The organism is Aeromonas sp. ASNIH8 (assembly GCF_002919855.1).
Classification (GTDB): Bacteria; Pseudomonadota; Gammaproteobacteria; order Enterobacterales; family Aeromonadaceae; genus Aeromonas; species Aeromonas caviae.
Genome location: NZ_PQLN01000020.1, coordinates 1 through 55,840, shown reverse-complemented (window position 1 = coordinate 55,840; position 55,840 = coordinate 1). Strand labels below are relative to the sequence as shown.

Sequence of the window (55,840 nt, the reverse complement as noted above, 5' to 3'; positions counted from 1 at the left end):
CGCTCAGGTTGTACCAATGCTGCATGCAGTGAATGCGTAGCATGGTTTCCAGCGGATAAGGTCGCCGGCCATTACCAGCCTTGGGATAAAACGGCTCGATGACTTCCACCATGTTTTGCCATGGCAGAATCTGCTCCATGCGGGACAAGAAAATCTCTTTTCTAGTCTGACGGCGCTTACTGCTGAATTCACTGTCGGCGAAGGTAAGTTGATGACTCATGATGAACCCTTTTTCATGGCTCCAGATGACAAACATGATCTCATATCAGGGACTTGTTCGCACCTTCCCTAAAGCACTGTCAGTTTTTAACTCTCCCTGCACTAAAAATAAAAAACCACCCGCATAACGGGTGGTTTTTTTATTCTCTCAGAAAGAACCCGAGATATTTAACTCACAACAGCAATCACCCCAACGGCGGCGTGCGTGGCGGCACCTGGCGCTTGCTGCCGGTGGACTCGAAGGCCGAGGCGACGCGCAGCAGATTGTTGTCGTCATAGGCGCGACCGGCGAAGGTCAGGCCCACCGGCATACCGATATCGGCCATGACGCCCATGGGGACGGTGACGGTCGGCACGCCGAGGTGGCGAATGGCGAGGTTGCCGTTGGCGACCCAGATGCCGTTGCTCCAGGCGATATCGGCGGAGGCCGGATTCACGTCCGCGTCGGCCGGGGCGACGTCGGCGACGGTGGGGAACAGCACGGCGTCGAGCTTGAGCCCGTCCATCCACTCTTCCAAGTCCAGCTTGCGGGTCTGCTCCAGACCGCGCAGGCCGTCCGGCACCGAAGCAATCTCGTCGAAACGCTTGAGACCGCGCTTGGCCATCTTGACGTACTCGTCCATGCCCGCCGCCAGATCCCCCTCGCGGTTCGGCAGGGTACCCGGATCGTGGGGGAAGATTTGGGGCCCGTCGACATCCGCAAGCTTGTTGAGTTTGGGATCGCCGTTGGCGCGCAGGAAGTCGTCGAACGCCCAGCCGGAGAGCTCCCACAGCTCGTCGTTGAGAAACTCCGGGCTCACGATGCCGCGATTGAACACGGTCGGCGCGCCGGGTCTGTCCCCTTCGCAGTTGGAGACCAGCGGGAAGTCCACCTCGATGACTTCGGCGCCCGCGGCTTCCAGCGCCTTGCGGGCCTCTTCCCAGAGGGCAATCACGGCCTCGCGGGTATGGATGCGCTGACCGGTCGGGCCGCCGATACCGGGATTGTCGCTGGTGCCCGCCAGTTCATCCTTGTTGATAAACATGCGCGGCACGCCGAGGCGCTTGCCCTTGAGGGCATCGGCCTTGGCGGCCAGATCCAGATAGGAAGCCGGACGCACCTCGGAGGCCTTGGGGATCTTGACCCAGGGCTGCATCCGCCACAGGTCACCACGAGTCTCGGCATCGTCGGCCACTACCACATCCAGCACTTCCAAGAGGTCTGCCATGGTGCGGGCATAGGGCACGACGACGTCCATGGTCGGGGTCAGGGGCCAGTTGCCACGCACAGAAATCACGCCACGGGACGGGGTGTAGGCGCACAGGCCGTTGTTGGACGCAGGACCCCGGCCGCTCGACCAAGTCTCTTCCGCCAGACCAAAGGCGGCGAAGCTCGCGGCGGTGGCAGTACCGGCACCGTTGGAGGAGCCGGAGGCAAAGGGCGCGGTCAGGTAGTCGGCGTTGTAGGGGCTCTCGGCGCGGCCATAGACGCCGCGCTGCATGCCGCCATTGGCCATGGGCGGCATATTGGTCTTGCCCAGGCAGATGGCACCGGCGGCGCGCAGCCGCTCCACGGTAAACGCGTCGCGCTGCGCCACCAGATCCTTGAAGGCCGGGCTGCCGGAGGCGGCGGTCAGCCCCTTGACCAGGTAGCTGTCCTTGGCGGTGTAGGGGATGCCGTCGAGCGGCCCCAGGGTTTCGCCACGGGCACGGCGCGCATCGGACGCTTGCGCCTCTTTCAGGGCATCGGGGTTGGGCACCACGACGGCGTTGAGGCGGGTTGGTGTCTCGGGGCCGTCATAGGCTTTGATCCGCGCCTGATAGGCCTCGACCAGTTCGACCGCAGTGGTGCGGCCGGATTCGAGCGCGGCACGCAGCTCGGCAATGGAAACCTCGGTCACTTCGATCATTGGGGATCTCCTGCAGAAGGGTGACTGTTTGTCATGATGATCGCCGCATCGGCGCCTGCGACCATCACATTATCAAGAGATAAAACCCCACTGAGTGGGGTTTTGAATACCAACCTCGGCTGGCTTGGAACAGGTTCTTACTTGCCAGAAGGAATTTGCTGAGTAATGCAGTGGATATTGCCACCGCCCAGCAGGATCTCCCGGGCCGGTACGCCGACGACCTTATGCTCCGGGAAGATCTCTTCCAGAATGCGCTGGGCTTCGCCGTCGGTGGCGGCATCCAGCAGCGGATAGACGATGCGATCGTTGGTGATGAGGAAGTTCACGTAGGAACCGGCCAGACGGCCTTCTGCCTCGCGCGGCACACCGCTGCCGCTCTCGACGCCGGCAGACTCCTCTTCAGTGCAGAACAGCGGGCCCGGCTGGGGCAGCTTCCACACTTTCAGCTTGCGACCCTTGGCATCGACCGCCGCTTCCAGCACCTTGAGGGCGGCCAGGGAGCGGGCGTACTGGGGATCGTTCTGGTCGTCGGTCCAGTGCAGAGCCACTTCACCCGGGCGCACGAAGCAGCACATGTTGTCGATGTGGCCGTCGGTCTCGTCCATGTAGACCCCTTCGTCCAGCCAGATAAAGCTCTTCACACCCAGATAGTCGCGCAGGTGAGCTTCGATCTGCTCTTTGGTCAGGTGCGGGTTGCGGTTTTCGTTGAGCAGGCACTCGGCGGTGGTCAGGCAGGTGCCTTCGCCATCCACATGGATGGAGCCCCCTTCCAGAATGAGCGGCGCGTCGTAACGATCCATGCCGTGCTGCTCCAGCATCCGGGCAGCGACCTCTTCATCCTGGTTCCACGGGTAGTAGAGACCACCCTTGTGACCGCCCCAGGCGTTGAAGCCCCAATCCACCCCACGGCACTCGCCTGCGGCGTTGGTGACGATGGTGGGACCTGTGTCGCGGGCCCAGCAGTCATCGCTGGCCATCTCCACCAGGGTAACGTGGGCGGGCATGATGCCACGGGCCTGCTCCATAAACTGGGCCGGCACCCCCATAAAGACCGGCGTCGCGCCACCGATGGCATCCGCCACCTTGGCGAAGGTGGTCTGGGCGAAGCGACCGGCTTCCCGCCAGTTGTCCGGGCGGAACGGCCAGATCATCCAGACGGCTTGCTGGTGAGCCCACTCGGCGGGCATGGTGAAGCCGTCGGCGGCCGGCGTGGAATTCATGGTCTTGATGCTCATCGCAAGGCTCCTTGCATGGATTGAGGCCCCCGATTTGCCTGGGACCCCTGAAAAAAATAAGAGTGGGTCGCAGTGTAAGAAGTTGCGCGCCCATCCATCAAATGAATAGGATTAATTGTCCCATAAACACGGCGAATAATCCCCCCATGAAACTGCACCAGCTCGACCTCAATCTGCTGCTCGCCTTTGACGCCCTGATGACGCAAGGGAGCGTGACCCGCGCCGCCGAATCGCTCTTTATCAGCCAGCCCGCCATGAGCCACTCCCTCGGCCGGTTGCGGGCCTTTCTCGGCGACCCGCTGCTGGTGCGCACGCCCCAGGGGATGTTGCCGACTCCCCGGGCCCAGCGCCTGCATCTGGGGGTGCAGCAGGCGCTGCGGCTGCTGGAGCAGCAACTCTGGGAGGAGGACGAGTTCGCGCCGCGTCAGTCGAAGCGCCGCTTCGTGCTCTGCACCACGGATTACGTGGAATGCGTGCTGATCCCTCCCCTTATCCAGCGCCTCAGGAAGCTGGCCCCCGGCGTCACCATCGAGATCCGCATCCTGCGCGATACCCTGCCCGAAGCCGAGCTGGCGAGCGGCGAGATAGATCTCGTGCTGGGGTTTGACGAGTACATGCAGGTGCCGGGGTATCTGGGCAAGGAGACCTGGCTCACCGAACCCCTGGCCGGGCTGGTGCGCGCCACCCTGGAGCTGGAGGAGGAGCGCATCACCCTCGACCAGCTAATCGAGATGCCCCATGTGTTCCACTCGCCGCTCGGCACCTCGGAGGCGAGCCTCGACCGCTATTTGCAGAGCCTGGGCCATAGCCGCACCATCTCGGTCAACAGCCAGAGCTATATGTCCGCCGCCGCCATCGTGAGCCAGAGCGACCACCTCTTGGTACTGCCCAGCATGGTGGCCGAGCTGCTCGCCAGCCACTGGCCGCTGAAAAGCCTGCCCCTGCCCGACGACGTGCCGGACTATCACCTCAACTGCGTCTGGCACCCGGTCCACGCCCAGCAACCGGCCTTGATCTGGTTGAAGGCCTTGATGAAGGATCTGGTGAATCCGGGCTAAGCGGCTGCGACTGGCAGTTCCTCCCCCTCATCCCCAACCCTCCTCCCATTCTTTTGTAAATGAGCGGGAGAAGGGGGCAAAATCCCTGCTGCGAGAGGAGTTCCCAGCAACAACAAAGGCTCCCGCGGGAGCCTTTGTTGTTTACATCTTCGCCATCACGCCCGCAGGGCGCTCATCATCCGGGCAACGACACCGGCCAGCAGAGGGCGGTCGGGGTGGCACTGGGCGAAGGTGACCAGTCCCTGGATATGGACCTGCAAGAAGGCTGTCAGGGTGGGGATGTCCCCCTCTTTTGCCAGCTCCCCCTGCGCCTTTGCCAGGGCCAGCTGCCCGGCCAGATCCTGTTCCAGCTCGCCGTAGATGGCCTTGAAGCGAAGGTGCAGCTCCTCGTCCTGCTCCGCCAGCTCCATCAGGGTGCGGGTCAGCAGGCAGGAGCCCTGCAGGGCATCGTCCACCACCTGCTCGAGGTAGGTGTGCAGCCCCGCCAGCGGGCTGGGCTGTGCCAGGCAGCGGCGGCGCAGGGCTCCCTTCTCTGCCACATAGTGATCGACCGCCGCCAGCAGCAGGCCGCGCTTGTTGCCAAAGGCGGCATAGAGGCTGCCCGGGTGCAGGCCGGTTGCGGCCACCAGCTCCTGCATGGTGGTCTTGGCATAGCCTTTGGCGCGAAAGGCTTCCATGGCGTTTCGCAAGACGGCATCCCGATCGTATTCGGCGCTGCGCATGGGGTCTCCGGTGGCAAGGTCCCGCGGGACGGAAAAAACAGGGCGGCAAGTTTACCCCAGCCTCCCCCGTCAATCCATGTTGAATGCTTGCTCAAAAAATACTTGCACACAAACCAAAAAACGTCTTGAATGCCCGTTCAAGAATCACTCCCTCAGGACAGACGATCATGAATACCCTGTTTCAGCCCTATCGCCTCAACGACACCCTCACCCTCGCGAACCGTTTCATGATGGCCCCCCTCACCCGCTGCATGGCGGGCCCGGGTCTGGTGCCCACCGAACAGATGGCCGCCTACTACGGCCGCCGCGCCGACATCGGCCTCATCATCTCCGAAGCCACCATCATCCGTCCGGACGGGCAGGGCTACCCCAATACCCCGGGGCTCTACAGCGCCGAACAGATCGCCGGCTGGAAGAAAGTGACCAGCGCCGTGCATGCCAACGGTGGCAAGATCTTCGCCCAGCTGTGGCACGTGGGCCGTCTCTCCCACCCCTTCTTCCACCACGCCGAAGTGCTGGCCCCCTCCGCCATCGCCCATGAGGGCACGGTACCGCGCATGCGCGAGCTGGTCTATCAAGTGCCGCGCGCCCTGACCGGGAGCGAAATCGCCCAGCTGGTCGAGGATTACGCCCAGGCCGCCGCCAACGCCATCGAGGCGGGCTTTGACGGGGTGGAGATCCACGGTGCCAACGGCTACCTCATCGATCAGTTCCTGCACCACGCCAGCAACCTGCGCACCGACAACTACGGCGGCAGCCCCGAGAACATGAGCCGCTTCGCCCTCGAGGTGGTGGATGCCATCGCCGCCCGCATTGGCGGGGATCGCACCGGCCTTCGTCTCTCCCCCGGCGCCTATGTGCACCTGGAAGGGGATGCCCGGGATCGCGCCGTGTTCGACCACCTGCTGGCCGAGCTGAACCAGCGCAATCTGGCCTATCTGCACCTGGGCATCTTCGATGACAGCCTCACCTTCGACTACCTGGACGGCCGCGCCTCCGACTACCTGCGTGCCCGCTACGACGGCCACCTGGTGGGAGTGGGCAACTACAACGCAGAGACCGCGCTCGAGGCCATCGAGGCGGACCGCTTCGACCTCGTCGCCATCGGTCGCCCCCTCATCGCCAACCCGGACTACCTCGCCAAGGTGAAACAGGGCGACGCCCTGGTGCCCTATGCCGACACCATGCTGGCGGAGCTGGTCTAACCCTCGCCGGCGCCTTGCCTGACCAAGGATGGGATCCGCGCCCCTGCGCGGGTTTCCAATGTTTGGGCCCTCTCCCGGGCCCTTTTTTCTACCTGCCTTTCGCCCTTTTTCACGCAAATAGTTGTCATCAACAACCAAATGATGGTATTGGTTGCGCACAACAACCAAATACCATCACAAGGAGACAACCCCATGGATCCCCGCCCCCTGCGCGCCCTGTCGAGGGAACTGGTACGCGAACTCGGCATGCTCTCCCAGCAGTGCGGCTCGCTGGCCCTGAGCCCACTGGAGGCCCACCTGCTCATCGAGCTGGAGAACGGTCCCGCCACCAACCAGCAGCTTGCCGAGCGCCTTCGCATCGACAAATCCAACGCCAGCCGCCCCCTGGCCCGCCTCGCCGAGCGGGAGCTGATCGCCTGGCAACCCCACCCCTCTGACGGGCGCAGCAAGGAGGCGAGCCTCACCGAGCCGGGCAAGGCACAGCTTGAGGAGCTGCACCGGCAGATGGACGAGACCATGGCGGGGGCCCTGGCCCAACTCTCCCCCGCCGAGTGCGAGCAGATCTGGGAGGGCATGCGGCTCTATCGCAGCGCCCTCTCCCGCGCCCGCCGCCAGCAGGGCTTCGTCATCCGCCCCATCACCCCGGCCGACAATCCCCGGATCGCCGCCGTGGTGCGCGCCGTCTCCGCCGAATACGGCCTCACCGCCGACAAGGGGTACGGGGTGGCGGATCCCAACCTCGATTTTCTCCACGAGACCTATCAGGGGGAACGCAGCCGCTACTGGGTGATTGAGGGGCCGGACGGCACCATTCTTGGCGGGGGCGGCATAGCGCCGCTGGCGGGGGCACCGGATGTGTGCGAGCTGCAGAAGATGTACTTCCTGCCCGCCCTGCGGGGGCTGGGCCTGGGACGGCGGCTGGTCTTGCAGGCGCTGGCCGAGGCTCGCGCCCTGGGTTACCAGCGCTGCTATCTGGAGACCACCGCCGTGCTGCGGGAAGCCACAGCCCTCTATGAATCCCTGGGCTTCGAACACCTGCCGGGGCCCCTTGGCTGCACGGGCCACGACGCCTGCGAGATCTGCATGGTGCTGGCGCTCGACTAGCTCAAACAACAACAAGGGGCCCATGGCCCCTTGTTGTTTCATCTGTCGCCCCCTGATCAGCCAGCGCGCTGCTCCAGGGTACCAGCAGGCCGGGAAAGCGGCCGCTTGGCCCAGACCCCGGCCAGCAGCGAGCCGGACAGGTTGTGCCAGACCGAGAAGAGGGTACCAGCCATGGCCGAGGCGGGAGTGAAGAACTTCATGGCCAGCGCCGTGGCGAGGCCAGAATTCTGCAACCCCACTTCGAAGGCCACGGTGCGGCAGATCCGCTCCTCAAAGCCCAGCCAGCGACTGACCCAGTAGCCCGCCGCAATGCCGATGCCGTTGTGCAGGATCACCGCCAGCGCCACGATGGGGCCGATGCTGGCGAACTGCCCTGCGTTGAGGGCGACCACGATGGCGATGATCATGACGATGGCGGTCATGGAGACGAGCGGCAGCACGGGCTCGATACGTGCCGTCAGGGAGTGGAGGAAGACATTGGCAACCACCCCGAACACCACGGGGATCAGCACTATCTTCACCAGGCTCAGCAGCATGTCCAGCACCGGCACGTCGACGCTCTTGCCAGCCAGCAGCTGCACCAGCAGGGGGGTGACGAAGACCCCGAGCAGGGTGGAGAGAGCTGTCATGGTGATGGAGAGAGCCACATCGCCCTTGGCCAGATAGCACATCACGTTGGAAGAGGTGCCACCGGCGACGCTGCCCACCAGCACCATGCCCACGGTCAACTCGGCATCAAAGCCCAGCAACAGGCTGACCAGCAGAGCGGCCAGCGGCATCACGCTGAACTGCAATACCAGCCCGAGGCCGATGGCCTTCTTGTTGCGCACCACGTCGAGGAAGTTCTGGGGTTTGAGGGTCAGCCCCATGGCCAGCATGATGATGGTCAGCAGCGGCACTATCTGGCCCTTGAGGCCGACGAAGGGCTCGGGCTGCCAGTAGGCCAGCAGGGAAAACAGCAGGGCCCAAAGCGGGAAGAGGTGGGTGATGCGTCCAAGCATGGTGTACTCCTTGTTATTGTCCAGACGCGGGCAGACCAGGGGATGCCCGCAGGGAACTTTCTCTTATACCAGCTTTGTCGCCGGCAGGCCCGTGTCGCGGCGCTCAGGAAGGGAAATAGAACCAGGCGGTCTGGATAAGACCCTTCTTCACCTCGAACACCGCCACGCTCTCGATGGGCTCGAGGGAGAGGCCGTGGATCAGCTCGTGATCAAACACCTTGTTGCCCAAGACAGTGCGTGACAGCAGCTCGGCCTTGAGCAGCGGGTTGTTGAATCTGTGCTGTGCATAGAAGGCCCGCAGCGCCCCCTTGCCGACTGTGCTCGGCGTCTCGGTCGGCATGCGATAGCCTTTGAAATCCGGGGCAAAGCAGGCCACGAAGGCGTCGAGGTCGTGGGCATTGTAGGCGGCAAACTGCGCCTCTACGGGTTGGGTGACGGACATGTTTCTCTCCATGAATGAAATTTAAATCACTTATCCTTGATTTTTATTCACCAATCAAGCCCCGGATGGGGATCGCCGCCCCTTCCAATGAAACGCCTCATAACAAAAAAACCCCGCCGAAGCGGGGTCTCTCTGGTCATCAGCCACCCGCTGGGCGCGGGCGGGGTGATCAGTGTTCGCGGGTCTGGCGGAAGTGAACGTCCGGGTGACGCTCCTGGGCCAGGCGCAGGTTGACCATGGTCGGCGCGATGTAGGTGAGGTTGTCACCGCCATCGAGGGCCAGGTTGACCTCGTTCTTGCGCTTGAACTCCTCGAACTTCTTGACGTCGGTCCCTTCCACCCAGCGGGCGGTGGCGACGTTGACCGCCTCGTAGATGGCCTCGACGTTGTACTCGCTCTTCAGACGAGAAACCACCACGTCGAACTGCAGCACACCGACCGCACCGACGATGAGGTCGTTGCTGATGAGCGGACGGAACACCTGCACCGCCCCCTCTTCGGAGAGCTGCACCAGCCCCTTGAGCAGTTGCTTCTGCTTGAGGGGGTCACGCAGGCGGATGCGGCGGAACAGTTCCGGCGCGAAGTTCGGGATACCGGTGAACTTGAGATCTTCACCCTGGGTGAAGGTGTCGCCGATCTGGATGGTGCCGTGGTTGTGCAGACCGATGATGTCGCCGGCACAGGCCTCGACCGCCTGTTCGCGGTCACCGGCCATGAAGGTGACGGCGTCGGAGATGTTCACGTCCTTGCCGATGCGCACGTGGCGCATCTTCATGCCCTTGCTGTAAGTACCTGACACGATACGCATAAAGGCGATACGGTCGCGGTGTTTCGGGTCCATGTTCGCCTGGATCTTGAACACGAAACCGGAGAACTTCTCCTCGGTGGCCACCACTTCGCGGCTCTCGGCCTTGCGCGGCATGGGGGCTGGCGCCCAGTCGGTCAGGCCGTCCAGCATGTGGTCGACACCGAAGTTGCCGAGGGCGGTCCCGAAGAAGACCGGGGTCATCTCGCCGGCGATGAAGGCGTCGTGATCGAACTCGGGAGAGGCGCCCTGCACCAGCTCCAGCTCGCCACGCAATTGGGCCGCCAGATCTTCGCCGATGGCGGCATCCAGCTCGGGGTTGTTCAACCCCTTGACCACCCGCTTCTCCTGGATGGTGTGGCCCTGACCGCTCTGATACAGGTAGGTCTCGTCCTTGTAGAGGTGATAGACACCCTTGAAGGATTTGCCACAGCCGATAGGCCAGGTGATGGGGGCGCACATGATGTTGAGCTCGCGCTCCACCTCGTCCATGACCTCCATCGGGTCGCGCACTTCGCGGTCCAGCTTGTTCATGAAGGTGAGGATGGGGGTGTCGCGCAGCCGGGTCACTTCCATCAGCTTGCGGGTCCGGTCTTCCACACCCTTGGCGGCGTCGATGACCATCAGGCAGCAGTCGACCGCCGTGAGGGTACGGTAGGTATCTTCGGAGAAGTCCTCGTGACCCGGGGTGTCGAGTAGGTTGACCAGGCAGTCGGCGTAGGGGAACTGCATCACGGAAGTGGTGATGGAGATACCGCGCTGCTTCTCCATCTCCATCCAGTCGGATTTGGCGTGCTGGCCCGAGCCACGGCCCTTGACGGTACCGGCGCGCTGAATGGCCTGTCCGAACAGCAGGACCTTTTCGGTGATGGTGGTTTTACCCGCATCCGGGTGCGAGATGATCGCAAAAGTGCGTCTCTTGGAGACTTCACTCAGAAATTCAGCTGACATAATTCGACGTTCTTCTATTGAGCGGCGGCCTGGAGCCACCGTGGGAAAAATGCGGGACAGCACCTTGGAATCAGGGCGCCCATGCAGACAACGACACCACGCGGGCGGGTCAGTGACCGCCGGTGGAGACAGGAGAAGCGCGTTGCATTACATGGGTCTGGCCCCGGATCAAAGCAAAATTGCGCGGCATTATACCCGCGCGAGTGAAAAATACCCAGCCCGCTATCACGGGGGCCCGGGGTCGGCCTCACCGGGCCGTCATCACCCGGTTGCGCCCCGCCAGCTTGGCCTCGTACATGGCCTCGTCGGCCCGGCGTACCAGCTCGCCCAGGTTGTCATCCTCGGGTTTGTACTGGGCGCAGCCGATGCTGATGCGGATGGGGTGATCCGCAGGCACCCCCTCAATCTCGAGACGGGCGACGGCGAGGCGGATCCGCTCCGCCACCTCGACGGCCTCGTTCAGGAGGGTATCCGGCAGCAGCACCAGAAACTCCTCGCCGCCGTTGCGCCCCACCCTGTCGAGGCTGCGCAACTGCTCCTCGATGCACTGGGCCACGGCGGTGAGCACACTGTCACCCACGTGGTGGCCCAGCTGGTCGTTCACCTTCTTGAAGTGATCCACATCCAGCAGCAGCACGCACAGGGGGTTGCCCTCCTCCCGGGCCTGGGTGAACCATTTGCGCCCCTTGGCCTGGATCTGGCGCCGGTTGTGGATGCCGGTCAGTTCGTCCGTCATGGCGAGACGCTGCATCTTGCGGGTGCGCCCGCGCTGGTGCACCACCAGGGTACCCATCACCACCAGCAGCAGGGCCACCACCAGGTATTGCCAGTAGCGCCGCTCCTGCAACTGCTTGAGTTTCTCCGCCTGCAACTGCTGCCGGGATCTCAGGGTCTGGTTCTCCAGCTCCTTGCGGGCGAGATCGAACTCGAAACGCATCTGCAAGGAGCGCTATTCCCGCAATCTGAGCTCGAGGGCCTGGCGGGTCTCGACATAGGTCTTGAGGCTGGTGAGGGCCGACTGGATGTGCCCCTGACGCTCCAGCACCCGGGCCCGTGTCTCATGCACCCGGGCGAGGAAGCGCAGGTTCTGCTCCCGGGTAAAGATGGGCTCGGCCTCGTCCAGGTGCCGCAGCGCCTCGCCGGGTCGGTTCAGGGCCTCGAGGACGTCGGCCATGACGAGGTGCCAGTGGCCCAGGGTGACGCTGTCCGCCCCCTCCCCCTGATGGAGGGAGGCTGCCGCCTGATCGAGTTTGGTCATGGCCTGGTCCGGCTTGCCCTGTTTAAGCAGGATGGTGGCCAGCTCGATCCGGCTCCAGGCCAGGACCCCTTCCTGGTTTGATCCCATATAGTAACGCTCCGCTTCGGCCATCAGGGGCAGCGCCTTGTCGTACTCTTCGGTGTCGATGTAGAGGAGCCCCTGCTGGCTGTGAATGTCCACCAGGTACTCCTCGACCCCGAGCTGCCGGTAGTCGTGCTCCAGCTCCTTGAAATAGCTCTCGGCCCGCTCATAGAGCCCCATCCTGCGATAGGCATTGGCAATATTGGCGAGCACCTCGCGCCCCTTGGCCTCCAGCTCGAGCGCCTCGTATCGCTGGTGGGCATTGATGAGATCCATCAGCCCCTCCGCCAGCTCCCCCTGGTAGGAGTACATCTCCCCCCTCAGGCTCAGGATGTCGGCACGCTGACGCTCATCCCCGAGCCGGCGAGCCAGGGTCAGGGCGGCGTCGTAATCCTCCCCGGCCCCGGCCATGTTGCCGAGCAGTTGCCGGTGATAGCCGCGACAGGCGAGCAACCCCACCTCGGTGACCCTGTCCTTGCGGGCACGGGCCTGTGCCAGCCCCTGCTCGGCAAACGCCACCGCGCGGCGAAACTCCTCGTCCCGTTCACCCGGCAGGGCCCAGCACTGCAGCCGGGCAAGACGCCCCTGCACCTCGGGCGGATAGTGTGCCTGTCCGGCAACCAGGGCGGCGACGCGCTCGCGAAACACCTGCACCGGCATCGCCGACTCTTCCAGCTGCTGCAACGCCAGCTGCAACTCGTGCCCGGCCAGTGGCGCCGCCTGGGCCAGGGCAACCCCCAGCAACAGACCACCTCCCATCAGGATCTTCATGCGGACATTTTCTCCTCTTCACTGGCCGGACGCCGCGCTCACCGCTGTCATCATATCCCCACAGACTCTGGGCGCACAGCCGCCAGAGGGTGAGAAAACTCCTCATATCGAACGAGAGCCTCCCCTATCCCCTTCTTTACAGAAGGAGAGAGTGCATCGACTATATATGCTTTCGAACAGGGGAAGGGATGAGGAATGACCTACGAGGAGCTGAGGGAGGCTTACGACAGGTTGTTGCTGGAGAACGAGCGTCTCAAACGCATCGCGGATGACGCGCGGGAGAAGCTGGACGCCGCCATGGACGGCACCGGCCTGTGCATCTGGCAGAACCATGTGCCCACCGGCAAACTCATCATCTTCAACCGCCGCTGGGGCTCCATGCTCGGTTACCAGCCCAAGGAGCTGTCGGCCCACTTCGACGTCTGGCGCGCCCACCTGCACCCGGAGGACAGGGAGCAGGTGCTGCAGGCCTTCTTCGACCATCTGGAGGGCAAGAGCCCGTTTTATCAGGCGATGCACCGCATGATCGCCAAGGATGGCAAGACCACCTGGGTGCTGGACCGGGGCCGGGTGGTGGAGCGGGATGATCAGGGCAACCCCGTCCGGGTGATGGGCACCCACATCGACATCACCCACGAGAAGGAGTACGAGCAGCAGCTCGCCCAGCTTGCCCACCGGGATCCCCTCACCGGCCTGTTCAACCGCACCGCGCTGCACCGCCACTTTCCCGGGGAGTACCAGGCCATCTGTTTCATCGATCTCGATGACTTCAAGCTGGTGAACGACAACCTGGGCCACCGGGCAGGTGACGAACTGCTGGTCTCCCTTGCCCAGCGCCTTCGCCACTGCTGCGGCGAGGAGGTACGGCTGGGGCGCATCGGCGGGGACGAGTTCGTGCTGCTGCTGCCCTGGGCGTGCGACGATCCCCGCACCAGCCACCTCGCCCGCCAGTGCATCGATGCCATCGCCACCCCCTTCGAGCTGCCCAACGGGGACGCCTCGGTGGGACTGAGCATGGGAATTGCGGCCATCCGGCCCCAGGACGATTTCGGCGCGGCGCTGGCCCGGGCGGATCAGGCCATGTACAGGGTCAAGCGCAGCGGCAAGCGGGGTTTTTACATTGCCCAGCCAAGCGGTCAGCCGCTGCTGGATCAGGAGCAGGTCAACGAACGGGGCCTCTACCACAGGCCCACTCTCTGAGCCTGAGCGCCCTCAATGGCGCTGCCAGCGCCGCAGCAGGCGTCCACGCAGGCCGCAATCGAGCAGCCAGCTGTTGTCGAACACCCGCAAAATGGCCGCCTTGGCGTGACGGGACATGGCGACCGCATGGAAGCGTGTCTGCTGCGCCCGTCGCCGGTTCATCCGCTCGAGCAGGGGGTGGGGCAGGTTCTGGGCGATGAAGTCGGAGATCACCAGCACGTCGGCCTTGGCAAAGGCGGGTTGTTCGAGCTGGGTCAGGGCCTGCTCTAGGCAGGGCACCAGATCGGTCCCCCCGTGAAAACTCATGGAGAGAAAGCGCTCCGCCTTCTCAAGCCCGGTGTCGGCGGTGATCTCCAGGGTCGCCACCTCGGTGGAGAAGAGCATCAGATAGCAGCCCCGCTTTTCCTCCATCGCCCCTTTGAGCAGGGCGAGAAACAGCGCCTTGGCACACTCCTCCGGATAGCCCCCCATGGAACCTGACGTATCGACGCAGACGATGAAGGGGCCCCGCGGCTGCACCTCCTGCCCTCCCTGCTCGGGGGAGCGCAGCATCAGACGCTGGCGCGGCAGGGTGCCCCGCGACTGGTAGCTCAGCAGGCGCCGCTCCAGATAACGGCGATAGAACTCCAGCTCCAGCTCCGGCAGCGCCAGCATCACCGCCTCGCTCGGCAGGAGGCGCATCAGATCGCTGGCCGGGTGCACCCCCACCAGATCGTCGGGCACATCGTCACTTTGCACCTCCTCCAGCTCGTGCACAGGCACCGGAGGCAGCGTCCTGTCCTCGCTGCGCCGCTCCCGCTCGCTGCGCCCAAGCAGGGCGGCGATCTCCGCGAGCAAAGGCTCCTGCTGCAACATGCGGGCGTACTGCTTCACCAGCGCCAGGCTGCGCTTGTGCCAGCTCCCCTGGGCCAGATCCCAGAGCCCCCCGGCGGAGATCTGGTGCGGATCCAGGGCATCGGCCAGGGTCCGGTTGGCCAGCAGTTGATCCTCTATCTCCTGGCGCTGCTTCTCCCGCTCCGCCTCCGCTATCTGCTGCTGCAACTGCAACAGGCTGCCCACCAGGCTGGCGCGCCACTTCTCGATGAAGAGCTGGCGCAGCCCCTCGGTGGGCTGGGCCACTATCTGGCGCACCAGGCTGCGGGCATCCCCCGCGAAGGGGCTGTGCTGCTCAAGGGCTTCCAGCAAGGCGGGCAGGCGCCCCACCAGCTCCGGCAGGGGCAGTTGCCGGTGGGCCTGATAGAGCAGGTATTCCCGCTCGAGGGCCACCGGCACAGGCTTGTGACGCATCTCCTCCCCAAGCTGTTCGCTCCAGGTCTGGATGCGCTTTCTGAGCAGCTTCCCCTGCAGGGGCGAGCGCTTGAGGAACTCGGAGATCTTGGGGGTGGAGGCAAGCAGCAGCGCCATCTCCCCCGCCAGCTCCCCCTCCCCCATGAGCAGCCCCAGGTCCATCATGCCGATCTCTAGCATGGGCCACCCCGGACGTTGAGATGTGATGGAGTATCATGCTGACGAAACATGTTTTTCATCCTGTTTATTTCACCAATCCCACGTAAGACGCGACGTCACCCCTGTGCATCGAGAAGAGGCAGACGATCCCGCCACTGCTGCAGCTCGGCCCCCAGCCGCTCCAGGTCCCGGCTCAGCACGAAGAAGCTGTCCTCCACCTGACGCAACCAGTTGTCCCCCACGAACAGGTGAGGCTGGTGACGGTCGAACAGGTTGCGCTGACCCTTGAGATTTTGCAGCACCCGGTTCACCTGGCCCGTCAGGTCGTCCAGGGCCGACAGCCAGGGGGCCATCACCACCTCGGGGATGGGGGTGCGCTCCACCAGCATCAGGGGCACGGGCTGGCGCTGGATATCCAGCACGTGCAGCCGCAACTGCTCGTCCAGCACCAGCTCGTAGTGCCCCTCCTTGGGGTTGCCGAGGGGCCAGCCCACCAGCGCCTCCCCGGTGGGGTGCCAGTGAGAGAGCAAGGTGCGATCGAAGGTGAGGGTGCCGGTGAGGCGTTCGGGATCACTGCCATCCAGGGGCGCCGGGGTGAGCAGCTGGAAGTGCACCAGCTTGCCGAACGGCCTGGCGTTGGCCAGCGGCAGTTCGGTGCCGCGGGCGCGTCGGCCGAACCACTGCTTGCGCTTGACCGCCTTGCAGCCGATGCGCAGGGCGACCGCCCCCTGCAACTGCTTGAACTGCTCGCGCAGGGAGAGCAGCTCCCGGGTCAGCGCCAGTTGCTGGTAGCCGTAGAGGCGGGAAAACTCGCCGATCATCTCCAGCAGCGCGGTGCGGGAAGCCTCGTCGTGCCAGAGGCAATCCTTGAACAGCAGCAGATCCAGGGGAGCCACCTCGTCGCGGCCATTGAAGAAGGCGCTCGCCTTGATGAGCCGCACCGCCTTCTTCCAGCGCCGATCCGAGACATAGCAGCCGTGCCCGAGCTGACTGTCGAGCTGCTGGCGTAGCTGGTAGATGAGTTCGAAACAGGCGTCCGGCAGGCGCACCTGCTCGATGGCATCCTGCCAGGCGTCGTACTCTTCCCCCCGAATCTGCACCGAGGGGGTCAGGTTCTGATGGGACTGGCCATCGCTCGCCAGCATGGCCTGGAAGTTGGATTTCTCCTGCACCCTGTCCATCCAGACCCGCACCAGCATGCGGTCGTAGAGCGCCTCCAGCCCGCTGTCCGGGGCAGGCAGCTCGTTCGAGGCGGTGACCAGCAGCCGCATGGGAATGGGGTGCTGGCTGTCGCCGTTGCGAAACTGCCGCTCGTTGATGGCGGTGAGCAGGGTGTTGAGGATGGCGGGGCCCGCCTTCCAGATCTCGTCGAGGAAGACCACCTCGGCCTCCGGCAGGTAGCCGCTGGTCAACCGCAGGTACTTGCCATCCTCCTTGAGCGCCTGGATGGAGAGGGGGCCGAACACCTCCTCCGGCGTACTGAAACGGGTCATCAGGTATTCGAAATGGCGGGCATCCTGAAACGCCAGCTTGAGGCGCCGCGCGATCAGGCTCTTGGCGATGCCCGGGGGGCCCAGCAGAAAGACGCTCTCGCCACTCAGGGCCGCCAGCAGGCCGAGCCGCAGGGCATCCTGGCGCTCATACAGTCCCTCGCCAAGGGCGGAAAGGAGCCGTGGCAGACGCTCATGAATGGGGGTGGCACGAACAGTATTCTGGGCTAAAGGCGGCATAGGCACAGTTCCGAAGCTGATAGGTCATCCGTGGTGACGGGGTCCGGCCTCTGGCCCCGCCCCACTCTCATTGTCTGTCATCTCTGCCCCGGGGAGGCGCTCGTTTGCCATCGCCACAGGGCGAAAAGCGCACGTCCGGGGTGCAGCAAATCCCGCGAGAGTGTACTCTGCGCATCATTATTTACCCCAACGCAGATCAAGAGTGAGCCTTCGCCATGCAAGATCCCCTGCTGGACCCGCTGCGCCAGCGCATTCTGGCCCGCATGGGCATCCCCCTCTGGCAACAAAGAGGCCGACTCCTGGCGGGAGGCACCAGCCCCGACGGCGCCGCACAGCCGGCAAACACGCCCGCCGACGAGGTGCTGGCCCCGCAGGAGACTGCCCCTCTGCCGACCGGCAAGCTCTGGCTGCTGGCAGAGACGCTGCCCGCGCCCTCCCTGCTCGGGGACATCTGCCGCTGGCTCGGCCTTGGCACGGACGAGGTCTCCCTGTTGTCCGAGATGCCTTCCCTACCCGCGGGGGCCACTTCGCCCCTGCTCTGGCTGACGGCGCCGGACCCTCGCTGGCCCGATGCCTTGGTCTGCCCGCTCAAGCCCGATGGGGCACACAAGCGCGCCCTCTGGCAGCAGTGCCGGCAGCGCCACACCCCTTGATGCTCACGACCATGGCACGGCCATGGTGTCCATCGCAAGCCTGAATCCCGTCCGGAGTGACCATGTCTGACCTCTTGCCCCACTTTCGCCCCCTGCTCGAATCGGACTTCGAAGCCATCTACCCCATCGAGCAGGCCGCCCACCAGGAGCCCTGGAGCCAGGCCAACCTGCTCTCCTGCTTCGGGCCGCGCTATCTCAACGGCCTGATGCTGGTGGACGGACGACCGGCCGGTTTCTACATCTCGGATCTGGTGGCGGGAGACAGCTCCCTGATGAATCTCTGCGTGCATCCCGATTTTCAGGGCAAAGGGCTGGGGCGGGCGCTGCTCAGGGAGTACCTGGCCCGCAGCAAGGCCGGCAAGGCCGAGGCCTGGTTCCTGGAGGTGCGGGCCGGCAACCGCACCGCCATCAACCTCTACGAGAGCGAGGGGTTTGCCGAGTATTGCCGCCGCGCCGACTACTATGGCACCGGGCAGGAGAGGGAGGATGCCGTGCTGATGTCCCGTCTGTTCGACTTCGGCTGATCCCGTAGCCGCCCGACTTGGGCCGGGAGGCCATCCACAACGGACAAGGGGGCATGCAGCCCCCTTGTCGTTTCTACCCTCATCCCACTCCCCAGTCGCCCCTCAGGGCAGGGGCGCGTTGTCGATGGCGGGATCCTCCAGGCTGAGGGTGACCCTCAGCACCGCCTCGAAGGCCGCCCCCGAGAGGGGCATGAAGAAGCCGCGACCATAGGTGACACCGGGCATCCAGATCTGTTCGATATCCACCGCGATCTTGATGGGGCGAAGCGGCTCACCCGGTCGCTGGACATAGATGCCAGGGGCCGTCGCAACCTGGGGGAAGCGGCGCAGAATGTGCTCGCTGCCATCCCCCGCATCCGGGTTGAGTCGCACCTTCACCAGCCCCGCCAGGGCGGATTGCATCTCGGGGGCACGCCACAGCCTGGTATTCAGCGCCTTGCAGCGTCGGCACTTGGCGCGCTCGATCACGTAGAGCAAGGGGTATCCTTCCCTCAGCGCCAGCCGCTGCGCCTGCTCATAGCCCTCGGCGCCACTCAGCCAGGGATTATCCTGCTCCCCCGCCCCCCCCAGCAGATACCAGAGGGCGCCAGCCCCCGCCAACAGCAGCAACACGCCGGTGAACAGGCTCTTGATCCCGATATTCATGGTGCAACTCCCTGAATGAATCCGATCCCTGCCCCCTATCATGCCTCACTCTCATCTGGTTGACGACTTTGTGATCCAGGACAAATGGCGCACACTTGTAAGCTGTAATGTTAGAGTTTAAACTCCAGCCCCGATTTTGGTGCCCCTGCGGCGCACAACTGTTACTTGAGGATGCGTGAGATGTCGCAGTTTCATCTGGTTAGAGTGATGCGTGAGCGTATTGCCCGCCTTGGCAACAAGGCCGCCCTGCGCGTCCAGCAGGATGGCCAGTGGCGCGCCATCGGCTGGCGAACCCTGGGTCAGGCCATGGATTATTGCGCCCAGGGACTGATCCGGGCGGGCCACCAGTCCGGCGAGATGGTCGGCATCTATGCCCGCAACATGCCCGAGTGGACCCAGGCCGACCTCGGCATCCTGGCCGCCCGTGGCGTCAGCGTGCCCATCTACCCCACCAGCACCCTCGATCAGCTACGCTACATCGTCAAGGATGCCGGCATCAGGATGCTGTTCGTGGGGGAGCAGCCCCAGTTCGATCAGGCGCTGCACCTCATCGACAGCGGCGAGATAAGCCACATCGTCGCCCTGGACGGCACCGTCGATCTGCGCGGCTGCGCCTCGGCCAGCCACTTCCAGGCCTTCCTCGTCTCCGGCAACCACCAACCCAGCGAGCAGGTGCTGCGCGAGCGCGAGCGCCACTACCGCATGGACGACCTGCTGACCCTCATCTACACCTCGGGCACCACGGGCGAACCCAAGGGGGTCATGCTCGATTTCGCCAACATGGCCGCCTGCTTCGAGATGCATGACGCTCGCCTCGACCTCAGCGAGCAGGATGTCTCCCTCTGCATGCTGCCGCTGAGCCATGTGTTCGAGCGTGCCTGGAGCTACTACGTGCTCTATTGCGGCGCCGAGAACGTCTACATTCGCGACCCGCAGAAGGTGATGGATGTCATCGGCGAGGTGAAGCCCACCGTGATGTGCGCCGTGCCCCGCCTCTACGAGAAGGCCTACGCCATGATCCAGGCCAAGGTCGCCCAGGCTCCGCGCCTGCGCCGCGCCCTGTTCGGCTGGGCCACCCGGGTGGGCAAACAGATGGTCGCCACCCGTCAGGCGGGCAAGTCCGCCTCTCCCCTGCTCTATGGCCAGCTCTGGCTTGCCGAGCGCCTGGTGTTTCGCAAACTGCGCGCCCGTTTCGGCGGTCGCACCCGCTTCCTGCCGGTGGCGGGCGCCCGTCTCGCGGACGAGGTGAATCTCTTCTTCCAGGCCATGGGGCTCAACCTCAAGTACGGCTACGGCATGACCGAGACCACCGCCACCGTCTGCTGCTATGAAGACACCCAGTTCAGGCTGGGCTCCATCGGCACGGCGCTAAACGGCATCGAGGTGAAACTCGGCGAGAACAACGAACTGCTGGTGCGCGCCCCCACCGTGATGCGTGGCTACTACAACAAGCCGGAGGCCACCGCCGAGGTGATGACCGAGGATGGCTTCCTGCGCACCGGCGATGCGGGCGAGCTGGATGGCGAGGGCAACATCTACTTCACCGAGCGCTTGAAGGAGCTGATGAAGACCTCCAACGGCAAGTACGTGGCGCCACAACTGGTGGAGGGGACCCTCGGCAAGGATCGCTTCATCGAGCAGATTGCCATCGTCGCCGATGCCCGCCACTTCGTGTCGGCGCTCATCGTGCCCTGCTTCGAGTCCCTGGAGGAGTACGCCCGCTCCATCAACCTGCAGTACCAGTGCAAGACCGAGCTGCTGCGCCACTCCCGGGTGATGGAGTTCTTCGAGGCCCGCATTCAGGATCTGCAAAAAGAGCTGGCCAAGTTCGAGCAGGTGAAGAAGTTCACCCTGCTGCCGAGCGCCTTCTCCATGGAGCTCGGGGAGATCACCCCCACCATGAAGCTGCGCCGCAAGATCATCGAGGCCAAGTACCAGCGCGAGATAGAAGCCATGTACAGCCACGTCTGATCGACGGGCCTGATATGAAAAAGCCGCTCATGGAGCGGCTTTTTGCTGGGCGTCTCTCCCTTATGGCAGCTTGACCAGGGGTTGCTCGCGCAGCTCGGTGGCCCGACCGCCCTGGATCTTCTCCACCTGGGCCAGGGCCTGCTTCACTTCGTCGGCATTTTGCAGCAGGCGATAGGTCAGATCGAAGGTCTTGGTCTCCCCCGGCTGGATCTTGGGGACCAGCCCGAGCGGGCGCTGGTACTTGGTGCTGTAGGCATAGCTGGTACCGGGTTCGATGCCGGTCACATAGCCCTGGGCCCGGGTGTCGGTGTTCTTCCACAGGGTCAGCACCGGCAGCTGTCGGGTGTTGTAGCCCACCGCCACCCCGGCGTTGCCGGCACGGTTGTTCAGCACTGCCAGGGTATTGCCGTCGGCGTCGCTGTAGGGCACCAGGTTGAACACCATCTCGTCGAAGCCCTTGGTGGGCCCCAGATAGGTTTGCCAGCCCTTGAGTCCGGCCTTGGCGTAGTCATTGAACGGGGAGATCTGCTTCACCGGCGTGCTCACCCTGGCTCCCTCCTCCAGAATGGGGGCCCCGAAGTTGCCGTGATAGATGATCTGGTACTCGTTCTCGTAATCCGCGTGGTTGGTCAGCTTGTCCTGCAGGGCAAACTCCGCCTGACCGGGCACCACGCTGAGCTGGGTCCAGGTGACCAGTTCGCTCATCTTGAAGGTGCGCTCGTCCACCCGGCCCAGCACGTGGATGGCATAGGGCGGCTCGTCGTCCACGGTCACGCTGACCACGGAGGCGGGAATGTTCTGCACCCGGCCATGGAGGCTCTTGAGGCGGCCGTCGTCATCCACCCCGGGATGACCCGTCCACTCGTAGCCGCAGCGCACCAGCATCTCGTTGAAGCCGTCGAGCCAGCCGAGACCGCCACGGCTCTCGAGATCGATGAAGGCGGGGTTGACCACCTCCTTGACCGGTGAATCCCAGCCGAGGCGCAGATCCGCCGCCTTGACCTCCTTGATCCCCATGCCGCGGGTCGGCACCAGGGTGATCTTCATGACGCCGTTGTCGACGATGAGCAGATCCACCCCTTCCTGGCGGCCGCCGTGCAGGCGTTTCTTCTCGATGGTGAAGGGAACCGGACTCTTGATGCCGAGCTTCTCGCTGGTGATCTTCCAGTCGCCCACATCTAGCCCTTGCTGGGAGTCGGTCAGCAGAAATTCGGCGGCGTGACCCGCGGTGGCGCCCAGGGCGAGCAGCACGGCAATGGAGAGTTTCTTCAACATGGATTTATCCTCGTGTCTCTTGTTTTTGTGAAAGCTGAATCGTTTCAGTGATCGAAAACTAGGCGTCTGACGCCCCGGACTCAAGAGACAAAAAGAGGAAATGTGAGCCGATTGACAATAAAAACGGCTTCAGCCCTGCTGAAATGAAGGCTGACTCACAGTTATGAAAGGAGGAAAAAAACAGGCGGGGCGCCGAGAGGGGCGCCCCGCCCGCATCACATCAGGCAAGGGCCAGCGTCACCGCGGCTTCGGCGTGGATGGCGGTGGTGTCATAGAGAGGCACGGCGGCCTGGCACGCCCCCACCAACAGGGCGATCTCGGTGCAACCCAGGATCACCGCCTGGGCACCGGCCTGTGCCAGATCGGCGATGATGGCCAGATACTCGGCCTGAGACGACTCGCGAATATCGCCGAGGCAGAGCTCGTCATAGATGATGCGGTGCACCCGCTCCCGTGCAACGTCATCAGGCACCAGCACCTCCAGCCCGAAGCGCTCCTGGAGCCGCCCCTTGTAGAAATCCTGCTCCATGGTGAAGCGGGTGCCGAGCAAACCCACCCGGGTCACCCCGTCGGCCTGGAGGCGATGGGCCGTGGCATCGGCGATGTGGAGCAGGGGAATGTCGATGGCGGCCTCGATCTCCGGCGCCACCTTGTGCATGGTGTTGGTCCCGATCAGCAGGAAATCGGCGCCACCGGCCTGGATGGCCCTGGCCTCGGCCGCCAGCAGACGGGCGGTGGCGGGCCAGTCACCGGCGTGCTGCAACCGCTCTATCCCGGCAAAATCCACGCTGCTCAGCAGCACCCGCGCCGAGTGCAGACCGCCGAGCCGCTCGCGTACCCCCCGGTTGAGGGCCTGGTAATAGCTGACGGTGGACTCCCAGCTCATGCCACCCAGCAGACCGATACATTTCATGGGATCTCCTTATGTAACCCGATGGTGCAAACCAATGCTGCAATCCCTCAGGGGGCGCGTTTGATCGCACCGCCCCGGCAATAAAAAAGGCCCCGAAGGGCCAACAAGACAGCCGGTAAAGGCTCAGGCCGAGGCCTAAACCCAGATCATCAGCACGCAGGCCGCCGTGGCGAGCCCCATGCCCAGATTGAAACGACGCCAGCCGGTGGCGGTGCGGATGAGGCGGCGCACCTGGGCACCGAACAGCACCCAGAAGGCACCGGTATAGAGGCCGGTCACGAAGAAAATGCCGAGCACCCAGCCCGCGGACGGCCAGTAAGCCTCCCCCGCCAAGGTGAAGCCGCTGATGGCGGAGAGCGCCATCATCCAGGCTTTGGGATTGAGCAGTTGCAGCATGGCCCCCTGATGGGCCGGGATGAGCGGCCGGTTGCCCTCCGCCGGGCCACTGGCGTTGGCCACCTTCCAGGCCAGCCAGAGCAGGTAGGCCGACCCCACCAGCTTGAGGCCGTCGTGCAGCAGTGGCAGACGCTCGAACACCACCCCGAGCCCCAGGGCCGTGGCCAGGATCATCAGGTTGATGCCCCCCACCACCCCCACCAGCAGAGGCACGGAGCGGCGAAACCCCTGGGCGGCCCCGGCACTGGTGAGCAGCATGTTGTTGGGGCCCGGCGTGCCACAGGTGATAAGGGCAAAGCCCGCCAGGGGGAGCAACCAGTTCAGATCCATCTCAACCTCGTTCAGATACGGCAAGCCTCCTAATATGCAGAGCCGACGCCCTGACGACAAGGTCAGCAATGCATTTTCTTTGCATGAATAATCAAGACGCTGTTAATACCAGAGCATCACCACGCACAGGGCGGTCAAGGCACCCAGGCTGCCGTTGAGACGACGCCACCCCTTGTCCGAGTTGATCCAGCGGCTGAGCTGATGGCCAAACATCACCCAGGCGAAGCAGACCGGGAACCCCGCCATGGGGAAGACACTCATGATGCCCCACATGCTGGGCCAGTAGTCGCTCCCCGGCAGGCTGAACAGACTGATGGCCGAGATCCCCATCATCCACGCCTTGGGATTGAGAAACTGGAAGCCCAGCCCTTCAAGCAGGGTCAAGGGGCGGGCACGGCTGGCGGGATCTCCGGGGGCGCCTGCCACCGCGATGCGCCACGCCAGCCACAGCAGGTAAAGGCTGCCCAGCACCTGCAGGCTCAGCTTGAGCAGGGGCCAGCGCTCGAACAGCGGATAGAAACCGAGCGCCAGCACCAGTTGCAACACAGGCTGGCCCACCGCCACCCCGATGAGATGGGGCAGGGTGCGCCGCACGCCGAAGTTGGCGCCGGACGCCGTCAACATCAGGTTATTCGGCCCGGGCGTGCCGCAGGTGAGCAGGGCGAAGCCAAACAGGGTGGCATACCATTCGATGGTCATGGGGAGACTCCTTTCTCGCCACATTGTACCGATACAATGTGTGCTTGTTGGTTGTGTACAGGCTGATAATCACGCTATATTGCGGACAATCTTGGATCAATGGATTTATTGTCACCATGACAATCTGGACGCCCGACCTCACCCCTTTCGAGGGGCCCCTCTACCTCAAACTGGTCAAGGCCATCGAGCAGGCCATCTCCACCGGCATCCTCTCACCCGAGACCCGGCTGCCGACCCACAGGGCCCTGGCAGATAAGCTGGGGGTCACCGTGGGCACCGTCACCCGCGCCTACACCGAGGCGGAGCGACGGGGCCTGCTGGCGGCCCGGGTCGGGCACGGCACCTGGGTCAGGGGAGCGGCGGATCCCGCCAACGAATGGGTGATCCGCAATGAAGACAGCCAGCGCATCGAGTTGTGGCAGAACCTCCCGGTCCAGCTGGACAGGGGCGCCATCATCAGGCCCCTGCTCACCGAGCTGGCGCAGGGGGATCTCAATGGCCTGCTCGGTTATGACAAGGAGGCCGGACGCCCCGCACAGCGCCAGCTGTTCGTCGACTGGCTCGCCGTGCAGGGCATCACGGCGAGCGAAGATCGCCTGCTGTTCAGCCATGGTGCCCAGCACGGCATCATGCTGGCCCTGCTGGCCACCGGCTGCGTGGGAGAGACCCTGTTTTGCGAGGGACTGAGCTACCCCGGCATGCTGGGCAATGCACGCCAGCTCAAGAATCAGGTGGTGGGACTGGCGATGGATGAGGAGGGACTGCTGCCAGAGGCGCTGGATGCCGCGTGCCGTACCCGCCGGGCCAAGCTGCTCTACCTCACCCCCACCCTGCAAAACCCCACCACGGCCACCATGAGCCTGGCGCGACGCGACGCCATCGTCGCCATCGCCCGTCGCCACGATCTGCTGATCGTCGAGGATGACGTCAACGGCCTGCTGCCCGAAAGTGCGCTCCCTCCCCTGGTCAACCTGGCACCGGAGCGGGTCATCTACCTCGGCAGTCTCGCCAAGATCGCCTGCGGCGGCCTGCGGGTCGGCTTCGTGTTGTCCCCTCCCGCCCTTCGCAACGGCTTCGCCCAGGCGATGCGGCTGTCGAGCTGGATGGTGAGTCCGCTGCTCATCGAGCTGGCCTGCAAGCTGGTGAGCCAGCGCCAGATCATGCCGCTCATCGAACACCAGCGAAAAATCCTGGCGCGCCGGGGTGAGCTCCTGCGCCACCTGTTGCCGGGAGCGCGCTGGCAGCCGGGGTCTATGCACGCCTGGCTGCCGCTGCCCGAGCCCTGGCGCAGCCAGGAGTTTGCGGAGGCCGCCAACGCCCTTGACGTGGGGGTCGCCAGCGGAGAACACTTCGCCGCCGGCCAGTTTGCCGCCCCGCAGGGAGTACGCCTCAGCCTGAGTCAGCCCGCCACCGACGCCCGCGTCGCCGAAGGGCTGGAGCGCCTCGCTGGGCTGCTGAGGGGCACGCCGCCCACCAATCCCCTGCTATAGTCATTGACCCTGGCACCCGAGGAACCTTCATGTCTGCCGTCCGTCCCGCCCTGCTGATCGCGACCCTGCTGCTGGGAGGCTGCGCCTCCCCGGCCCATCAACAGCTTGGCGCCGCCCTGAGCGGGCTGGAGGGGGAGCTGATGCGGCTGGAGGAGGAGTTGGCAGCCATGAACGGCCTTCACTATCAAAAAGCCATCGACGCCCCGGTGGCGCTGCGCCGCTATCTCAAGGCCCCCGCACCGACGGCGGAGGGACTGGTGCCCGTGCAAAGCCGGCTGCAAGATGGCCCCCTGCTGCGCTACGACTACCGGCTGCCCGCCGGGATGACGCAGCTGCCCACCGACAACCCCTGCCTGCGCTACGAGTTCGAGCTGCGCCGCCTCGGGCGCCTGGGCCAGCTCGAGCTCGCCTGGCAGGGAGAGTCGGGAGCCGGGGAGCTGCGTGTCCCCCAGCGGGACTGCCCCTTCTCGGCCAGGGGGCCCGGCCTTCAGTGATGCTTTCTTTGCCCCGCCCAAGGCTGGCACTGAGCCATTCCTGACCCAGGTGGGGTATTGACCCCCTCTGGCTCTCGCGGGAGAGTGGAGGCTACCTTTGAATCCAACCTCGCCACCCCCGACCGGCGAAGGAGCGTCAAAGATGCAGATCCTCCTCATCGAAGACGATGCCATGATGGGCTCGACCCTCACCCAGGGACTGAGTGATCTGGGGCTGCCCCCCACCGAGCTGTTCCACTGCAAAGAGATAGCAAGCCTGCCCGCCCTGCTGCGCCAGCACGCCTTCGATGCCATTCTTTGCCGCCAGTATCACCACCAGGCCCACGAGGGCGTCAGGCTGCTGCATGAAGCACACCACCTGGGCCTGCTCGCGCCCGGCTGCGTGCTCCTGCTGCTGGAGCAGGACGAGGACACCGGCCAGTTCCCCCCCTCCGACCTCTATTTCGCCCTGCGTCTGGCCGTGCCCTTCACCACGGAGCAGCTGGCGCACAGCCTGCAAGCGCTGCTGGCACTGACCACGGTGACCCGCCCCCTGGCCACCCCCATGGCGCTCAGGGAGTGGCGCAGCGCCTGCGCCCAGTGCGAGGATCTGCTTTACCGGCACGCCAGCCACAAGGGGCTGGAAGCACAGATGGACAGGGTAAAGGGCTACATGCTGCTGCAAGCCGGGGAACGGGTGCAGGCCGCCCAGCACTACGCCATCTGCACCACGGAGTACGATGCCTGGTGGCCACGCCAGGGGCTGAACCAGGCCCTGCTCGGGCTGAACCAGGTGGAGAGTGCCCACAAGGATCTGGCCCGCAACCGGGAGCGACTGCCCCCCGTCATCCATCAGGCGCTGGTTCTCGCCTGTCAACTGCACGAGGCGCAGTGGGATCCGGCCTGGGAAACCTTGTCAGGCTTGCTGCAACGCTGCCCCTGGCAGCCGCAGTGGCGCCAGGTGGCCATTTTGCTGGCCTTGCTGCGAAGGGATGAAGGTCAGGTGCTGGCGCAGGCCACCGATTTCATCCTGCGCTACTTCCCCAAACAGACGTTTCGCCACTCCGTCGAACGCTGCCTGCTGGATGCGACCCTGGCGGTGCTCTGGCATCCACCGGGAGAGGCCAGAGTTCATGGGCTGCAGCAGGCCCTGGAGGAGCTAGGCCAGCAGGCCGTGACCCTGCGGGCCCACGAGGAGGGGCTGCTGCGCGCCCTGATGCTGGGTCTGGATTATCGATTCGATGACGCCTTGATGCTGCTGGCCAAGCACCCGCCGGAGGCGGCGCGGGACAATCACCTCAACCAGTTGCTCGGGGTGGCCGTCAGCCAGTTCTGCGGGCTTCCCCACCATGCCCAGCGTTATCTGGCCCAGCTCGGCCAGTATCAGGGACCGGTGGCACAGACCCCGCTGCTGCAGGGGCTCATTTTGCAGGTGGTCGACGATCTGGCGCGGCAACTGGCGCAGCGGGAGCAGCAGCTGACCCAGCTGCGCGAGGAGCGGCAACGGGCCATGACCACGGGTCAGCTCCAGCTCGCCGTGCAGAGTGCTCTGACCCTGCAGGAGCGATTCCCGGCCCAGGCGGGGGATGCCTGGCAACTGCTGGTATTGCTGACCCAGTGCTGGCCCGCCGGCATGGCGGCCCCGGCGGTGGCCCGCCTGGTGGACAGGCTGGAGCAGCGTCTCAACCACAGTGCCGCCTTCCTGGAACACCATGGGAACGCCTATCGGGAGACCCTGCAACAGGTGAGATCTCACCTGGCCCCCAAACTGCCGCCCCTCGGTCCCCATCAGGGCCTATAGCCATCCAGGGCGGTGTATGCCGCCCTGGCAGGTGCGTTACAACAAGCCCCGCACCAGGATCCCCGCGATCAGCAGGGGGGCGACCAGCCGCCAGCACCAGAGCAGCGCACCACGCATCAGCGGCGAGAGATCCGCAGGCACAATACTGTCCCCAAGCTTCCAGCCAAGCAGCAGGGTCAGCACCAGACCGAACAGGGGCATCATCAGGTTGGAGGTGAGGTAATCCAGCAGATCGAACAGGGTCTTGCCAAACAGGGTGTAGTCAGCCCAGGGCCCGAACGACAGACTGACCGGAATGCCGCAGGCCATGATGAGCAGGGTCAGGACCCGACAGGCATTGCGGCGCGACCAGCCCCACTCCTCGGTGGTGAAGCGCACCAGGTGCTCCAGCATGGAGATGGAGGAGGAGAGCGCCGCCACCAGCAGCAGCAGGAAGAAGATCACCGCCAGCCCCTGACCGAACGGCAGGTGGTTGAACACCGCCGGCATGGTCATGAAGGTGAGGCCGGGGCCGGCGGCAGGATCGATGCCGGTGGAGGCCAGCACCGGGAAGATCATCAGCCCCGCCAGCACCGAGATGCAGCTCGCCAGGGTGACCACCCAGACCCCGGAGCGCAGCGCCCCGTCACTGCTCGGCAGGTAGGCGCCATAGGTGGTGTGTACCCCGAGGCCAATGGAGAGGGAGAAGAACGCCAGCCCCAGGGCGTCGAGCACCCCCTGCCCCGTCAGGTGGGAAAAGTCGGGCATCAGGAACTGGCGTACCCCGGCCATGGCCCCCGGCATGGAGAGCCCGGTCACCACCAGGAGCAGCATCATCACGAACAGGGCCGGCATCATCCAGCGCAGCGCCCGCTCCACCCCCTGTTGCAGCCCTCCCTGCACGAACCACCAGGTGAGCCCGGCGAAGACGAGATGGGTGAGGGCCGGCCAGAGGGGATCGCTCACATAACCGGTAAAGAGTGCGGTGAGGGTGCTCGCCTCACTCAGGTTGAGCTCGCCGCCCACGGCCAGGGCTGCATAGCCCACGGTCCAGCCCCCCACCACGCTGTAGAAGCTGTAGATGAAGAAGCCACACAGGATCCCCATGTAACCCATCCAGCGCCAGTTCGGCCCCACCAGCTTGTGGAAGGCGCCGAGCACGCCGCGCTGGCTGCGGCTGCCGAGCAGGGTCTCCCCCACCAGCACCGCGACCCCCAGGGTGAAGCTGAAGAGCAGGAACACCAGCAGGAAGGCACCGCCCCCGTTGGTGGCTGTCACATAGGGAAATTTCCAGATGGCGCCAAGGCCGATCGCCGAGCCGGCGGCCGCCAGCACATGACCAATACGGGAAGACCACTGAACCTGGCTCATACAACCTCCGGGCAAGACAACATCAGTTCGATACTCCATGGCTAGACGCGGTGTGCGCCGCAACAAAAAAGGCCGCCTGAGGGCGACCTTTGCAATGAACAGTCAGACAAACGACACCTGCAAGGTCACCTCTCCAGGAAGGGGCTAAATCGGCCACAGAGAGCGATAAGGGGTGACATGGGAGGGCGACGCCTACACGGTAAAAAGGAGCCACAGCCTAAACCATGGCAAGAGAAGTTGACAGGAAATAGTCTAAAACAGAACCAAAAACAGATTTAACCAAAACAAAATATCGAAATTACAGACCGTTACTCTATTTATTTTTAATTAACAGATTTTTATAAAGAGTCAATCCTGCCACACCACTCCCCTGCCAGCCCGGCCGGAGAGTGGCAGAGATGACCAAGCCTCCCTACACCAGGCCGCGCACCAGAATGCCACCAATGAGCAGGGGAGTCAGCCAGCGCCAGCAGCCCATCAGCAGGGCCCGCCAGTGGGGAGCCAGCCCTTCGGGCAGCGCCTGGCGACCGAGCCGCCAGCCCAGCAGCAGCGTCAGGGCCAGCCCGAACAGGGGCATCATCAGGTTGGAGGTGATGAAGTCCAGCAACTCGAAGATGTTCTTGCCAAACAGGGTCAGGGTGGCCCAGGGACCGAACGACAGGCTCACCGGGATGCCACCCGCCATCACCAGGGCAATGACCAGGTTGCACGCCGCGCGGCGGGACCAGCCTAGGCTCTCGGACAGGAAGCACTGCAAGTGCTCCAGCAGGGAGATGGAAGAGGAGAGCGCCGCCACCACCAGCAGAGAGAAGAACACCACCGCCAGCCCCTGGCCGAAGGGCAGTTGCTGGAACACCGCCGGCATGGTCATGAAGGTGAGGCCCGGGCCCGAGGCCGGGTCAATACCGGTCGCCGCCAGTACCGGGAAGATCATCAGGCCCGCCAGCACGGCGATGACGCTCGCCAGCAGCACTACCCAGAGGCTGGAGCGACCGACCCCTTCGCTGGAAGGCAGGTAGGCGCCATAGGTGGTGTGGATGCCAAGGCCGATGGAGAGGGAGAAAAAGGCCAGCCCCATGGCGTCCAGCACACCCGACATGCCGAGCTTGCTGAAATCGGGCATCAGGAAGTGGCGCACCCCGGCAATGGCGCCCGGCAGGGTGAGGCCGAAGGCCACCAGCAGCAGGATCATGATGAAGAGGGCTGGCATCATCCAGCGCAGGGTGCGCTCCACCCCTTGTTGCACGCCGCCCCGCACGAACCACCAGGTCAAGCCGGCAAACAGCAGGTGGGTCAGCACCGGCCAGAGCGGATCACCGACGTAGTCGTTGAAACGGGCGGTCAGTGCCGCGCCGTCCCCCTGTTGCAGCTCCCCCGCCAGGGCCATGCCCGTGTACCCCAGGGTCCAGCCGCCCACCACGCTGTAGAAACAGAAGATGAGCAGGCTGCACAGCAAACCCATGGCACCGACCCAGCGCCAGCGCCTGCCCATCAGTTCACCAAAGGCGCCCACCACCCCGCGCCGGGTCAGGCTGCCGATCAGGGTCTCCCCCATCAGCACCGCCACCCCCAGGGTGAAGCTGAACAGCAGAAAGACCAGCAGGAAGGCGCCGCCACCGTTGGCGGCGGTGACATAGGGGAACTTCCAGATGGCGCCGAGACCGACCGCGGAACCTGCGGCGGCCAGGATGTAACCGAGCCGGGATGACCATTGGGACTGCTTCATAAGAACTCCACGGGAAGGGCCTGCCAGCGAGGCCCGAAATGGCGCTCAGAGTACGCCCGCGGGCGCGCAATCACTCGGCGTATATCCGATATAAAACTCAGTTTTTAGCATCATTAACCAATAAAATTCGGATAACCAACCAATCGTGCCACAAAATAAAAACCGGAGCGGGGATGCTCCGGTTTGTTGTCTGCCCGGGTCTGGCGGGATTAGATCACCCCCAGCTCCCGCAGCCGCTCCATCAGATAGCTGTGGGCGGTGTGACGCTCCGAGAGCACCACATCCGGACGGGGGTGCAGGAAGAGCGGCAAGGAGATGCGGGACTTGGCGGCACTGCCCCCGGTCGGGTTGATGACCCTGTGGGTGGTGGAGGGGTAATAGCCGCGGGAGGCCTCCTGCAGCATGTCACCGATGTTGATGATGAGGGTGCCGAAATCGCAGGGCACGTCCATCCACTCCCCGTCTGAACCTTTCACCTGCAGGCCCGGCTCGTTGGAGGCGGGCAGAATGGTCAGCAGGTTGATGTCTTCATGGGCGGCGGCGCGGATGGCACCCGGCTCCTCGGTGCCGTCGAAGGGCGGGTAGTGCAGCACCCGCAGCAAGGTCTTGTGGCTCTCTTCGATCATGGAGGAGAGCGGGCAGCTGTAGTGGGCGGCGATGTCCCCCGGGGTGTGCTGCTCCACCCAGCCCAGCAGCTCGGCGGCCAGATCGTTGGCGAGGCGGTAGTACTCCATCGCCTGCTCTTTCAGCTCTGCCGGCATCTGGCCCCAGGGATAGATGTGGAAGTACTCCTTGATGTCCTTCTGGCTGTGGCCCTTGGCCACCTCGGACACCGAGGGCGGGAAGTAGCCGTCCTGGGTCTCGCGATTGAACAGGAAATCCTGCTTCTGTTCGCTCATGAAGAAGCGATACCAGTTGTCATAGATGGACTGCACCAGCTCCTTCGGGATGGGGTGGTGAGTCAGCACTCCGAAGCCGGTGGTGCGCAGGGATTCGGTGAAGCGCTCGGCCGCATCGGGGGAGCGATAATCGACGGTCAGGACTTTCATTGTTTTTATGTTACATGCCAGTTAAAAGTAGGCGCAGTTTACCCTGCCTCCCCCGGCAAGAAAAGGCTGCCGGAAGCCCGTCTACAACGGCTTGAAAATACTGATAAAAACATCATGATACGGCCCCCTCGCCCGGTGCTTGTCCCGGACGGGCCTCCTCTTCTAGAATGCCCCACCCCCTTTGCTGTCGGAGCCCCCTCATGTCCCCCAAGATCCTGTTGTTGACCCTTCCCTTCCTGCTCGCCGGGTGCAGTTCCCTCTCGGAGGAGGAGTGCCGTGCCATGAGCTGGTACAACCAGGGCTATCAGGACGGGGAGCAGGGCAAGACCCGAAGCGCCACCCGCGACTATCAGAAGACCTGCGGGGAGTACGGCCTCAAAGTGGATGAGGCGGAGTGGCAGCGCGGCTACGCCAAGGGGCTGGAGCTCTATTGCATCCCCGAGCTTGCCTACAGCAAGGGACGGGAGGGGAGCGAATACCTGGGGGTCTGCCCCAACGACACCAGCTTCCTCACCCAGTTCGAGCGCGGCCGCAAGGAGTACCTGCTGGAGCAGCGCCTCGGCGAATTGCAGCAGGAACTGGAGCGCACCGAGCGGAGCATCCACCAGCTGGATCAGCAGATCCGGGGCGAGAGCGACAGCCGCCAGCGCGACTACTACCGTGCCCAGCGCGAGCGCGCCATCCGTCACTACGAAGGGGTATACCGGGACTACAACCGGCTGCGCTTCCCGGATCGGGTGATCCAGTTCTCCTTCGGGAGCTGACAAAAAGGGGCCGACATGGCCCCTTTCTGTTTATGCCGCAGACTGTTTTTCCCCTCAGGCGGGCAGGACCCAGCGCTGCAACGCCAGGGCGATGCCATCCTCGTTGTGATCCGCGGTGACCCGGTCTGCATGGGCCTGGATCTGGGGCGCCGCATTGCCCATGGCCACCGCCAGCCCCACCTGCTCGAACATGCTGATGTCGTTGTTGTTGTCGCCAAAGGCCACCAGGTTCTCCATGGCGATCCCCTCGCTCGCCGCCCACTGGGCCAGCCGGTTGCCCTTGCTGCAACCGGGCTGCACCAGCTCCACCGCATAGGGGGCCGCCCAGTCACGGGTGAAGGGCAGTCTCTCCACCACCTCCCCGACGAAACGGTGCAACCGGCCGGGATCCTGGTTGAACAACTCCAGCTTCCAGATGGGGGACTGCAACCAGGACTCGATATCCTCGGCGGGCAGCAGGGAGACCTTGAGGTGATCCGGCTGGGTTGCCGACCAGCGCCGCATCCGGCCCACGTGCTCCTCGCAGCCCAGGTAGCCGATGCCGTCCCCCAGGTGGAACAGCGCCCCCATCTGCTGGGCTTGCACCTCCTCCAGCAGGGCGGTGAGGGGCGCCACGGCCAGGGGATCCCCGGCGAGGATCCTCTCCTGCACCGGATCATAGAGGTAGGCCCCGTTGCTGCAGATGATGGGGGTGTCGAGGGCCAGCTCGTGGTGGAAGGGACGGGCCGTCATGAAGTGGCGACCCGTCACCAGCAGCACCTTGATGCCGTGGGCCCGGGCCTGGGCAAGGGCCGCCCGGGTAGCGGACGAGATCTTGTGATCCCGGTTCAGCAGGGTACCGTCCATGTCCAATGCAATGGCCTGATAACGACTCATATCACCTCCAAGAATGTCGAGACGGGTGCGGCGCCATCCCCTCCCGTTTCCAGTGCCATGACGACACATCTCACCGCCGGGAATGCGGACTGGGCATCGCAAGGCCCATGATGGGAGACGCGCTCGCCGGGGGGCGGGAACAGCGGAGCAAAGAGCCATACCGTCCCAGACTCGGCGCCGCGATGCAAGTCCGGCCCGCCATCCCGTCGCCGAACTGTGATCCCCGCGCCCTTCGTCAGCCCGCCTCGGCGCACCCGGCCACGGCGTTTCGCCTGTCCGCCCGTCTGCGCAATCCGTAGAAACCGAGGGCACAGATCACGCCGCAGAGGCCGGCCAGGTAGAAGGGCCACTCGGTCCCCGCCAGCAGCACCAGGCTGCCCAGCACCACCGCCAGGATCTCGCTGCCCACCGCCAGACCGCGGTAGAGCCCCATCGCCTGCCCCTGCTGGCTGGCATGGCTGCGGTTGGAGACCGCCACCGAGGTGGCCAGCTCCCCCAGACTCATGCCGATGCCGGCCGGGATGAAGGTGAGCGCGAGCCCCCACCACTGGGTCGGCAGGATGAACATCAGCATGCCCGCCGCCATCACCAGGTGGCCGACGATGCCAAGGGAGCTGCCGCGCCAGTGCCGTGCCAGCTGCTCACCGATCCAGGAGCCCAGCATCATGGGCACGCTCACCAGCACGGCGGCCTGGGCCAGTTGCACCGGATCCCATGCCAGCCGCTCCACCAGCCAGACATTGAAGTAGGTGAAGTAGAGCTGCACCGCCCCGTAGCTTGCCAGGGTCAGGGCAAAGTAGGGCAGGAGACGAGGTTGCAGCAGCAGTTGGCGGGTCGAGAGGGGAGCTTCATCCCGGGTCGCCGGCACCGGGGGACGATTGGGCAGCAGCCAGAGCACCAGCAGCAGGTTGATCACCGTCATCCCCACCGCCAGCCAGGCTGCCAGACTGTAATCTCCCGAGACCACGGCCGCATAGCCTCCGATCATGGGACCCACCACCCAGCCCAGGTTCATGCCGATGTTGATGCGTGCGAAGTTGCGTGCCTTGGTCCTGGCCGTGCTCATGTCCGCCGCCATCGCCTGCACGATCGCGATGTCGCCGTTGAAGAAGCCCTCCACCACCCGGCTCAGCAGCAAGAGCGGCAGGGAACGCCAGGCGATGCCGAGGGCCATCAGCACATACCCCGCCAGCACCCCCACCAGACAGAGTGTCAGCACCGGCTTGCGCCCATGGCGATCGGAAAGGCGGCCAAGCAAGGGGGCCCCCAGCAGTTGAAACAACGGATAGAGCCCCATGATGACGCCAAGCCACACCTTGCGGCTCCAGTCCGACGCCTGTGGCGTCAACATGCCCTGGGCCGGATCCAGCAGCAGCGGCGCCAGGACGGGGGAAGGCAGGCTGAACCCCGCCACCGCCAGCGTCACCGTCATCACCAATACCCAGAGGGTCGCCTGTCCCTTGATCCCTTCCATCTTCGCCTCATTAAATAAAGTCATCGGTTTATTTATATTGTGAGGGGTCGTCCATTAAGTAAAGCAGATTGTTGATTTAAATCGCCCTGCTACCCATAATGACCTCATCCAGGCGGTCACCGCACCGATACCCACCACCGGAGCCCCCATGAACGCCAGTACCGACAAGATCCTCTATCTGCTGAAAACCCGCGGCCCCCAGAGCGCCGCCGAACTCGGCGACCAGTTGCAGATGACGTCCATGGGGGCGCGCCAGCACCTGATGGCCCTGGAGTCCGAGGGCTGGGTGGGGTTTAGCGACGAGGCCCGCGGCCGCGGTCGCCCGGTGCGCCTGTGGCACCTCACCGACCAGGCCTGGCAGCGCTTCCCCGACACCCATGGCGATCTGACCCTGCAGCTGATCGACGATATCCGGCAGGTGTTTGGCGACGCGGGCATGGAGCAGCTCATCACGCGGCGGGAGCAGCAGATGCAGGCACGCTATGAATCCAGGCTGACCCAGCCGGCGCTGGCAGACAGGCTGATGACGCTCAAGGCGCTGCGCACCCAGGAGGGGTATATGGCGGACATGTCGCAGGAGGAGGACGGCAGCTGGCTGTGGTGGGAGAGTCACTGCCCCATCTGCAGTGCGGCCAGAGCCTGTCGGGGCTTTTGCCGCAGCGAGCTGGCGCTGTTTCGCCGGTTGCTGGCGCCGGCCGAGGTGGAGCGGGAGCAGTATCTGCTGGAGGGGGACAGCCGCTGTCTCTATCGCATCCGGCCGCCCCGCCCCTGAGCGGGCGGAACGCAAAAACAACAAAGCAGGCGCCGGGATGCCTGCTTTGTTGCCTTCGGGGAGGGGGTGCTCTCGTTCCAGCCCGTTGTTTCCCGATAAGGTCGAACGGCTGATGGGGCTCTTGACCCGGTAAGGTCCTTCACCACAGGTGCCTGGTCGGGCGCCTGTCTTGCCACCGGAAGATGTAACCATGGTACTCCCCGCGATGCGGTGAGTGGTTGTGAAGTAGCAGGTATTTTCAGTTGTTTTTGCAATAGTTCACCCTTAATCTAGGAAAAGTGGATTAGTAATTGCGAAGAGGTACGGAGAATGCTGAAACTTGATCGTATAGACAGGCATATTCTGGAGCTGATGCAGGAAAATGGCCGCATCAGCAACCTGGAGCTGGCCGAGCTGGTCGGGCTCTCCCCCTCCCCCTGCTCGCGCCGGGTCAAGGCGCTGGAGGATGCCGGTCTCATCGATACCCATGTCACCCTGCTCAATGCCCGCCAGTTGGGGCTGACCCTCACCGCCTACATTCACATCTCCATGGACAGGCACACTCCGGAGCGGTTCGAGAACTTCGATCGCGCCGTCAAGGATCTGCCCGAGGTGCTGGAGTGCGACCTCATCACCGGCAACGATGCGGATTACCAGCTCAAGGTGGTGGTGCGGGACATGGAGCACTACCAGCACTTCCTGCTGGACAAGCTGACCCACATCTCCGGCGTGACCGGGGTGCGTTCGAGCTTCGTGCTGCGCCGCATCAAACACAAGACCGCCCTGCCGCTCAACCACCTGGGCTGACAACCCACCCCGCATCCGGGGAGCACCAAAAGCAAGAGGAGGCCAGGGCCTCCTCTTCTTGTCTCTGCTATCAAGGGCATTCGCGGTCAACACAGCCCCCGGGCGCCATCGCGCCGCCAGGTGGTGGACGCCTGGTCATGCCTCGACCTGGCTGACGTCCTGCACCTGCAGCAACCAGCCGCTCTGCTCCTGCAGGGGTTCGCCGCGCAGCCGCAGCCGCTCACCGGTCGACACCCACTGCCCTTTGGGCAGAGAGATTTCCAGGCTCTCGCTGCCGTTGTCGAACACCCAGCGATCGGCTCCCAACGACTCCATCAAGTACCCTTCCATCTCCACTCTGGACTCGGCCTGCCAGGAGGGGGAGGCGGTATCACGGCTCTCGATGAAATCCCCCTGAACACCAAAGCTGGCCAGCCCCCACAGAATGGAGAGCCCGACGATGGATGATTGCATCTCTCTCTCCTGTTGGTTTGCTACCTTGAGGGCCAGTATGGGAAGAGAAAAATGAGTGCACCATGAACAAGGTGCCAAAGTGCTGGCAAGATCGCGAAAAAAACCGGCTCCATGGCCGGTCATGTCATTTTATGTCGTACAGGTCACACTACTTGGCCGCTTCTTCTGCCATCCGTGCAGCCCTTGGTTTATTTGTCCACATGGCCACCCCGCGGTGATCCGCACAGATCCCCTCGTCGGTGACCGCCCGCACCCGGACCCCGTCCTTGCAGATGGCCTGCCAGGCATCGGCATCGTCGATCTGCAACTCGGAACGGGGATAGGAGGTATCGGCGCAGGCGCACAGCAGGATGGCAAACAGAGGGAGCAGGGATTGCATGGGTTTCATCGGGTCACTCCTGACGGGGAAAGGGATCAGCGCCCCAGCTGCACCGCCACGCGATCGCAAAGCTGCTTGAGCTGGGCCAACTCAGCATCGGCCAGATCCACCTGGTTGCGCAAGCTGTCCGCCAGACAGCACTCCCTGACCTCCTGCTGCAACTGGCGTCCCGCCTCGGTCAGGCTGATGCACTTTTGCCGCTCATCTTCGTGGGAGACGGTGCGGGTCAGCCACCCCTTGCTCTCCAGCCGCTTGACGATGGGGGTCAGGGTGCCCGCATCCAGTCCGGTCTCCTGCCCTATCTCCTTGAGGCTGACCTCGTCCCGGGCCCAGAGCGAGAGCATCACCAGGTACTGGGTATAGGTGAGATCCAGCTTGTCCAGCAGCGGCCGATAGGCACGCATCACCGCATTGGAGGCGCTGTAGAGGGCAAAACAGACCTGCTTTTTCAATTCGCTCATGGAGGACCTCGCTGACGACAAGGGGGGCAGTATACCCCATCAACTTCGGGGCTGAATAGTTTGCACACAAAACAGTTGCCAGCCTCCGCGTTCAGGACTACCCTGATTTTAGTTTGCACACAAACAAAAATACTAGGCCGCTGCCCGACGCGCGGCCCCACTGCCGGAGAATGCCCATGAATGCCATCAGCCATCAAATCCAACTGCTGCGTCGCCCCACCGGTCTCCCCACCCTGGAGGACTTCGCCCTCCGGGACGTGCCCCTGCCCGCCCTGCAGGAGGGAGAGGTGCAGGTCGCCAACCAGTGGCTGTCGGTGGACCCCTACATGCGCGGCCGCATGAGCGAGGCCAAAAGCTACGTTCCTCCCTTCCCCCTCAACGGTCCCCTCGACGGCGGCGCCATCGGCACGGTACAGGCATCGCGCCATCCCGATTTCAAGGTGGGGGACAAGGTGAGCAGCATGCTGGGCTGGCGGGATGCCTTCGTGGCAAACGCCGCCCAGCTCACCCGCCTGCCCGACACCACCCTGCCGCCCCAGCGCTTCCTCGGCGCCCTCGGCATGCCGGGCATGACCGCCTGGGCGGGGCTGCACAAGGTGGCACACCTGAAGGCCGGTGAAACCCTGCTGGTCTCGGCAGCCTCCGGGGCGGTCGGCACCATGGCGGTCCAGCTCGCCAAGCAGGCGGGGGCCAGGGTCATCGGCTCCACCGGCTCGGCCGACAAGGTCGCCTACCTCAAGACCCTGGGAGCCGATGCGGTGATCAACTACCGGGAGACCCCGGATCTCGACGCCGAGCTGGCCCGCCTCGCCCCCGAAGGCATCCACGTCTACTTCGAGAACGTGGGGGGCGCCATGCTGGATGCCGCCCTCAACCACCTGGTGGTGCACGGGCGCATCGTGCTGTGCGGCCTCATCGAGCAGTACAACAGCAACGGCCAGGCCAGCGGCCCGCGCAACCTCTCCCAGGTGATCCGCAAGCGTATCCTGATGCAGGGGCTGCTGGTCTCCGATCACTGGCAGCACTACGGGGAATTCCTGGCCGAGGCCATGCCGGCCTTCGAGGCGGGCACCCTCCAGGCCGAGGAGACCGTCAGCGAGGGGCTGGCCAGCATGCCGCAAGCCTTTATCGGACTGTTCCAGGGCCGCAATACCGGCAAGATGCTGGTCAGACTGCCCTGATCCGGGGGCGTTTTCCATCTGTTTAACAGATAGAATTTCGCCATACCCATCCATTTAAGCGATGGAGAATCGGCATCCGATCCCCCTTGAACAGGCGGCTTGCACAACGGGCCCATCCCCCCTAAGGTGGGCCCGTTTTCCCTGGCGCACCCCGCCGTCTCAGCAAGGAGCCTCCCCTATGTCTACCCCCTATCCCCGCGTCGGTGTCGGCGTCATTCTCACCAATGGCCAGGGCCAGGTACTGCTTGGCAAGCGCAAGGGCAGCCATGCCCCCTATTGGTCCATCGCAGGTGGTCATCTGGAATTGGGGGAAACCTTCGAGTCGGCAGCCATCCGGGAGGTGGCGGAAGAGACCGGCTTCGTCATCCGCCAGCCTCGCGTCATCGCCGTCACCAACAACCTGGAGACCTGGCGCGAGAGCGGCCTGCACTACATCTCGGTCACCCTGCTGGCAGATGTGGACGGGGAGCCGCAACTGCTGGAGCCGGAAAAATGCGAGGGCTGGATCTGGTGCGACCCGCACACTCTGCCCGAGCCTCACTTCGATGCCAGTCGCCAGTCCATCGCCTGCTGGCTGGCGGGACAATGCTACCTGCCCCAGGCACAACCTGCCCCCTGACCCTCACCGGCAGGCTGCCGCGCGTCACCCCGGCACCTCTCGTCAGCTGGCGGAGGCGACCAGCCACCCCGCCAGCCCCTGTTGATGGCAGGCAGCGCGGGAGGGCGTACCGTCACCAAACTGTCACTTTTTTGTCATATTATCCGGGCCAGGATGATGACGAGGAGGGGAAGATGGGACAGGTATTCATGCAGTTCTTGTGGCTGGGATGCATCAGTTTTGGCGGGCCGGCCGCCCATATCGGCTATTTTCAGCGCACCTTTGTCCAGCGGCTGGGCTGGCTGAACCAGGGGGAGTTCGCCCAGTTGCTGGCCCTGTGCCAACTGCTGCCGGGTCCGGCCTCCAGCCAGCTCGGCTTTGCCATCGGCCGCCACCGCGCCGGCATCGGCGGCGCCCTGGCCGCCTTCGTCGGCTTTACCCTCCCCTCCTTCCTGCTGTTGCTGGCGGCCGCCGTCGGTCTGGGTCAGCTTGCGGGCAGCCTCTGGCTGGACGCCGCCCTGCACGGCCTCAAGCTGCTGGCGCTCGTCGTGGTGGCGGATGCCGTGCTCACCATGAGCCGCCAGTTCTGCAAGACGGCGCTGCAACAGGGGGTCATGGTGGCCACCGCCGCCGCCCTCTGGTGCGCCCCCGGTCTTCTGACCCAGGTCGCCATGCTGCTCGGCGCGGCCCTGCTCTGTGCCTTGCGCGAGCCGCACCCGGGGAGTCAGGGCCTCGCGTCCACTCCGGATCGCCAGCCTCACTGGCCGACCCTGCTGCTGTTCGCCCTGCTGTTCGTCGGCCTGCCCCTGGTGGCGAGCGGCCCCGTCAGCCAGTTGCTGGCCGACTTTTACCGGGCAGGCAGCCTGGTGTTTGGCGGTGGTCACGTGGTGCTGCCCCTGTTGCAGGAGAGCCTGGGTCACCACCTGAGCGAGCAGCAGTTCCTGACCGGCTACGGCCTGGCCCAGCTGGTACCCGGCCCCATGTTCACCCTGGCCACCTACCTGGGCGCCGTGCTGCTGCCCGCCACTCCCCTCATCGGGGCGCTGCTGGCGACCCTGGCGCTCTTCCTGCCGGGTTTCTTGCTGCTCTGGGCGCTGGGCCCCTGCTGGCAGCACTGGCTGGCCCGCCCCCGTCTGGCGGGGGCCGTGGCCGGCATCAACGCCGCCGTGGTGGGGCTGCTGCTGGCGGCCCTCTATCAGCCGGTGTGGCAGAGCGCCGTGATCTCCCCCACCGATCTGGCGCTGGCCGCCGTCGGCTTCTACCTGCTGCGGGTGCCACGGCTCCCCGTTCTGCCCCTCGCCGCCCTGCTGACGGGGACAGCCCTGCTGCTGGCCTGACGAACCCGCGACAAGTCAGGCAGCGCCCGCCGGGCTGGCGGTCATGGCTCTTATCCCCGAGGGGAACCAAAGAGAGCAAGATCCGTCAGGACAGCTCGGGCCCGTTGGCCGATAGTGAGCAGCACAGAGGAGAGACCATGGATCACAACCAGACAGAGGCCTACCGCCGACGCTTTCAAACGGTGACCGAGCACATCGAGCGCCATCTCGACGACGACCTGTCGCTGGAGCGGCTCAGCGCCGTGGCGCACTTTTCGCCCTTTCACTTTCATCGGCAATTTGCCGCTTACTGCGGCGTGCCGCTGGGGCGTTACATCCAGCTGCTGCGGCTGAAGCGGGACTCTTACCGGTTGGCATTCGCACCTCTGGACAAGGTGACTGATATCGCCCTCGATGCCGGCTTCCAGCATGGCGAATCTTTCAGTCGCGCCTTCAAGCAGACGTTCGGCCTGACGCCCAGCCAGTTCAGGCAGCACCCGGACTGGGCCAGCTGGCATCGCTGCCTGCCACGGCCCCCCACAAAGAGGATTGACCCCATGCGAGTCGACATCATCCAGTTCCCGCAGACCGCCGTCGCCGCCCTGACCCATCAGGGCCTGCCCGAGCGCATCAACGACACCGCGGCGCGCTTCATCCAGTGGCGCAAGGCCACGGGCGGCTCCCCGGTCGCCACCAGCCGGACCTATGGCCTGGCGCCGGACGACCCCGCCACGACGGAGGGTGCGGCGTTTCGCTTTACCCTCTGTGGCAGCGTCGAGGCCCCCGTCGCCGAGGACAATGAGTGGGGTGTGAAGAATGCCCTCATCCCGGCCGGGCGCTGCGCCGTGGTACGCCACCACGGCTCCCACGACCTCCTGGCCGACTGTGCCCGGGCGCTCTACCGCGACTGGCTGCCCGCCAGCGGCGAAGAGCTGCGGGATTTTCCGCTCTTCTTCCACTACCACAACTTTGTACACGAGGTGCCCACCCATGAGCTGGTCACCGACATCTACCTGCCGCTGGCATAGCCCGGTACCTGACAGGGGGAGATAAAAAAGCGGCGCCTCCGAAGGGAGGCGCCGCTGGTCGTGTCGGGGATCAGGCGTCGGGCTCGAAATCCAGGCTCAGGCTGTTGACGCAGTAGCGCTGGCCGGTCTCGGTCGGCCCGTCGGGGAAGACGTGGCCGAGGTGGGAGCCGCACTGGCTGCAGGTGATCTCCACCCGCTTCATGCCGTGGCTGTTGTCCTCGGTGTAGGTCACCGTCCCCTCGATGGCCCGATCGAACGAGGGCCAGCCGCAGCCCGAGTCAAACTTGGCATCCGAGTGGAACAGCACGCTCTTGCAGCAGACGCACAGGTAGTCGCCGCTCTTGCGGTTGTGCAGCAGGGTACCGCTGTAGGGCCGCTCGGTCCCCTTCTCCCAGCAGACGTGAAACTGCTCGGCGCTCAACTTGCTGCGCCACTGCTCGGGATTGTTACCGCTCATACTGACTCCTCGTCATGCTGACCGGGCAGATATGAAACTGCGCGGTTCTCGGGATTGCTACGCAACCGTCCAGGATTATTGCCATTCATATGGACTCCTTGCCATGTGTAGCGGTGACCAGCATACCGAGTCAGGCCGTTTCACTCTACCCTGCCAGCGGGAACTGTGATCCCGTTGGCAACACGGCGACAACATCTGCTGCCACCACCCCTTCGCTAGCCAGCACCGCCGCCGGCAGGGCGACCCGCTCCAGCAGCTTGAGGGAGTGGGCACGCCCCACCGCCACCTGCCGCTTGATGTCGTCCGGCAGGAAGGGCAGGCCGTCGTTGGTGGCGGTGTCGATGGTCTGGATCCACTCCATGCCCTCCCCCGGCGGCGGCAGGCGGAACTGGATGTCATAGTCGCTGGCGTTGAACAGCACGTACCAGCGCTCCCCGGTGCAGCCGATCATGCCGATGTCCATGGCAAACGCCTGCCCCATGGGGGCGTGCCAGTCCTGATCGGTGAGCTGATGGCCGTCCGGGTGATACCAGTTCACCTGGTGACAGCTGGTCGCCTTGCCGTTCCAGCCGTCGTCACTCAGTTGCAGGTTGGAGAAGACCCCGGACTCCGCCCGCAGCGCCATCATCTGGCGGGTGAAAGCGAGCAGCCGCTCGTCCTCCGGGCGCAGTTGCCAGTTCACCCAGCTTATCTGGTTGTCCTGACAGTAGGCGTTGTTGTTGCCGAGCTGGCTGCGGCCCATCTCGTCCCCGGCCAGGAAGTGCGGCGTCCCCTGTGACAGCAGCAGGGTGGCGATCAGGTTGCGCTTCTGCTGCTGGCGCAGGTTGTTGATGCGCGGGTCCAGGGTCGGCCCCTCCACCCCGTGGTTGCTGGAGAGGTTGTTGCCGTGGCCGTCCCGGTTGTCCTCGCCGTTGGCCTGGTTGTGGCGCTGGTTGTAGGAGACCAGGTCCTCGAGGGTGAAGCCGTCGTGATAGCAGAGGTAGTTGACGCTGGTGTGGGGGGAGCGCCAGTTCTTCGGGAAGAGATCCCGCGAGCCCACCAGACGGGTGGCAAAATCCCCCATCTTGCCCGCATCCCCGCGCCAGAAGGCGCGCACCGTGTCGCGGTAACGATCGTTGATCTCCAGCCACTGGCTCGGAAACTGGCCGAGACGATAGCCGAAGGGGCCGATGTCCCAGGGCTCGGCGATGAGCCTGACCCGCGCCAGCACGGGATCCGCCATCATGGCCTTGAAGAAGGCGCTCATGGGATCGAACTCCCCCGCCTCCCGCGCCAGAGTCACCGCCAGATCGAAGCGGAAACCGTCCACCTGCATCTCGGTGACCCAGTAGCGCAGGGCGTCGAGCACCAGCCGCAGGGTGTTGGGATGATCCAGATTGACGCTGTTGCCACAGCCGGTGACGTTGGCGTGACGGTGGTAGTCCGGCCCGTGGGCCCCCGACTCGAAGGCGTAGTAGCCCGCGTTGTCGAACCCCTTGAACGACAGCATGGGGCCGTCGAAGCCGGATTCCGCGGTGTGGTTGTAGACCACGTCCAGGATCACCTCGATCCCGGCCCGGTGCAGCTCCCGCACCATGGTCTTGAACTCGGTTACCGCCTCCTTCGCCGCGTAGCGCGGCTCGGGGGCGAAGAAGGCGATGGGGTTGTAGCCCCAGTAATTGGTGAGCCCGAGCTGCTCGAGCCTGGGCTCGGACATGAAGGCCGCCACCGGCATCAGCTGCACCGAGGTGACCCCCAGCGACTGCAGGTGCTCGATCATCAGCGGGTGGCTGATGCCCAGATAGGTGCCCTGCAGCTCCTTGGGGATCCCGGGGTGCTGGCGGGTGAAGCCCTTGACGTGGGTCTCGTAGAGCACGACCCGCTCGGGCGGGATGCCGGGCTTGCCGACCCCCTGCCAGTCGAAGGCATCGTCCACCACCACGGACTTGGCCACCATGGCCGCGCTGTCCCCCTGATAGAGGGCGTCGTCCCAGTAGGTAGGACGGCTCAGTGCCCTGGCATAGGGGTCGATCAGCAGCTTGTCCGGGTCGAACAACAGGCCGTCCTGGGGGCTGCCATGGACCCGATAACCGTAGCGCTGACCGGCCTTGACGCCGCGCACATGGCCGAACCAGTACTGGCCTCGCCGGCCGGGCAGGGCCAGCCGGGCCTGCTCCTGCTCCTCTTCGTCGAACAGGCAGAGCTCCACCTTGTCCGATTGCGGTGCCCAGACGCAGAAGTGGCAGCCCGTCTCGTCGAGCCGGGCGCCCAGCGGGTGATCCACCCCGTTTTCCATTGCGAACATCAAGACTCCTGTTTGATGAACAAGGTCGCGAGCGGCGGCAGATCCAGCACTATGCTGTGCGCCATGCCCTGCCAGGGCGTCGGCTCGGCGACGAAGACCAGACCCACATCATAGTTGCTGCCCCAGTAATGCTCGCTGTCGGTGTTGAGCACCACCCGATAGTGGCCGGCCGCCGGCACCCCGAGGCGATAGCCGACCCGAGGCACCGGGGTGAAGTTGCAGGCCACCATCAGGGGATGCGCCCCCAGCTTGTCCGCCCGTAGCCAAGCGAAGATGCTGTTGTCGGCGTCGTTGTGATCCAGCCAGCGGAAACCGGCCTGTTCATAATCGGCCTGATACAAGGCAGCCTCGTGACGATAGAGGTGGTTGAGATCCCGGATCAGCCGCTGCTGGCCGCCGTGCTTGGGATACTGCAACAGGTGCCAGGGCAGCTGGGCGTCGTGGTTCCACTCATTGCTCTGGGCGATCTCGGTACCCATGAAGTTCAGCTTCTTGCCGGGGTGGGCATACATGAAGCCCATGTAGGCGCGCAGGTTCGCGGCCTGCTGCCACTCGTCGCCGGGCATCTTGTAGAGCAGGGAGTGCTTGCCGTGGACCACCTCGTCGTGGGAGAGGGACAGGATGAAGTTCTCGTCATAGTGGTACACCATGGAGAAGGTCATGTCGTTGTGGTGGTAACGTCGGTGGATGGGCTCCTTCTGCATGTAGCTGAGGGTGTCGTGCATCCAGCCCATATTCCACTTGAAGCCAAAACCCAGGCCGCCGAGGAAGGTGGGACGGGAAACCCCGGCGAAGGCGGTGGACTCCTCGGCGATGGTCATGGCATGGGGGTACTTGCCGTACACCTCCTCGTTGGTCCACTTCAAGAGGCTGATCGCCTCGTAGTTGTGGTTGCCGCCATCGACGTTCGGCACCCACTCGCCGGCGTTGCGGGAGTAGTCCAGATAGAGCATGGAGGCGACCGCATCCACCCGCAGGCCGTCGACGTGGAACTTGTCGAGCCAGAACAGAGCGCTCGCCACCAGGAACTGGCGCACGGTATCGCGACCGAAGTCATAAATGTAGGAGTTCCAGTCCGGGTGCCAGCCACGGCGCGGATCCTCGTACTCGTAGAGCGGGGTGCCGTCGAAGCGGGCCAGGCCGTGGGCGTCGGACGGGAAGTGGGCGGGCACCCAGTCGAGGATGACGCCGATCCCGGCCTGGTGGCACTGGTCCACGAAGTATTTGAAGTCGTCGGCGCTGCCGTAGCGACTGGTGGGGGAGAACATGCCCACCGGCTGGTAGCCCCAGGAGCCGCTGAACGGGTGCTCGGAGACCGGCAGCAGCTCGATGTGGGTATACTCCATCTCCTTGATGTAGTTCACCAGTTCCACCGCCAGCTCGCGCCAGTTCAGGCTGTCGCCGTTGGGGTGGCGCTTCCAGGAGCCCACGTGCAGCTCGTAGATGGAGAGCGGCTGCTCCCGCTTGTCGTTGCGTTGGCTCTCGCGCCAGGCGGCATCCTGCCACTGGTACTGATCGTGGTCATAGACCACGGAGGCGAACGAGGGGTACTGCTCGCAGTAGAAACCCACCGGGTCGCTCTTGTGGGGCAGCCGGTTGCCCATGGGGTCTTTGAGCTCGAACTTGTAGCGATCCCCGGCCTTGAGCCCCGGCACGAACAGCACCCAGTGACCGCACTGGCTGCGCTGCATGGGGTGGCGACGGCCATCCCAGAAGTTGAAGTCGCCTATGAGGCTCACCGCGGTGGCGCTCGGCGCATAGACGGCGAAGCGCACCCCCTCCACCTGCTGGCCGAGGTGCTCCACTGTGCGCAGTTGTGCACCTAGGGTGTGGTAGAGGTTTTCCGGTTGCCAGGTCAGCTCCGCCAACCCTTCCCAGGCGGCGGCCTGGAACTGGTAGGGGTCTATGATGTCGGCACTGGCGTCGGCGTAGCTGGCGATGAGCTGGTAGGGAAAGGGATTCTTGCGGCGGGTGAAAACAGTTTCAAAGAGGCCCGCTTCGTCAGCGGCGGTCAGGGTGGCAACTATCTTGCCTGACTTGAGGTCTCTGACCCGGACCTCGAGCGCATCGGGCAACCAGGCGGTGAGTTTCAGGCCTGGCCCATCCGGATTGGCCAGCAGGCCTAGATGGGAGAAGGGATCGGTACAGCGGGCGGCAACCAAACGTTCAACGGGCATCGACATTTCCTTTGATGGCTGAACATCCGCTTCGGCCTGGGCCGAAGCGGATGAAAGTGAGTCACATGTTGGCGATTAAGGCTCAACGGCTGGCCTCGTCACGGGCCCGGCTCATCTTGCCCGCCAGATTCTTGAGCGCCTCATCGGCGAAAATATCCTCCAGATCCCGGGAGAGCTTGCGACGCCAGTTGGGGTATTCGTAACTGGTGCCCGGCACGTTGACCGGCTTGTCCATCTCCAGCCAGTCTTCCAGCTGGGTGCTGAACAGGGCACAGCTGCCGCGGGACATGTGCAGTTGCAGACCGTGGTTGAGCTCGGTGTTCATGCCGACCCAGTTCACGTCGTGGCTGATATTGCCAGAGATGACCCCATGGGCATGCAGGCTGTCAAGGATCCGCTGCTTGGCCTGGTGGCGATCAGCATACAGGGTCTTGAGCACCTCTTCATCCGGATACAGGCCCAGTTCGCGTCCCAACGCCAGATCGTCGCAATGCCAGAAGCCCTTGAGGGTCGGCATGTCGTGAGTGGTCAGGGCCGACATCGCCTGCTCGGCGTAGTGGGCCGGGGAGATGAAGCCGCCATCGTCCTTGGAGCGCTCGAAGAAGAACACCTTGTAGGAGTGGACGCCGTTCTCCTTCAGGGTCACGTCGATCCCCTCCGGCACTGTGCCGAGATCCTCGCCGATCAGCAGGCACTGGTTGCGGTGGGATTCGAGGGCCAGGATCCCCAGCAGGTCGTTGACCGGGTAATAGATGTAGGCACCCTTGGCGGCGGACTCTCCGGGCGGCACCCACCACAGGCGCAGCAAGGCCATCACGTGGTCGATACGCAGGGCACCGCAGGAGCGCATGTTGGCGCGGAACAGATCCACCATGGGCTGGTAGGCCGCCTCGAACAGCTGGTTCGGGTTCATGGGGGGCAGGCCCCAGTTCTGGCCGAGGGGGCCGAGAATGTCGGGCGGCGCACCGACCGAGGCTTTCGGGCAGTAGAGATCCCGGTTCGCCCAGATCTCGGTGGAGCCTTCGGAGACACCCACCGCCAGATCCCGGTAGATCCCCATCACCATGCCGGCGGCCTTGGCGCGGGCATCGACCTGGGCCAGCTGCTCGTCGGCCAGGAACTGCAGGTAGAGGTAGAAGGCCACGTCCTGGTTGTGCTCGGCCATCCAGGCGGCAACGGCCGGGTTGTGGTAGTCACGGAACTGCTCAGGCCAGACCGGCCAGCCCCAGGCGTTGTCGCCCTTGGCATAGAAGTGGGCCTGCAGGGCATCGAACGCCGCCTGCTGTTGCAGGCTGTCGCCACCGGCGGCCACGAAGGCATCGAACGCAGCCTGGCGCTCGGCGCTGAAGCTGGCCTGGTCGAACACCTGGCGCAGCATGCCGATCTTGGTCTGGATGACGCCGGTGTAGTCCACGTTGTCCTTGACCCGCAGGGAGGTGAGGTGCTGCTGGAAGGCCGGGCTCGCCACCTCCGCCTTCAGGCGATCGTTGCTCAGGAATTCGGGCACCGCCTCCACATCGATATAGGCGACGTTGAGCCAGCGACGGGAAGAGGGGCTGTAGGGGCTGGCGCTCTCCGGGTTGGCCGGATAGAGAGCATGAATGGGGTTGAGGCCGACGAAGTGGGCGCCCCAGGCGGCGGCTTTCTCCACCAGCTGACCGAGATCGCTGAAGTCGCCGATGCCCCAGTTGTGGCGGCTGCGCAGGCAGTAGAGCTGCACGCTCGGGCCCCACACCTTGCGACCATTGGCGATGGGCGCCTGCTTGTAGCAGGACTTGGGGGCGACGATGAGACGCATGGTGGCCAGCGGCTCGTCATTGCCCTCTTCGAGCAGGATGAGCTGGTGATAACCCAGCGCCGGCTGGACATCCAGGGTGACGCGATAGGCCTGGCACTCCATCTCCTCGAACTCGGCCACCCCGACCAGCTCACCCTCGATGGGAGTGAATTGACCGGACAGCACGGCACCCTGCTCCTGCTGGAGCTGCCAGGTGAGGGCGTCGTTGACGAATTCGATGGGCAGACGGACTTCGAGGCTGATGGGCTCGCCGCTGCGGACCACCATCACGGGATCCAGTGGCCGCAGCCAGTGCTGGCGATGCTCCTGCTCCAGCTGCTCGGTCAGGGCGGCCTCGTCGTCGACGCGGTAACCCATGGCGCCCAGCATGGCGGCCTTGCTCTCTTCGGATACCAGGGCCGGCTGGCCCCAGGCATCAACATACTCACTGGCAATGCCTTTGGCGGCAGCCAGCTGTTCAATCAGGGTGGTCATAGTTTGAGAATTCCCGCTGTGGATTCTGTCTACGCTATTTTGTGATTAATTTTTATGGTTGGTATTTGAACAGTGGCTCTTTGGCCATGCTAAACCGCGCACATTTTTACATATCTCCCCGGCTGGATGTGTGACCGGGCAGGCACTATTGTTGTTCTCTGCCACCGACTTTGCTGATGATGCATTCAACAAAAGTTGGTAGCCAGTTACATAAACCGAAAATAAATTTCACAGTTTTTCATGATATAGCGCAATTTCGCGCAGATTGTTGGTTGACTCGCGAGGGAGTTCTAGTAAATTTACAAACGGAATTTTCTTTGACTACTGAACAGTTAGGTAACCAATTATGACTATCAAAGTAGGTATTAACGGTTTTGGCCGTATCGGTCGTTTCGTTTTCCGTCTGGCCGCTGAGCGTGCTGACATCGAAGTGGTTGGTATCAACGACCTGATCGACGTTGACTACATGGCTTACATGCTGAAGTACGACTCCACTCACGGTCGCTTCAAGGGCACTGTTGAAGTCAAAGACGGCAACCTGATCGTCAACGGCAAAACCGTACGTGTTACCGCTGAACGTGACCCGGCCAACCTGAAATGGGGCGAAATCGGTGTTGACGTTGTTGCCGAAGCAACCGGTCTGTTCCTGACCGACGAAACCGCTCGAAAGCACATCGCTGCCGGTGCCAAGAAAGTCGTACTGACCGGTCCGTCCAAAGACGCTACCCCGATGTTCGTCATGGGCGTCAACCAGGATTCCTACGCTGGCCAGGACATCGTTTCCAACGCTTCCTGCACCACCAACTGCCTGGCCCCCATCGCCAAGGTTCTGAACGATACCTTCGGTATCGAATCCGGCCTGATGACCACCGTTCACGCTACCACTGCTACCCAGAAGACCGTTGATGGTCCGTCTGCCAAAGACTGGCGCGGTGGCCGCGGTGCGGCTCAGAACATCATCCCGTCCTCTACCGGTGCTGCCAAGGCTGTTGGCGTGGTCATCCCGGAACTGAACGGCAAGCTGACCGGCATGGCCTTCCGCGTGCCGACTCCGGACGTGTCCGTTGTTGACCTGACCGTCAACCTGAAGAAAGAAGCGTCCTACGCTGAAATCTGCCAGGCCATGAAGGCTGCCTCCGAAGGCGCCATGAAGGGCGTGCTGGGCTACACCGAAGACGAAGTGGTTTCCACCGACTTCCTGGGTGAGCGTCAGACTTCCGTGTTCGATGCCAAGGCTGGTATCCAGCTGAACAAGACCTTCGTGAAAGTCGTCTCCTGGTACGACAACGAAATGGGCTACTCCAGCAAGGTTCTGGACCTGATCGCTCACATCTCCAAGTAATTTGGGATGCGCAATCGCGTAGCTTGAAAAAAGGCGGCCAATGGCCGCCTTTTTGTATTCTGAATCACGGACCCTTTCTGAATGTCCCCGAGCACTGGAGCCTTTATGACACCGACACGTACGCTGACTGCCCACTGCACCCTGAGCCAGGATGGCCTGCCCCTGCTGACCATAGACAATGAGCACGCCAGGGCCGAGATAAGCCTGTTTGGCGCCCATGTGCTGCGTTACCAACGCCATGGTGAGCCGGCCTCTCTCTGGCTCAGCGACAAGGCGATACTGGATGGCAGCAAGCCCATTCGCGGCGGCATTCCCCTCTGCTGGCCCTGGTTCGGCCCCTCCCCCGCTCGCGTTGGCAGCGGCAAGCCGGCTCATGGCTTCGCACGCAACTGCCTGTGGACGCTGGATGGGGTCTCCGATCACGGGGATGGCACACTCGTCCACCTCTCCCTGCGTGACAACGATGCCAGCAGGACACTCTGGCCCCATGCCTTCGAGCTGGAGCTGGACGTACTGGTCGGCAAGGAGCTTTCCCTGGTGCTGACCACCCGCAACACCGGCAAGTCAGCGCTCACCTACAATGCCGCCCTGCACACCTACCTGCAGATCAGTGCGCCGGAAGCGGTGACCGTGACCGGCCTCGGCGAACCCTATCTGGACAAGCTGACCGGCCGAAACGAACTGCAACAGGGAGCGCTGACCGTCACCGCAGCCATGGATCGCATCTACCGCCAGCCCGATGCCATGGTCAGCGTGCAGGATGGTGAGCGCACCACCCGGGTGGTCAACGGCAACCACGACAGCGTGGTGGTCTGGACCCCCTGGCAGGAAGGGGCCAGCGCCATGGCCGACATGAGTGACAACGGTTATCGCACCATGCTCTGTGTCGAGGCGGCCATCACCGCCGAGGACGGGATCACCGTCCCGCCCGACGAGGAGCACAGCTTCTCCACCGTCATCATCTGACGATACAGATGACGGATAAATAAAGAGGGCTCCCGCGGGAGCCCTCTTTGCATCTTGCCATCAGCGTCAGTCAGGCGTTGCCCTGGGTCTTGAGCTTGAGCTCGGCGGCGAAATCCAGCATGCGGTCGAGCGGGACAAGCGCTTTGAGACGCAGTGCCTCATCCACATGGATCTCGTGACGCTCGGCGCCGTCGGTCAGGGCCTCCTTGATGGCCACCAGGCCGTTCATCGCCATCCAGGGGCAGTGGGCGCAGCTGCGGCAGGTGGCACCATCACCACCGGTGGGCGCCTCCACCATCTCTTTCTCCGGGCATGCCTGCTGCATCTTGTAGAAGATGCCGCGATCGGTCGCCACGATCAGTTTCTGCTGGGGCAGCTCTTTGGCGGCCTTGATGAGCTGGCTGGTAGAACCCACCGCATCCGCCAGTTCGATGACGGAGGCCGGAGACTCCGGGTGCACCAGCACGGCGGCATCCGGGTTCTGGGCCTTGAGCTCGCGCAGCGCCTTGGCCTTGAACTCGTCGTGCACGATGCAGTGCCCCTGCCAGCGCAGCATCTCGGCCCCCGTCTTCTTCTCGATGTAGGCGCCGAGGTGGCGGTCCGGGCCCCAGATGATCTTGTGACCCTGACTGTCCAGATGTTCGACGATCTCCAGCGCAATGCTGGAGGTGACCACCCAGTCGGCCCGTGCTTTCACCGCTGCCGAGGTATTGGCATAGACCACCACGATGTGATCGGGGTGGGCATCGCAGAAGGCGGAGAACTGGTCGATGGGACAACCCAGATCAAGAGAGCACTCGGCCTCCAGCGTCGGCATCAGCACCCGCTTGTGGGGGCTCAGAATCTTGGAGGTCTCTCCCATGAAGCGCACACCGGCCACGATCAGGGTCTGGGCCGCATGGTCGCGACCGAAGCGGGCCATCTCCAGGGAGTCACCCACGAAGCCACCGGTGGCTTCTGCCAGGGCCTGGATCTCGGGATCCGTGTAGTAATGGGCAACCAGCACGGCCTGGCGCGCCTCGAGCAGCACCTTGATCTCGGCGATCAGGGTCGCCTTCTGCTCGGGAGTCAGGGGCTGTGGTTTGGCCGGGAAGGGGTAGTCCATCTCGACTACCGGCGGAATACTGCTCAGTGCATTGCTCATTGCGACTGTTCCATCAACGCTCGGGAAGGCCAAAATTATAACCAGAAGCCGTGCACAAACCCATCAACAAATCCAGTACAGTACAACTGTCAGGATCCGCTCCGACCATATCGTTGTCATTCTTGCCAAAAGGAGTTGTCGAATGAAACAACGTTCGCTCAAGACCAAGTTGTTGTTGCTCACGCTGGGACTTTTTCTCGCCAGTGGCGTCGCCATGACATGGATACAGTCCTCCTCGCTGAACGGCCTGCGCGATGACATCATGGCGCAGACCCGTGGCGCCCTGGAGCAGGAGGTTTCCCGTTCCCTGCAATTCCAGGCAGAGCGGTATGCAGTGCAGATCGAAGACCAGTTGCAGCAGGCCTATCAGATACCGCTCGGCATGGCGGCGCAGCTTGAAGGAAGCATGGCCCAGCCGGACCAGCGGCTGAGTCGCCCACAAGTGGAGCTGCTGCTTGGCAGCCGCCTGCGCCAGGCAAACGGGATCAGTTCCATCTACGCCCAGTTCGAACCCAACGGTTACGACGGACAGGACGCCGACTGGCAGACGGGCGCCAGCCATTCGGTTGCCGGCAAGGGCAGTCTCGAGGTCTACTTCACCCGGGAACAGAACGGAAACATCGCGCAGCAGACCATAGATGCCGCCACCAGTGACGCCAAGTTCGACACCTCGCGCAATGAATTCGGCATTCGCAACAGCGAGTGGTATCTCTGCGGTCGCGAGACTCGTCGCCCCTGCCTGATGGAACCCTACCTCTACGAGATAAGCACTGGCCAGAAGATGCTGATGACCAGCCTGACGGTGCCCGTCCTCAAAGATGGCAAGTTTGCCGGGATCACCGGGGTCGACATGAACCTGCCCATCTTCCAGCAACTGGCCGAGCACCTAGGCAAGAGCCTCTATGACAACCAGGCCGAGGTCACCCTGGTCAGCAAGACGGGCTTCATCGTCGGCAGCAACCGCCATTCGGACAAATTGGGGCGCCCCCTGACAGAGGCCGGACTGGTTGCCCCGAATGGACACCCCGCCGATACCGACAGCGATTTCATCCTGCAGCAGCCCATACGGATCGAGGCCGCCGACAACCAGTGGTGGCTGATGATCAAGGTGCCCAAGGCCCTCGCCCTCAGCCAGGCCAACACCATCAGCCAGCAGCTCGGCAGCCTGTTGCAGGCTACCCAGCAGCAGCAGCTGGTTGCCATCGTTGTCATCACCCTGGTGGCCCTGGGCCTGCTTGTCTGGTTCATCCAGACCATCACGGCGCCCCTCTCCCTCATCAGCCGCCACGTCTCCCACCTCGCCAGCAATGAAGGCGACCTGACCCAGCAGATGCGTATCGACACCCACCAGGAGCTCATCGAGCTGGGCAGGCATCTCAATGCCTTCCTCGGCAAGCTGAGGGCCATGGTGCAGGGCAGCAAGCAGATAGGGCAACAGGTGCATCAGCAGGCCAGGGGCATGAAACAGACGGCCGATGCCATGCGCAGCAGCCTGGATGATCAGAGCCTGGAGCTGGAGAGCGTGGTCAGCGCCATGCACGAGATGAGCACCACGGCAGTCAGTGTGGCGGGCTATGCGGAACAGGCGGCGCAGGAGTCTGAAGCGGCGACCCACCATGTCAGCACGGCCCAGCAGACCTTGAGCAGGGCCCGCAACGAGATCCATACCCTGGTCGAGGACATGCATCAGGCCGACAAGGCGGTCGCCCAGGTCGCCCAGCGCAGCACCAATATCAGCCATATTCTCGATGTGATCCGGGCCATTGCCGAACAGACCAACCTGCTGGCCCTCAACGCAGCCATCGAGGCGGCGCGGGCCGGCGACATGGGCAGGGGTTTTGCCGTCGTGGCGGACGAGGTGAGGGCGCTGGCCAACAAGACCCGCTCATCCACCGACGAGATAGGGCAGCTCATCGGCAGCCTGCAAACCGAGGTCACCAGCAGCCAGCAGTTGATGAGCACGGGGATCGCCCGCTCGGTGAGCACGGTTGAAGGCACGGAGCAGGCCTTCGAGGCACTCAATCAAGTGGTCACCCAGATCCAGCAGATCCATGATCACATCAGCCAGGTGGCGACCGCCGCCGAGCAGCAGAGTGCCGTGAGCGACACCATCAACCAGAACCTGATGCGCATCGGCGACGCCGCCACCACCCTGGGACAAGAGGCCAATGCCAGCCAGCGCCTGAGCGAGGCACTGGAACAGGCGGCCACCACCCTGGCAAGCGAGCTGGATCGACTGCGAACCTGATGAGAGACGGAAACGAAAAAGCCCGCATCGCTGCGGGCTTTTCAATATGGTGGTCGTTACTGGGCTCGAACCAGTGACCCCCTCCTTGTAAGGGAGATGCTCTCCCAGCTGAGCTAAACGACCTGGGATATGACTGAAATGATGGTGGGTCGTGCTGGATTCGAACCAGCGACCAATTGATTAAAAGTCAACTGCTCTACCGACTGAGCTAACGACCCATCGAAATCATTTTTAAAGCATGGTGGTCGTTACTGGGCTCGAACCAGTGACCCCCTCCTTGTAAGGGAGGTGCTCTCCCAGCTGAGCTAAACGACCTGGGATATGACTGAAATGATGGTGGGTCGTGCTGGATTCGAACCAGCGACCAATTGATTAAAAGTCAACTGCTCTACCGACTGAGCTAACGACCCATCGAAATCATTTTTTAAAGCATGGTGGTCGTTACTGGGC

General features: G+C 64.0%; 49 protein-coding genes and 4 tRNA genes. 20 read left to right on the top strand and 33 right to left on the bottom strand.

Going from position 1 to position 55,840, the window contains the following annotated elements:
* The 3 genes from C3418_RS07680 to aguA all read right to left on the bottom strand — a co-directional run.
* Positions 1 to 220, bottom strand: a 220-nt coding sequence (locus C3418_RS07680; protein WP_024176516.1) for an IS5/IS1182 family transposase, incomplete at its 3' end; no start/stop codon positions are given.
* 184 nt (positions 221 to 404) lie between these two features.
* Positions 405 to 2,108 carry an amidase gene (locus C3418_RS07670; protein ID WP_103858263.1) on the bottom strand — a complete coding sequence of 568 codons (1,704 nt, stop codon included), beginning with the start codon at positions 2,106 to 2,108 and terminating at the stop codon, positions 405 to 407.
* 137 nt (positions 2,109 to 2,245) lie between these two features.
* Positions 2,246 to 3,343 (bottom strand): agmatine deiminase, encoded by a 1,098-nt coding sequence (gene aguA, locus C3418_RS07665; protein ID WP_103858262.1) that lies wholly within the window; start codon positions 3,341 to 3,343, stop codon positions 2,246 to 2,248.
* A 146-nt stretch (positions 3,344 to 3,489) separates the two neighbouring features.
* On the opposite strand from aguA, the gene C3418_RS07660 reads away from it, so the two are divergent.
* Positions 3,490 to 4,401 (top strand): LysR family transcriptional regulator, encoded by a 912-nt coding sequence (locus C3418_RS07660; protein ID WP_048206938.1) that lies wholly within the window; start codon positions 3,490 to 3,492, stop codon positions 4,399 to 4,401.
* A 155-nt stretch (positions 4,402 to 4,556) separates the two neighbouring features.
* On the opposite strand, the gene C3418_RS07655 is transcribed toward C3418_RS07660, so the two are convergent.
* Positions 4,557 to 5,123, bottom strand: a complete 567-nt coding sequence (locus C3418_RS07655; protein ID WP_103858261.1) for a TetR/AcrR family transcriptional regulator — start codon at positions 5,121 to 5,123, stop codon at positions 4,557 to 4,559.
* 167 nt (positions 5,124 to 5,290) lie between these two features.
* Here C3418_RS07655 and C3418_RS07650 point away from each other — a divergent pair, with 167 nt between their 5' ends.
* Positions 5,291 to 6,328: an alkene reductase gene (locus C3418_RS07650; RefSeq protein WP_181023075.1), complete on the top strand. Its 1,038-nt coding sequence runs from the start codon at positions 5,291 to 5,293 to the stop codon at positions 6,326 to 6,328.
* A 192-nt stretch (positions 6,329 to 6,520) separates the two neighbouring features.
* The gene (locus C3418_RS07645; protein WP_080990037.1) at positions 6,521 to 7,432 is read left to right on the top strand and encodes a bifunctional helix-turn-helix transcriptional regulator/GNAT family N-acetyltransferase; all 912 of its coding nucleotides are present in this window, start codon (positions 6,521 to 6,523) and stop codon (positions 7,430 to 7,432) included.
* A gap of 56 nt (positions 7,433 to 7,488) precedes the next feature.
* Here C3418_RS07645 and C3418_RS07640 read toward each other — a convergent pair whose 3' ends face one another.
* From C3418_RS07640 to C3418_RS24680, 5 genes are all read right to left on the bottom strand, one after another.
* The gene (locus C3418_RS07640; protein WP_103858259.1) at positions 7,489 to 8,433 is read right to left on the bottom strand and encodes a bile acid:sodium symporter family protein; all 945 of its coding nucleotides are present in this window, start codon (positions 8,431 to 8,433) and stop codon (positions 7,489 to 7,491) included.
* Between the two features lie 103 nt (positions 8,434 to 8,536).
* The gene (locus C3418_RS07635) at positions 8,537 to 8,875 is read right to left on the bottom strand and encodes a nuclear transport factor 2 family protein (protein ID WP_103858258.1); all 339 of its coding nucleotides are present in this window, start codon (positions 8,873 to 8,875) and stop codon (positions 8,537 to 8,539) included.
* Positions 8,876 to 9,044: 169 nt separating this feature from the next.
* A complete protein-coding gene (gene prfC / locus C3418_RS07630) occupies positions 9,045 to 10,634 on the bottom strand; it encodes a peptide chain release factor 3 (RefSeq protein ID WP_103255304.1) in 1,590 nt (529 codons plus the stop codon).
* A 244-nt stretch (positions 10,635 to 10,878) separates the two neighbouring features.
* Positions 10,879 to 11,568 carry a GGDEF domain-containing protein gene (locus tag C3418_RS24685; protein ID WP_258039877.1) on the bottom strand — a complete coding sequence of 230 codons (690 nt, stop codon included), beginning with the start codon at positions 11,566 to 11,568 and terminating at the stop codon, positions 10,879 to 10,881.
* 12 nt (positions 11,569 to 11,580) lie between these two features.
* The gene (locus tag C3418_RS24680; RefSeq protein ID WP_258039876.1) at positions 11,581 to 12,741 is read right to left on the bottom strand and encodes a hypothetical protein; all 1,161 of its coding nucleotides are present in this window, start codon (positions 12,739 to 12,741) and stop codon (positions 11,581 to 11,583) included.
* A gap of 195 nt (positions 12,742 to 12,936) precedes the next feature.
* On the opposite strand from C3418_RS24680, the gene C3418_RS07620 reads away from it, so the two are divergent.
* On the top strand, positions 12,937 to 13,941 hold the full coding sequence (locus tag C3418_RS07620; protein ID WP_039039409.1) for a sensor domain-containing diguanylate cyclase: 1,005 nt from the start codon (positions 12,937 to 12,939) through the stop codon (positions 13,939 to 13,941).
* 12 nt (positions 13,942 to 13,953) lie between these two features.
* Here the strand turns inward: C3418_RS07620 and viaA are convergent, their stop codons facing one another.
* Together viaA and C3418_RS07610 are read right to left on the bottom strand one after the other, a co-directional pair.
* Entirely contained in the window at positions 13,954 to 15,408 is a 1,455-nt protein-coding gene (viaA, locus tag C3418_RS07615) for an ATPase RavA stimulator ViaA (protein ID WP_029313704.1), read from the bottom strand.
* A gap of 95 nt (positions 15,409 to 15,503) precedes the next feature.
* Positions 15,504 to 17,117, bottom strand: coding sequence for an ATPase RavA domain-containing protein (locus tag C3418_RS07610; RefSeq protein ID WP_041211041.1), 1,614 nt, complete (start codon positions 17,115 to 17,117; stop codon positions 15,504 to 15,506).
* Between the two features lie 215 nt (positions 17,118 to 17,332).
* Between C3418_RS07610 and C3418_RS07605 the strand changes: the two genes are divergently transcribed.
* Together C3418_RS07605 and rimI are read left to right on the top strand one after the other, a co-directional pair.
* Positions 17,333 to 17,770: a DNA polymerase III subunit psi gene (locus tag C3418_RS07605; protein ID WP_049635924.1), complete on the top strand. Its 438-nt coding sequence runs from the start codon at positions 17,333 to 17,335 to the stop codon at positions 17,768 to 17,770.
* 74 nt (positions 17,771 to 17,844) lie between these two features.
* Positions 17,845 to 18,294 carry a ribosomal protein S18-alanine N-acetyltransferase gene (rimI, locus tag C3418_RS07600; protein ID WP_103255305.1) on the top strand — a complete coding sequence of 150 codons (450 nt, stop codon included), beginning with the start codon at positions 17,845 to 17,847 and terminating at the stop codon, positions 18,292 to 18,294.
* A 102-nt stretch (positions 18,295 to 18,396) separates the two neighbouring features.
* Here rimI and C3418_RS07595 read toward each other — a convergent pair whose 3' ends face one another.
* A complete protein-coding gene (locus C3418_RS07595) occupies positions 18,397 to 18,939 on the bottom strand; it encodes a hypothetical protein (RefSeq protein ID WP_103858257.1) in 543 nt (180 codons plus the stop codon).
* A gap of 180 nt (positions 18,940 to 19,119) precedes the next feature.
* On the opposite strand from C3418_RS07595, the gene C3418_RS07590 reads away from it, so the two are divergent.
* On the top strand, positions 19,120 to 20,910 hold the full coding sequence (locus C3418_RS07590) for a long-chain fatty acid--CoA ligase (protein ID WP_048206927.1): 1,791 nt from the start codon (positions 19,120 to 19,122) through the stop codon (positions 20,908 to 20,910).
* A 60-nt stretch (positions 20,911 to 20,970) separates the two neighbouring features.
* Here the strand turns inward: C3418_RS07590 and C3418_RS07585 are convergent, their stop codons facing one another.
* The 4 genes from C3418_RS07585 to C3418_RS07570 all read right to left on the bottom strand — a co-directional run bounded on the left by C3418_RS07585 (position 20,971) and on the right by C3418_RS07570 (position 24,523).
* Positions 20,971 to 22,185, bottom strand: a complete 1,215-nt coding sequence (locus tag C3418_RS07585) for an aldose 1-epimerase family protein (RefSeq protein ID WP_010672908.1) — start codon at positions 22,183 to 22,185, stop codon at positions 20,971 to 20,973.
* 220 nt (positions 22,186 to 22,405) lie between these two features.
* Positions 22,406 to 23,098: an aspartate/glutamate racemase family protein gene (locus C3418_RS07580; RefSeq protein ID WP_039039403.1), complete on the bottom strand. Its 693-nt coding sequence runs from the start codon at positions 23,096 to 23,098 to the stop codon at positions 22,406 to 22,408.
* Between the two features lie 135 nt (positions 23,099 to 23,233).
* Positions 23,234 to 23,824, bottom strand: coding sequence for a LysE family translocator (locus C3418_RS07575; protein WP_010672906.1), 591 nt, complete (start codon positions 23,822 to 23,824; stop codon positions 23,234 to 23,236).
* A gap of 102 nt (positions 23,825 to 23,926) precedes the next feature.
* A complete protein-coding gene (locus C3418_RS07570) occupies positions 23,927 to 24,523 on the bottom strand; it encodes a LysE family translocator (RefSeq protein WP_039039402.1) in 597 nt (198 codons plus the stop codon).
* A 116-nt stretch (positions 24,524 to 24,639) separates the two neighbouring features.
* Between C3418_RS07570 and C3418_RS07565 the strand changes: the two genes are divergently transcribed.
* From C3418_RS07565 to C3418_RS07555, 3 genes are all read left to right on the top strand, one after another.
* Entirely contained in the window at positions 24,640 to 26,013 is a 1,374-nt protein-coding gene (locus C3418_RS07565; protein WP_103858256.1) for a PLP-dependent aminotransferase family protein, read from the top strand.
* A gap of 29 nt (positions 26,014 to 26,042) precedes the next feature.
* Entirely contained in the window at positions 26,043 to 26,507 is a 465-nt protein-coding gene (locus tag C3418_RS07560; protein WP_103858255.1) for a hypothetical protein, read from the top strand.
* A 142-nt stretch (positions 26,508 to 26,649) separates the two neighbouring features.
* A complete protein-coding gene (locus C3418_RS07555) occupies positions 26,650 to 28,287 on the top strand; it encodes a hypothetical protein (RefSeq protein WP_103858254.1) in 1,638 nt (545 codons plus the stop codon).
* A 36-nt stretch (positions 28,288 to 28,323) separates the two neighbouring features.
* Here the strand turns inward: C3418_RS07555 and C3418_RS07550 are convergent, their stop codons facing one another.
* The 3 genes from C3418_RS07550 to C3418_RS07540 all read right to left on the bottom strand — a co-directional run bounded on the left by C3418_RS07550 (position 28,324) and on the right by C3418_RS07540 (position 32,412).
* Positions 28,324 to 29,637, bottom strand: a complete 1,314-nt coding sequence (locus C3418_RS07550; protein WP_041211033.1) for a sodium-dependent transporter — start codon at positions 29,635 to 29,637, stop codon at positions 28,324 to 28,326.
* A 412-nt stretch (positions 29,638 to 30,049) separates the two neighbouring features.
* On the bottom strand, positions 30,050 to 31,363 hold the full coding sequence (locus C3418_RS07545; RefSeq protein WP_103858253.1) for a sodium-dependent transporter: 1,314 nt from the start codon (positions 31,361 to 31,363) through the stop codon (positions 30,050 to 30,052).
* A 209-nt stretch (positions 31,364 to 31,572) separates the two neighbouring features.
* A complete protein-coding gene (locus C3418_RS07540; protein ID WP_010672899.1) occupies positions 31,573 to 32,412 on the bottom strand; it encodes an isopenicillin N synthase family oxygenase in 840 nt (279 codons plus the stop codon).
* A 200-nt stretch (positions 32,413 to 32,612) separates the two neighbouring features.
* Here C3418_RS07540 and C3418_RS07535 point away from each other — a divergent pair, with 200 nt between their 5' ends.
* Positions 32,613 to 33,176: a DUF2799 domain-containing protein gene (locus C3418_RS07535; RefSeq protein ID WP_010672898.1), complete on the top strand. Its 564-nt coding sequence runs from the start codon at positions 32,613 to 32,615 to the stop codon at positions 33,174 to 33,176.
* Between the two features lie 54 nt (positions 33,177 to 33,230).
* Here C3418_RS07535 and C3418_RS07530 read toward each other — a convergent pair whose 3' ends face one another.
* On the bottom strand, positions 33,231 to 34,052 hold the full coding sequence (locus tag C3418_RS07530; RefSeq protein ID WP_043155694.1) for a Cof-type HAD-IIB family hydrolase: 822 nt from the start codon (positions 34,050 to 34,052) through the stop codon (positions 33,231 to 33,233).
* Between the two features lie 235 nt (positions 34,053 to 34,287).
* The gene (locus tag C3418_RS07525; protein ID WP_042864400.1) at positions 34,288 to 35,526 is read right to left on the bottom strand and encodes an MFS transporter; all 1,239 of its coding nucleotides are present in this window, start codon (positions 35,524 to 35,526) and stop codon (positions 34,288 to 34,290) included.
* A 148-nt stretch (positions 35,527 to 35,674) separates the two neighbouring features.
* Between C3418_RS07525 and C3418_RS07520 the strand changes: the two genes are divergently transcribed.
* Together C3418_RS07520 and C3418_RS07515 are read left to right on the top strand one after the other, a co-directional pair.
* Positions 35,675 to 36,298 (top strand): metalloregulator ArsR/SmtB family transcription factor, encoded by a 624-nt coding sequence (locus tag C3418_RS07520; protein WP_041214535.1) that lies wholly within the window; start codon positions 35,675 to 35,677, stop codon positions 36,296 to 36,298.
* Positions 36,299 to 36,607: 309 nt separating this feature from the next.
* Positions 36,608 to 37,084: an Lrp/AsnC family transcriptional regulator gene (locus C3418_RS07515; protein ID WP_010672894.1), complete on the top strand. Its 477-nt coding sequence runs from the start codon at positions 36,608 to 36,610 to the stop codon at positions 37,082 to 37,084.
* A 135-nt stretch (positions 37,085 to 37,219) separates the two neighbouring features.
* On the opposite strand, the gene C3418_RS07510 is transcribed toward C3418_RS07515, so the two are convergent.
* The 3 genes from C3418_RS07510 to C3418_RS07500 form a co-directional block, all read right to left on the bottom strand.
* A complete protein-coding gene (locus tag C3418_RS07510) occupies positions 37,220 to 37,537 on the bottom strand; it encodes a hypothetical protein (RefSeq protein WP_041211026.1) in 318 nt (105 codons plus the stop codon).
* Positions 37,538 to 37,685: 148 nt separating this feature from the next.
* Positions 37,686 to 37,916: a hypothetical protein gene (locus tag C3418_RS07505; protein ID WP_029313696.1), complete on the bottom strand. Its 231-nt coding sequence runs from the start codon at positions 37,914 to 37,916 to the stop codon at positions 37,686 to 37,688.
* 35 nt (positions 37,917 to 37,951) lie between these two features.
* The gene (locus tag C3418_RS07500) at positions 37,952 to 38,377 is read right to left on the bottom strand and encodes a MarR family winged helix-turn-helix transcriptional regulator (protein ID WP_103858252.1); all 426 of its coding nucleotides are present in this window, start codon (positions 38,375 to 38,377) and stop codon (positions 37,952 to 37,954) included.
* A 176-nt stretch (positions 38,378 to 38,553) separates the two neighbouring features.
* Here C3418_RS07500 and C3418_RS07495 point away from each other — a divergent pair, with 176 nt between their 5' ends.
* The 4 genes from C3418_RS07495 to C3418_RS07480 all read left to right on the top strand — a co-directional run bounded on the left by C3418_RS07495 (position 38,554) and on the right by C3418_RS07480 (position 42,500).
* Positions 38,554 to 39,558, top strand: coding sequence for an NADP-dependent oxidoreductase (locus C3418_RS07495; RefSeq protein WP_042864401.1), 1,005 nt, complete (start codon positions 38,554 to 38,556; stop codon positions 39,556 to 39,558).
* Positions 39,559 to 39,736: 178 nt separating this feature from the next.
* Entirely contained in the window at positions 39,737 to 40,177 is a 441-nt protein-coding gene (locus C3418_RS07490; protein WP_103858251.1) for an NUDIX hydrolase, read from the top strand.
* Positions 40,178 to 40,350: 173 nt separating this feature from the next.
* Positions 40,351 to 41,493, top strand: a complete 1,143-nt coding sequence (gene chrA / locus C3418_RS07485; protein WP_103858250.1) for a chromate efflux transporter — start codon at positions 40,351 to 40,353, stop codon at positions 41,491 to 41,493.
* Positions 41,494 to 41,630: 137 nt separating this feature from the next.
* On the top strand, positions 41,631 to 42,500 hold the full coding sequence (locus C3418_RS07480) for a GyrI-like domain-containing protein (RefSeq protein WP_103858249.1): 870 nt from the start codon (positions 41,631 to 41,633) through the stop codon (positions 42,498 to 42,500).
* Between the two features lie 70 nt (positions 42,501 to 42,570).
* Here C3418_RS07480 and msrB read toward each other — a convergent pair whose 3' ends face one another.
* From msrB to malQ, 4 genes are all read right to left on the bottom strand, one after another.
* Complete coding sequence (msrB, locus tag C3418_RS07475; protein WP_103858248.1) at positions 42,571 to 42,957, bottom strand: peptide-methionine (R)-S-oxide reductase MsrB; 387 nt, start codon at positions 42,955 to 42,957, stop codon at positions 42,571 to 42,573.
* A gap of 145 nt (positions 42,958 to 43,102) precedes the next feature.
* Positions 43,103 to 45,241 carry a glycogen debranching protein GlgX gene (gene glgX / locus C3418_RS07470; protein WP_103858247.1) on the bottom strand — a complete coding sequence of 713 codons (2,139 nt, stop codon included), beginning with the start codon at positions 45,239 to 45,241 and terminating at the stop codon, positions 43,103 to 43,105.
* Complete coding sequence (gene glgB / locus C3418_RS07465; protein WP_103858246.1) at positions 45,241 to 47,418, bottom strand: 1,4-alpha-glucan branching protein GlgB; 2,178 nt, start codon at positions 47,416 to 47,418, stop codon at positions 45,241 to 45,243. Before glgB ends, glgX begins: the two co-directional genes overlap by 1 nt.
* A gap of 82 nt (positions 47,419 to 47,500) precedes the next feature.
* Entirely contained in the window at positions 47,501 to 49,690 is a 2,190-nt protein-coding gene (gene malQ / locus C3418_RS07460; protein WP_103858245.1) for a 4-alpha-glucanotransferase, read from the bottom strand.
* Positions 49,691 to 50,036: 346 nt separating this feature from the next.
* Between malQ and gap the strand changes: the two genes are divergently transcribed.
* Together gap and C3418_RS07450 are read left to right on the top strand one after the other, a co-directional pair.
* The gene (gene gap, locus C3418_RS07455) at positions 50,037 to 51,032 is read left to right on the top strand and encodes a type I glyceraldehyde-3-phosphate dehydrogenase (RefSeq protein ID WP_010672882.1); all 996 of its coding nucleotides are present in this window, start codon (positions 50,037 to 50,039) and stop codon (positions 51,030 to 51,032) included.
* Between the two features lie 105 nt (positions 51,033 to 51,137).
* Positions 51,138 to 51,998 (top strand): D-hexose-6-phosphate mutarotase, encoded by an 861-nt coding sequence (locus tag C3418_RS07450; protein ID WP_103858244.1) that lies wholly within the window; start codon positions 51,138 to 51,140, stop codon positions 51,996 to 51,998.
* A 70-nt stretch (positions 51,999 to 52,068) separates the two neighbouring features.
* Here C3418_RS07450 and nadA read toward each other — a convergent pair whose 3' ends face one another.
* Positions 52,069 to 53,142: a quinolinate synthase NadA gene (gene nadA, locus C3418_RS07445; RefSeq protein WP_052816503.1), complete on the bottom strand. Its 1,074-nt coding sequence runs from the start codon at positions 53,140 to 53,142 to the stop codon at positions 52,069 to 52,071.
* A gap of 142 nt (positions 53,143 to 53,284) precedes the next feature.
* On the opposite strand from nadA, the gene C3418_RS07440 reads away from it, so the two are divergent.
* A complete protein-coding gene (locus C3418_RS07440) occupies positions 53,285 to 55,390 on the top strand; it encodes a methyl-accepting chemotaxis protein (RefSeq protein WP_103858243.1) in 2,106 nt (701 codons plus the stop codon).
* A 47-nt stretch (positions 55,391 to 55,437) separates the two neighbouring features.
* On the opposite strand, the gene C3418_RS07435 is transcribed toward C3418_RS07440, so the two are convergent.
* From C3418_RS07435 to C3418_RS07420, 4 genes are all read right to left on the bottom strand, one after another.
* A tRNA-Val gene (locus tag C3418_RS07435) sits at positions 55,438 to 55,513 on the bottom strand.
* 19 nt (positions 55,514 to 55,532) lie between these two features.
* A tRNA-Lys gene (locus C3418_RS07430) sits at positions 55,533 to 55,608 on the bottom strand.
* A 21-nt stretch (positions 55,609 to 55,629) separates the two neighbouring features.
* Positions 55,630 to 55,705: transfer RNA gene (locus tag C3418_RS07425), tRNA-Val, on the bottom strand.
* Positions 55,706 to 55,724: 19 nt separating this feature from the next.
* Positions 55,725 to 55,800, bottom strand: a tRNA-Lys gene (locus C3418_RS07420).
* Between the last annotated feature and the right edge of the window lie 40 nt (positions 55,801 to 55,840).

What these genes read in the sequence shown, in the direction of transcription:
- C3418_RS07670 (WP_103858263.1), bottom strand. Translation starts at nt 2,108, where the DNA reads ATGATCGAAGTGACCGAGGTTTCCATTGCCGAGCTGCGTGCCGCGCTC.
- aguA (WP_103858262.1), bottom strand. Translation starts at nt 3,343, where the DNA reads ATGAGCATCAAGACCATGAATTCCACGCCGGCCGCCGACGGCTTCACC.
- C3418_RS07660 (WP_048206938.1), top strand. Translation starts at nt 3,490, where the DNA reads ATGAAACTGCACCAGCTCGACCTCAATCTGCTGCTCGCCTTTGACGCC.
- C3418_RS07655 (WP_103858261.1), bottom strand. Translation starts at nt 5,123, where the DNA reads ATGCGCAGCGCCGAATACGATCGGGATGCCGTCTTGCGAAACGCCATG.
- C3418_RS07650 (WP_181023075.1), top strand. Translation starts at nt 5,291, where the DNA reads ATGAATACCCTGTTTCAGCCCTATCGCCTCAACGACACCCTCACCCTC.
- C3418_RS07645 (WP_080990037.1), top strand. Translation starts at nt 6,521, where the DNA reads ATGGATCCCCGCCCCCTGCGCGCCCTGTCGAGGGAACTGGTACGCGAA.
- C3418_RS07640 (WP_103858259.1), bottom strand. Translation starts at nt 8,433, where the DNA reads ATGCTTGGACGCATCACCCACCTCTTCCCGCTTTGGGCCCTGCTGTTT.
- C3418_RS07635 (WP_103858258.1), bottom strand. Translation starts at nt 8,875, where the DNA reads ATGTCCGTCACCCAACCCGTAGAGGCGCAGTTTGCCGCCTACAATGCC.
- C3418_RS24685 (WP_258039877.1), bottom strand. Translation starts at nt 11,568, where the DNA reads ATGCGTTTCGAGTTCGATCTCGCCCGCAAGGAGCTGGAGAACCAGACC.
- C3418_RS24680 (WP_258039876.1), bottom strand. Translation starts at nt 12,741, where the DNA reads ATGAAGATCCTGATGGGAGGTGGTCTGTTGCTGGGGGTTGCCCTGGCC.
- C3418_RS07620 (WP_039039409.1), top strand. Translation starts at nt 12,937, where the DNA reads ATGACCTACGAGGAGCTGAGGGAGGCTTACGACAGGTTGTTGCTGGAG.
- viaA (WP_029313704.1), bottom strand. Translation starts at nt 15,408, where the DNA reads ATGCTAGAGATCGGCATGATGGACCTGGGGCTGCTCATGGGGGAGGGG.
- C3418_RS07610 (WP_041211041.1), bottom strand. Translation starts at nt 17,117, where the DNA reads ATGCCGCCTTTAGCCCAGAATACTGTTCGTGCCACCCCCATTCATGAG.
- C3418_RS07605 (WP_049635924.1), top strand. Translation starts at nt 17,333, where the DNA reads ATGCAAGATCCCCTGCTGGACCCGCTGCGCCAGCGCATTCTGGCCCGC.
- C3418_RS07595 (WP_103858257.1), bottom strand. Translation starts at nt 18,939, where the DNA reads ATGAATATCGGGATCAAGAGCCTGTTCACCGGCGTGTTGCTGCTGTTG.
- C3418_RS07590 (WP_048206927.1), top strand. Translation starts at nt 19,120, where the DNA reads ATGTCGCAGTTTCATCTGGTTAGAGTGATGCGTGAGCGTATTGCCCGC.
- C3418_RS07585 (WP_010672908.1), bottom strand. Translation starts at nt 22,185, where the DNA reads ATGTTGAAGAAACTCTCCATTGCCGTGCTGCTCGCCCTGGGCGCCACC.
- C3418_RS07580 (WP_039039403.1), bottom strand. Translation starts at nt 23,098, where the DNA reads ATGAAATGTATCGGTCTGCTGGGTGGCATGAGCTGGGAGTCCACCGTC.
- C3418_RS07575 (WP_010672906.1), bottom strand. Translation starts at nt 23,824, where the DNA reads ATGGATCTGAACTGGTTGCTCCCCCTGGCGGGCTTTGCCCTTATCACC.
- C3418_RS07570 (WP_039039402.1), bottom strand. Translation starts at nt 24,523, where the DNA reads ATGACCATCGAATGGTATGCCACCCTGTTTGGCTTCGCCCTGCTCACC.
- C3418_RS07565 (WP_103858256.1), top strand. Translation starts at nt 24,640, where the DNA reads ATGACAATCTGGACGCCCGACCTCACCCCTTTCGAGGGGCCCCTCTAC.
- C3418_RS07560 (WP_103858255.1), top strand. Translation starts at nt 26,043, where the DNA reads ATGTCTGCCGTCCGTCCCGCCCTGCTGATCGCGACCCTGCTGCTGGGA.
- C3418_RS07555 (WP_103858254.1), top strand. Translation starts at nt 26,650, where the DNA reads ATGCAGATCCTCCTCATCGAAGACGATGCCATGATGGGCTCGACCCTC.
- C3418_RS07550 (WP_041211033.1), bottom strand. Translation starts at nt 29,637, where the DNA reads ATGAGCCAGGTTCAGTGGTCTTCCCGTATTGGTCATGTGCTGGCGGCC.
- C3418_RS07545 (WP_103858253.1), bottom strand. Translation starts at nt 31,363, where the DNA reads ATGAAGCAGTCCCAATGGTCATCCCGGCTCGGTTACATCCTGGCCGCC.
- C3418_RS07540 (WP_010672899.1), bottom strand. Translation starts at nt 32,412, where the DNA reads ATGAAAGTCCTGACCGTCGATTATCGCTCCCCCGATGCGGCCGAGCGC.
- C3418_RS07535 (WP_010672898.1), top strand. Translation starts at nt 32,613, where the DNA reads ATGTCCCCCAAGATCCTGTTGTTGACCCTTCCCTTCCTGCTCGCCGGG.
- C3418_RS07530 (WP_043155694.1), bottom strand. Translation starts at nt 34,052, where the DNA reads ATGAGTCGTTATCAGGCCATTGCATTGGACATGGACGGTACCCTGCTG.
- C3418_RS07525 (WP_042864400.1), bottom strand. Translation starts at nt 35,526, where the DNA reads ATGGAAGGGATCAAGGGACAGGCGACCCTCTGGGTATTGGTGATGACG.
- C3418_RS07520 (WP_041214535.1), top strand. Translation starts at nt 35,675, where the DNA reads ATGAACGCCAGTACCGACAAGATCCTCTATCTGCTGAAAACCCGCGGC.
- C3418_RS07515 (WP_010672894.1), top strand. Translation starts at nt 36,608, where the DNA reads ATGCTGAAACTTGATCGTATAGACAGGCATATTCTGGAGCTGATGCAG.
- C3418_RS07510 (WP_041211026.1), bottom strand. Translation starts at nt 37,537, where the DNA reads ATGCAATCATCCATCGTCGGGCTCTCCATTCTGTGGGGGCTGGCCAGC.
- C3418_RS07505 (WP_029313696.1), bottom strand. Translation starts at nt 37,916, where the DNA reads ATGCAATCCCTGCTCCCTCTGTTTGCCATCCTGCTGTGCGCCTGCGCC.
- C3418_RS07500 (WP_103858252.1), bottom strand. Translation starts at nt 38,377, where the DNA reads ATGAGCGAATTGAAAAAGCAGGTCTGTTTTGCCCTCTACAGCGCCTCC.
- C3418_RS07495 (WP_042864401.1), top strand. Translation starts at nt 38,554, where the DNA reads ATGAATGCCATCAGCCATCAAATCCAACTGCTGCGTCGCCCCACCGGT.
- C3418_RS07490 (WP_103858251.1), top strand. Translation starts at nt 39,737, where the DNA reads ATGTCTACCCCCTATCCCCGCGTCGGTGTCGGCGTCATTCTCACCAAT.
- chrA (WP_103858250.1), top strand. Translation starts at nt 40,351, where the DNA reads ATGGGACAGGTATTCATGCAGTTCTTGTGGCTGGGATGCATCAGTTTT.
- C3418_RS07480 (WP_103858249.1), top strand. Translation starts at nt 41,631, where the DNA reads ATGGATCACAACCAGACAGAGGCCTACCGCCGACGCTTTCAAACGGTG.
- msrB (WP_103858248.1), bottom strand. Translation starts at nt 42,957, where the DNA reads ATGAGCGGTAACAATCCCGAGCAGTGGCGCAGCAAGTTGAGCGCCGAG.
- glgX (WP_103858247.1), bottom strand. Translation starts at nt 45,241, where the DNA reads ATGTTCGCAATGGAAAACGGGGTGGATCACCCGCTGGGCGCCCGGCTC.
- glgB (WP_103858246.1), bottom strand. Translation starts at nt 47,418, where the DNA reads ATGCCCGTTGAACGTTTGGTTGCCGCCCGCTGTACCGATCCCTTCTCC.
- malQ (WP_103858245.1), bottom strand. Translation starts at nt 49,690, where the DNA reads ATGACCACCCTGATTGAACAGCTGGCTGCCGCCAAAGGCATTGCCAGT.
- gap (WP_010672882.1), top strand. Translation starts at nt 50,037, where the DNA reads ATGACTATCAAAGTAGGTATTAACGGTTTTGGCCGTATCGGTCGTTTC.
- C3418_RS07450 (WP_103858244.1), top strand. Translation starts at nt 51,138, where the DNA reads ATGACACCGACACGTACGCTGACTGCCCACTGCACCCTGAGCCAGGAT.
- nadA (WP_052816503.1), bottom strand. Translation starts at nt 53,142, where the DNA reads ATGAGCAATGCACTGAGCAGTATTCCGCCGGTAGTCGAGATGGACTAC.
- C3418_RS07440 (WP_103858243.1), top strand. Translation starts at nt 53,285, where the DNA reads ATGAAACAACGTTCGCTCAAGACCAAGTTGTTGTTGCTCACGCTGGGA.